We start from the raw sequence: 57671 nt of genomic DNA, 5'->3' as shown, positions 1-57671 counted from the left end.
ACCGGGGCATCACTTCCTGGAAGGCATATAGTGATGCGGAAAGAACGGTGCTGCTGTGTGTGATTATTAATATTGAATGGTCGGAATTAATTCGTGTCGTAAAAGAAGTAGATGGAGATTCATTTGTAACGTCTGTTCCTACCCGAAAAACATTCGGCCGTTTTCATGTGGATTGGTAAGGAGAAAGAATAAACCAGCATAAGAAAAAGCAGAGCGGCTCCTTATTCCAAAGGAACCGCTTTTTTCTAACACTTATCCTTTTTCCAATAAACCGTTTTCTTTCTCAATATGTTCTATCTAATATATACTGATATAACAAGAAAGTCATTTTTATATAATGGACGAAGTTGGTGGTAAAGATGTTGAATAAATCAGAAGAGAATACGCCTTATTATCAGCAAATAAGAGAAATGCTGCTCGAGGAAATCAAAAGCGGAAAGTTAAAACACGGTGATAAAATCCCTTCTGAAAGAGAGCTGTCCGAAACATTAAAAATCAGCAGAATGACCATCCGCCATGCCATTGACCTTTTAGAAAGAGAAGGGGTTGTCGAGCGGCGTCCGCGGGTCGGCACGTTTGTGGCAAACCGCCGGATCAGATGGAACTTTATCACCGTCAACAGCTTTACAAAAGGAATGATTGATAAAGGGTTTAAGCCTTCTACAAAAAAAATACATATGCTTTTCGAAAAAGCAGATGAACATCTAGCAAAAGTTCTTGATGTTGATGTAGGGGAAGAAGTTTTTTCTTTGAAACGGCTGAGAATCGTAGATGAAATTCCCATTGCGATTGAATTGAGCCAGATTCCTTATAAATACTGCGAAGGAATTGAAAAATACATGGAGGATAATGCTTCTTTGTACGAGGTATTAGCCCAGAAATATGGAATCCAATTGAAAAAACAAAAACAACGCATGAAAATTTCCTACTCTAACTCATCTGAAAGCAAACTGCTGCAGCTTAAACCGGAAAGCCCATGTTTATGGATTCAAGGCACAACCCACGATATGTCAGGCCGTATTATCGAATACACAAATGGATTAGCAAGAGGAGATCTTGTTGAATTTTACTCAGAGCCGACCAATCCTTCTTAACCTGCCTGCAGGACGGACAAGAAAGAATAGCTATTTTAATCTTTCGTATACATGTATATGAGTATGCTTATATACATGTATATTTGTATCTATGTAGATTTGAAAGGCGCTATAAATATATGAAAAGAAGCTCCTATTTAGCCAGGGGCTTTTTTTTGTGGACATTTATCATTGTTCATAAAAAAGGAGCTCCGCTGTAATGAAAAGGAATAGTAAATAGAAATCTGGCATATGAATAAAATAAGCTGAAAATAATAGGGGGATATACGATGAATGTTCACAGTGAAAAGCCTGTATACTATAACGGTTACGGCTTAGACAAATTAGCACCAATAAATAAAAAAGCCTACAAAGAGTTTGTAGTTAAACCTAACCATATACGAGATGAAGGAAGCATCTCTTCTTTTCCCTATTTCCCTTATATGAAGAAGTTAACAGTTGATAAAGGATCCCCAAATACGATTTCTTGAAAATAAACAGGGGTGATCCAAAATGATTCTTATTTAAAAGAAATACAAAAAGCTGCAGCAGCCACTGCAGCTTTTTTTCATTTCTGCCACATGGTTTGACATTTCTACAAACTGCGTAGACTTTTTATCATCTTCGGCGAGAACACCCCACTTCAAGCTTGCTAAGTGGGGGATGAATCGTTGCTCTTTCAGTCATTCTTTTTCCTTGAACGCTCTATTGCTAAAATGGTATAATTAGGTAGAGAACAAATGTTCAGGGGGTGAGGAAAGTGATAAAAACCAAAAAAGATGAAAAAAAGAACCTTCATTTTAAAGCCTTTCGGTTTAAAATCCATCCAAGTGACGAGCAAAAACAACTGATTAACCAAACGGTCGGCTGCTGCCGGTTTGTCTACAATTATATATTAAATGAAAACATCAAGAGTTTCGAAAAAACAAAAAAACGGTATACAGAAACAGCCGCCAAAAAGCTCCTCCCTGGGCTAAAAGAAACGTTCAAATGGTTGTCTGGTTCTGACAGTATTGCTCTTCAGGCAAGCATTGAATATCAGTACGAAGGATTCAAAAAATATAAGGAACAGCCGAAAAAAGAATTAAAAAAACGAGCCGCAAAAAAATGTGCAGAAGGCTATACGCCAACGGCGTATGACTTTAAGGGCCATCCGACATTCAAAAGCAAGAAAAACCCGGTCCAAAGTTACACAACCAAAATGACAAATAACAATATTAAAATCGTGGACAATCGCATTCAGCTGCCGAAACTCGGCTGGATTCGTTTTTCAAAGTCCCGTGATATCGAAGGAAACATTAAGCGTGTCACCGTGCGCCGAAGCCACACCGGCCGGTATTCGATTTCGGTTATCTGCGAGATGCCATATTCGCCCTACAAAGCAAGCACAGCTGATGCCATTGGGATCGATCTGGGATTAAAAGAGTTTGCCGTGCTCTCCAACGGCGAATTCATTGCCAACCCGAAACACTATCAAAAATACGAAAAGCGGTTAGCCTTTCTTCAGCGTGCGTTTGCACGTAAAAAAGAAGGTTCGAAATCGTGGGGGAAAAATAAAGCCCAGATTGCTAAACTGCACGAAAAAATCAAACACACAAGAGAAGATTTTCTTCACAAGCTGACGACCAGGCTCGTTCATGAAAACCAAGTGATCGCAGTGGAGAATTTGTCAGTAAAGAATCTCATCCAAAACAAAAAACTAAGCAAGGGGATTCACGATGCGTCATGGTCAAGGTTCAACGAAATGCTCGCCTACAAAGCGAAGTGGTACGGACGGACAATTATAAAAGTCGATCCGTTCTTCCCATCAAGCCAGCTCTGTTCCGGGTGTGGCTACCAGCATAAGGAGGTGAAAAATCTCGCTGTCCGGGTGTGGGAGTGTCCGTCCTGCGGTGTGCGTCACGACCGAGACCTGAATGCGAGCCTGAATATTAAAAAAGAAGCCCTTCGGCTTCTTTCACTTCAGTCTATTTAAGCTTGGTCATAAAACCGTTGGAATACGGGGTTAGCCTGATTACTGGGGGTCGAAGATCCTCTTGCCCAGGAATCCCCCACTTCAACCGTCAGGTAAGTGGGCGGTAGTTCAAAAAATACTACGCCTGCCTTCATAAGGGCCCGTTTGATCAGCTAGTAAACCAGTGGGATCTTCTGTTGCTTAATGGAATGTCAGAACATTGATTTACTAGAAGACCCATCGTGAGACTCTCACTAACAAAAGTAAAAAATTTTAATTTAAGCAGAGCTTTTTTCTGCTGAGCCTGTCGTTTTTCTTCAATATCCAGTAAATCATGCACGAAAAGCTCTTTCAGTGAAAACAGCATTAGGTTATCCTTATCACTCAATAACAAGACATTATAGGACAGTTGTTTCTTAATGCTGCTGCGAAAGTGACAAAATGGGAAAGAGGAACAGGGCTTGGTTTATATACAAGCACCTGTTTCTGCGATCAGGGGTAAACCTCTTCTAAGGTGTCGATTTACGGGATAAATAAAAAGGATATAGCTGGGTTCCTTCTATGTAAGGATTATATATGTAGGGAGCGCTTAATTTTCTTTAAGTTTATTGGATGATGACACCACGATCGCTTAAAAGAAATTTTGATTAGTTGTTAACATGTCGGCATAGCGTGTCCAGCACATATGCTTCAATCAAGTTTTGATCAGCCCTTCCCTTTCATAAAGGCATCATCTTTTCGCGGTGTTACCGGCTATTAAGAACAGTCATAATTTAAAATGTAATATACTAGATTCAGGAGCTGGAAGATCCGCATTTTCTGTCGATATCTGACGAGATGATGTATAAATCTATGAATCCCTATCAAAAAACGTGTCTCATCTTTAAAGAATGAACATTTAATCCATTGCAAAGTCTTTCTCCAATAACGGTTTTCCTCTATTAAATAATAAATCTTTTAAAATATGTTTCACGTGAAACAATTTTGATAGATTTATAGATTTGGAACCTTTACAGTACAACTAGCTAGGTTTCTTAGTTGTCTGAAAAGGTGAGGAGGCTTACGAGAGAAAAAAGCAAACTACCTGCTAGTTACCGCTACATAAGCTTCTAAAGAGGGCGGGCCTACAAAAATAAGTCCTCTTGCCGCCATTTCTGTTTCAAGCAGATAAATAAAATCAGGCGTTAATTTTAAACGTAATGCATCCATGTAAGCTTCTATTAAATACTCATCCGCAATGTCTATTTTACGCAACGTGCCTGCTCCTCCTCTATGATTACGAGGCAGTTCAGCCATCTTAGTCTTTCGACCGTAGATCTGAAACTTTGCGTCCCAGCCTTTCGACTGGTTTGCCTTTTTCTGCTTTTCTTAATAAAAAGGTAAACAAAAATAAATCAACAAAAGTCTATTTATCATTTTACAAAAACAGCTCCAAAATGTCATTTTTTAAAATGAAAATTCACAAAAAAGTAAATGATTCACCTTTTTAACAGATATGTACCAGAAAAAAGAATAAAATGAGCAGAGAAAGAAGGCGAAAGGAGAAAGGGAATGCAAGAGAACATGATGACTCTGTCGGATGGAAGAAAGCTTGGCTTTTGGGAGTATGGTGACAAACAGGGGATTCCGGTTTTTTTGTTTCATGGCACACCGGGTTCAAGAATTTGATTTTTAAAAGAGGATGACATAGCGAATACGCTTGGTATCCGTTTTATAGCGACCGATAGGCCAGGATACGGGTTATCCGATCAAAAAAAGCATTGCAGTGTTCTCGACTAAGCAGACGATATAGCCGAACTGGCTGATTTTTTAAAGACAGAGTCGTTTTCTGTTTTAGGGGTGTCTAGAGGAGGTACTTATGCAGCAGCTGTTTCTTATCGCTTTCCTGAACGAACTCGATTGTGTGTACTTGTTTCATCAGCGACTCCTTTTCATGCGGGAAAACCTCCTAAAGATATGTCAAAAGAAAACCGAATTGCTTTTTTTCTGCCCAAACATGCTCCATGGATATTAAAAAAGATCACCAGTTCTCAGAAAAAAATGATAGATCGTGATCCTGACAAGTATAAAGCAGCCCTCCAAAAAGGAGGACAGCATTTACCGGGATGGGACAACCGCCAGCTAACGCAAGAGGAAGTACTCGACAGTACGATTCTTCATTTAAAAGAAGCCTACCGTCAGGGAGTGGAAGGTGCACAAGGTTGCTGACGGAAAACGGGGTATTCAGCCTTAGCAATATTCAGGTTCCGGTTCATATTTGGCATGGTGAAGAGGATACATTGTCACTTGTCAGTGAAGTGAAAAAGATGGCTGGCCGATTTTGGGCGGTTACATCCCATTATATAAAGGGTGGAGGTCATTTTCTTACAGAAGAAGAACAGATATGGAATGAAATTCTCCAAACCATTTTAAAGAAAGCAGCGTTTAAATAGCATGGGTATGCCTGATTTCGATATGCCTCTCGCATTTTAGTCAGGCTCATAACACGATATTGCTGATCGTCAAGCAGATGACTGGGTTGATCCAGAGAACGGCCTGACAAACGAAAAGCAAACAAACCAATCTTCTTTTTTAATTGGAAAAGCCCTGGCGTATATTTATTACGCAAGGGCCTTTTTAGCATGATCAAAAATAAAGGCAGAACTCCGGTTGAAAAGAGACGCCCCATTCACCATCTTAGAGGAATGCCGAGTGAACCTCTCCAACTAATTGCTGCGCAATTTGATGGAGCATCTCTGCCAGAGACATGAAAAAACATACTCTGACTTCATTGATTTTCCTGCTTCATCGATATCTGCCCTGTTCTTCCGAACAGGGTCTTACATCATCTCCACAGGCGTTGTTTTATACTGTTCGGGCGGGACCTCGACCTACAGTTGTAAAGGAATTATATTGACGGAATGAGTCCTATCTGTACCAGCCCAGCTTTTTCAATGTTTAAGGCAGCATTATGGTCGCGGTCCAGCACAAGACCGCAGTCCGGACAGGAATGCGTTCGGATAGAAAGGGATTTTTTTACCCTTTTTCCGCAGCCCGAGCAGTCCTGGGTGGTGAAATGCGGCTTCACTTTGACCAGCTGGCCGCCATTGCGCTCGCATTTGTACGCCAGAAACTGGCGGAACATTCCCCATCCAGCATCATGAATCGATTTGGACACTTTCCGGTTTTTTACCAGATTACGGATGTTCAAATCCTCTACACAAACGACACTGTAGGTGTTTGCCAGGCGGAACGCTGTTTTATGCAGGAAATCCTTCCGCTGGTTCGCTATCCTGGCATGAAGCTTCTGTAGCCTAGTCACTTGTTTTTGCCAGTGTGAGGAGCCTTTTTTCTTTCTTGAAAGTTTCTTCTGGGCACGCTTGAGCTTTTTCTCCTCCTTACGGAGAAAGCGTGGGTTTGGAATCTCTTCGCCGTTCGACAGAACGGCAAATTTCTTGATGCCGACATCAACGCCGGCTGTTTTAGAGGATTGATGGATAACCTGCGGCGGGTCTGCCTGTCTTTCGACACAGAAAATAGCAAACCAGTGCTCGTTTTGGCGCTTAATGATCACCTGTTTGACTTTGCCATCCAGTTTCCGGTGGAGGCGGATATCCACTAAGCCCAGTTTAGAAATGAGGAGCTTTCCTCCTTTTCCGAAGGAAACGGCCCGCCGGACAGTATGAACTTTTCCTTTTTTATCTTTTTGTTTACTCAGGCCAAACTGTGTAAATGTAATCGAGTGGTAGTCTTTATGTTTTTTTATCTTAGGGTAGCCGGCTTCTTTTTTGAAGAATTGATCAAACGCTTTTCCCAGCCTGTCCAGTGTTTCCTGAAGGGGCTGAGAAGGCACTTTTTTAAGGTATGGATGATGCTTCTTGGATAGTGTTAACAGGGTACTGAGATCAGATTTAGCCAGGTTTTTCTTATTCTTTTGGTAGGCTCTTTGTTTATCGAGAAGAGCGGAATTATACTGCTGGCGGCAGAGGTTGACCCATGAGTGAAGCGTGCTTTTTTGTTCTTCAGTCGGAAAAATTTCGAACCGGTAATTCAACATCATCTCGATTCACCTCCAGTATTTAACAAATACAGTATACCAAAAAGGAAACATACGTTTCAACTACTAAGCAGCAAACACAAAAAAGCGGCCATTCATCTCCTACTAATTGCGGAGCAATTTGAAGGAGTCTTCTGGCCGTTAATGCGATAAAAAATGATTGTAAATTGCACCAGCTTTTTTCGGCTGCTCGAGTATCCAGGCAGCAGAAAGAAGAGAAATCAAAAAAATTTTTCATAATTTCACTCTTTAAACCCAAAATAAAGAAATATTTTTTCTGTATTATTGTTGATTTCAAAAATATTTTTTCGTATAATGAGTCCATCGGTTGAAAATGCTTACATTATCAACCGGAAATGTATTACAGTATAAAGGTGGTATTTCAATGGACGCTTATTTATTAATTGTAACGCTGCTATCAATTGTTCTCGTTATTATCGGCGTTTCTTGGTTTAAATGGCATGCGTTTATAAGTTTAACCGTAGCCAGTTTGTTTTTAGCTGTTCTTTCCGGTTTATCATGGGACAAAATTGTAAGCGCTTATGAGACGGGAGTCGGCGGGGTACTGGGGCATTTAGTTGGTATTTTAGCTCTTGGTACAATCTTGGGGAAAATGCTTTCTGAATCCGGTGCCGGACTGCAGATTGCAAACTATTTTGTAAAGGTTTTCGGTGAGAAAAAACTTCCGTGGGCGATGTTTTTCTCAGGATTTATCATTGGGATTCCTGTCTTTTTTGAAGTCGGCATTTTAATTTTGCTGCCGCTTGTCATTTCAATTCAAAAAGCTACAAAGAAAAATATTTTATTAATTGCACTTCCAGGGATCGCTGGCTTATCTGTTGTGCACGGCCTCGTGCCTCCGCATCCAGGTGCGATTGCAGCAATCGGCATTTATGGCGCTGATTTAGGAAAGGTACTGCTGTACTCTTTAATCATTGCACTGCCAGCTGGTATTATCAGTGGTCCTTTGTTTGCAAAGTTCATTTACAAGCGGGTTATGCCAAAAGGAGAGCCGAGCTTAGTAACGGTAGAACAAAAAGATCCTGCTTCTCTTCCAAGCGTAGGAATTTCATTCTTATCTATTTTACTGCCTGTTATTTTGATGATCATTGGCACCGCAGCGCCGTATGCCGGACTGCCTGGACAAGCCGAACAAATTTTAGCTTTTATCGGCAGTCCGCTTGTTGCCCTTTTAATTTCTTGTTTCGCTGCTTACTATTTCCTTGGTTTCCGCCAGGGGATGGACCGCGACACAATCAAGAGATTTACAGAGGAATGCATTCTGCCAGTTGGCTCTATTCTTTTAATTATTGGAGCGGGCGGTGCGTTTAAACAAGTTCTGATTGACAGCGGAGTAGGCGCAACAATTGGTGATATGTCACAAGGATTATCTCTATCGCCGCTTTTACTGGCGTTTATGATTGCTGGCTTAATCCGGATTGCAACCGGCTCTGCCACGGTAGCTCTTACAACGGCAGCAGGTATCGTATCACCGATCATTGCCGGTATGCCGGATGTAAACCTTGAACTGCTTGTTATTGCAACAGGCGCTGGTTCCTTAATGTTCTCTCATGTAAATGATGCAGGCTTCTGGATGGTAAAAGAATATTTAGGATTAACTGTCGAAGAAACGTTTAAAACATGGACGGTTCTTGAAACTGTTCTTTCTTTTACGGCATTTGCCGGTGTCTTGATCGTCAGCATGTTCGTTTAATAAAAGTGAAGAGTGAAGATCGAAAAAAACCCTGGGAATCCAGGGCTTTTTTTATGATTTTACATACATATAATGAATTTGATTAAATCACGTTTTTGCCAAATTCCAAACAGCCCGCACAAATTGAAACACCTGGCCCGACCGCTAATACACCCACTTCACTGATGCTTTTTTGGCAAAAAGAACAAGTTTCCGTATAAGATGTGTTTGCTGCTGGCGTGTTTTCTACAGCTTGCTGGGGTTGTGAGTCAATCACTTCTTTGCCGAAATCCAGACACTCTATACAGATGGAAACTCCGGGTCCTAATGCTAACGCATCCACTTCATTTCTGCTTTTTTCACAAAAAGAACAAGTTTCCGTATAATCATGCTTCGTTGATGGTGTATTTTCTACTTTAGTCATGGCATCAAACAAACGTTCAATAAATTCAGGCTGTATATACTCTGCATGTCCCTTTACCTTCTGCTCAATCGTCGAGTAGGCAAGCGCCATTCCTTCATAAAAAGATTTTCTTTCCGGCACTTCGCTTTTAGCGGCTTCATCCTCACATAATTGCTGCAGCATTTGCAATCCCTCTACTGTGGCTTTTACTTCCGTGCCCTGGAACATGTTCATTCGAATATGTTGATCCATTTCAGCCGCCCTTTCCCAAAGGAATCGTGCAAACAGAATCGCTTGCACAGCTATTTATTTCTTGGTGAATAGGAAAATTCCTTCTTATTTGAACGAAAAGAGCTGCTATGGGGATCAAGCAAAACATTGGTCAGACAGAAGTACTTTCTTTTTAACGCAGTTGCATGCAAAGCTCCTGCATGAAAACAAATACCACTGTACATAATGTAAGTAGTAAAGAAACCACTTTTATCTGTGAGAGTTGTTTGAAAGAAAAGCCATATTTTTTTCCTATGGCCTTTCTCATGGAAAGGGCTTTCATTTTGACGGTTGAGTAACCGTCTGCTAAGCCGGTTAAATTCTCGTTTCAGAAATGGAGTCGCGGATTTTATCGAGTGCTTTATTCGCATTGTATTTGTTCAGTACCATGATATTTACATAAAGGGCATCAATAATGCTCAGCTGTCCAATCCGGGAAGAAAGGGCTTCAGAACGAAAATCCGTTTCTTCGGAGCTTGTGAATAGCGCAACATCGACATTCTGGCCGATAAACGACTTCGGATAGCCTGTGATACCGATCGTTTTTGCCCCATTTTTTTTCGCTGTTTTTAAAATATTAATCGTATCTTTGTTCGTTCCGGAATGCGAAATCACAACAGCTACGTCCTTTTCTGTCAGTTGGGAAGCGGACATCAGCTGGTAGTGGGAATCGACGAATGAGAACGCTTTAATTCCTGTGCGGATAAATTTATGATAAGCGTCCATGGCAATGACCATAGAGCCGCCGACACCGTAAAATTCTATTTTCGCTGCATGAAGAAGCAGGGACACAGCTTGATGAAGCGCATTTTCATTGAGCAAATGCAGTGTGTTTTCGAGCGTCTGGATATTGGATTGGAAAATCTTTTTTGTGATGGTTTGTTCATCATCATTTTCTGATATTTCTTCATGTATTTGTTGAATCGGTTCCATAATTTCAGAAGCGAGGGCAATTTTCATCGCCTGATATCCTTTAAATCCAATTCGTTTGCAAAACCGAAATACCGTTGCATCCGCAACATGCAGATCTTCTGCTAGTTCGTTAATCGTAATATGAATAATTTTTTCAGGGTTTTGTAAAATGTAATCCGCTACCTTTTTTTCTTTTGCACTTAACCTTGCATAATAGGAGCGAATTCTTGCCATACATTGTTGTGCCACTGAAGCCCCTCCTTATAAACTGTTTTATAACATCAGTATAGCATAAGAAAAGAAGTAAAAAATATTTCTTGAAAGGGTTTTATTTAAGAAAAAATTTTTATATAATTTAAGATAAGGATGAAAATTATTTTCAAAGGAGCTTATCACATATGCATATTGGTTTAGTCGGGCTCGGCAAAATGGGCTTTCAGTTAGGGTTGAACTTAATGGAGCATGGTCATGAAATTACGGCTTTTGATGTAAACCAGGAAGCAAGAGAAAAAATGAGTGGAGAAGGGGCACAAACAGCTTCTTCTATTGAAGAGCTGGTTGCCAGCCTGCCAAGTCCGAAAGTGGTCTGGATCATGGTACCGTCCGGCAAGATTACAGAAGGAGTCGTTCATGAAGCAGCGTCCCTGTTAACCGAAGGCGATATTGTCGTTGAAGGCGGAAACTCTCATTACAAAGATTCTATGCAGCGCGCAGAACAGTTAGCAAAGCGCGGTATTCACTTTTTAGACGTCGGCACAAGCGGTGGCACGTCCGGTGCAAGAAATGGGGCCTGCATGATGGTCGGCGGTGAACAGTCCGCTTTTGAACAGTTAGAATCTGTATTCCGGGACATTTGCGTTGAAAACGGCTATTTGTATACAGGAAAGAGCGGCAGCGGACACTTTTTGAAAATGATCCACAATGGAGTGGAATATGGCATGATGCAGGCGATTGCAGAAGGCTTTGAGCTGCTGGAAAAAAGCGATTTCGGCTATGATCACGAACAAGTGGCCAGAGTGTGGAACCACGGCTCAGTTATTCGTTCATGGCTGATGGAACTGACACAAAATGCATTTTCAAAAGATCCGAAGCTTGAAGGCATTAAAGGCATTATGCATTCATCTGGAGAAGGAAAATGGACAGTTGAAACGGCTCTTGAGCTGCAGGCAGCCGCGCCTATTACGGCTTTGTCTTTAATGATGCGCTACCGCTCGCTTGAAGAAGACACATTCTCAGGAAAAGTGGTCGCATCTTTGCGAAATGAATTCGGCGGACACAGCGTTGAAAAAAGCAATTAATCACGTAAAGTAAATGTGCAAATAAAAATCATATTCATATACAAGAAAAAGCTTTTTCTCTTTTTTGGATGAGAATTGCTTTTTCTTTTTTTTTGTTCATTTAGGACTCATTTTATAAACCTTAAAGTGATTTGTTTTACATATTTTCACTATTAATAATAATTATAGCTTTTTAGAAAAATTGTGATATTTTCTAACAAATGTGTAGATATGGAAAAATATAACCTCTATTATACTCTTATTCCAAGTGATAAAAGGGGGAAACAAAGTGACAAAAGAACAAAAAAGCTTAACAAGGAGAGATTTCCTGAATCAAGTAGGGAAAGTAGGAGGAGCCGTTGCCGTATTTGGAGCAATGGAATCCTTAGGGTTTTTTGCTTCTCCTGTGATGGCAAGCGCCAGCAGCTATCGCCCTCCGTCCAAAAGTGACCTTTCCCAGTCAGGGAAAATGGGCAAAAAAGTCATTATCCTCGGAGCCGGTATTGCCGGAATGACAGCCACTTATGAACTTGGAAAAGCAGGGTATGACTGTCATATTCTCGAAGCGAGAGGCCGAACAGGAGGACGGAACTGGACCGTGCGAAACGGAACACAAGAAACCGAAATCGGCGGGGTTAAACAAACAGCTAAATTTGACAAAGGCCTTTATTTTAACGCCGGCCCTGCCCGAATTCCCCAGCATCATGTAACCGTGGATTATTGTAAAGAGCTCGGGGTTCCACTTGAAGTGTTTTGTAACGTAAATGAATATGCTTATTATTATCAGGAAAATGTGGGTGGTCTCGCAAACCAGAGAATCCGGAAGCAGGCCATTAAAGCAGACACACGCGGATTTGTATCCGAGCTGTTAGCAAAAGCAGTCAATAAGTCTGCACTTGACCAGGAGCTAACGAAAGAAGACAGGGAAAAATTAATGGATTACCTGAAACGTGAAGGTGATTTGTCTTCCGAGTACATCTACAAAGGCTCAAGCCGCCGCGGATATACAGAACTCCCAGGTGCAGGCCTCCAGCCAGGAACTATCGGCACACCCTATACATCTAGTGAACTTCTTCAATCAGGAATGATGAACAACTTCAACTCAGAATACTCCTTCACTCAACAACCTATGATGTTCCAGCCCGTAGGTGGGATGGATCAGATTCCAAAAGCACTTGAACGACAGCTTCCAGGCAAAATTACGTTTGAAGCGGAAGTACAAGAAATTCGGCAGTCCCCAGAGGGCACGCGGGTAGTATACAAGACCAAAGGAAAAACACAAGAAATAAGCGGAGATTACTGCATCTGTACGATCCCGCTGCCTGTTCTAAAAAATATAAAAGCAGATTTCACAGGCGAAATGAAAAATGCGATCAAAAGCATCAACTACGCAACAACAGGCAAAATCGGCCTTCAATTTAAAAATCGTTTCTGGGAGCAGGAAGACCGCATTCTGGGCGGCATTACAACAACCAATATGGATATCTCCCAAATCTGGTATCCATCTTCTGACTTTTTAACACAAAAAGGAATTGTAGTCGGCTACTATAATTTCGGTCAAAATGCAGTCGATGTGGGCAGCCGATCCATCGCCCAGCGTCAATCGCATGCTTTGGCTCAGGGTGGAAAAATACATAAGCAATATGCTGATGAATTTGAAACCTCTTTTTCACTTGCATGGCACAAAATCAAATACAACGAAGGTGGATGGGCAGAATACTCTGCTTCTGATTTGAAAAATTATTATCCAATTTTAAATCAGCCGCAAGGCCGTATTTACCTTGCCGGTGAACACCTCAGCTACATGACGGGATGGATGGCTGGTGCCTTCGAATCGGCAAGAACAGTCGTCAGCCAGATTCATGAGAAAGTGCTGAAAGAAAGCGGTCCGGTACCTTCGATCGCGGGGTAATGAATGCTCCGGCTGTTATTTTACCTTTTATAAATGGAGGAAGAAAAATGAAAAAATCACTAAAAACCACGATTGCCTCGGTTGTAATTGGAGCAAACGTTATTGCTGGATTTTCGATTGCCTCGGCGATGAGTGAAAAAGAAGAGTTAAAATCGAATGAAGTAACGTTTTTTGGCACCCCGTCTTCCTCTATTTCCAGTTCAGTGGCCATTCCTTCTTCTTATGGCCAGCTACTGTTTAGCGGGACTGTTCCGCCTTTGTTGAATAAAGATGGTGCGACGACGTATGAACGATACGGGGATACCAAAACGCAGGCTATCGGTATATTAAAGAATTTAGAAACGCAGCTGAAAGCGAAAGGACTCACACTTGCGGATGTAACATATTTGCGTGTGTATGTAGTATCAGATCCGAATAAGGGCGGAAAACCGGACTATCAAGGGTGGTTTGACGCGTACGGACAGTTTTTTAATACAAAAGAAAATCCAATTAAAACGGCACGTTCTACCGTGGGCGTCGACAGCCTGGTGAATTCAGACTGGCTCATTGAAATTGAAGCGGTTGTGGCTTACAAAAATAAAAACAAATAAAACATGTTTATGAGAGGAGCAGATTTGCATGCTGCAAAATATCGGTGTTCCAGGTTTAGTGTTAATCTTAATCATCGCCCTTGTAATCTTCGGCCCTTCGAAATTGCCGGAGATCGGCCGGGCGTTTGGCCGTACATTGAGCGAGTTTAAAAGTGCCACAAAAAATTTAGTGGAAGAGGAAGAAGAAAAAAAGCCTGAGCTGACAACGTTGGAGAAAAAAGAGAAATCAGCGGTTTCATAAGAGACATGTAGACGAGGAAACTCGTCTACATCTTTTTTTAGCAAAAGATAGGAGGTGGTTGGATGGAAAACAAGAATGCTCATCTAATCGAACATTTAGAAGAACTTCGCCAGCGGATTATTAGGACCTTAATTGCTTTTCTCTTTTTTCTTATTCTTGCTTTTGTTTTTGTCGAGGATATTTATAATTGGCTGATCAAAGACCTGGACGGAAAACTGGCAATCCTAGGGCCGAGTGATATTCTATGGGTCTATATGGTCATCTCGGGTGTATGTGCGATTGCTGCAACGATTCCTGTTGCTGCCTATCAAACCTGGCGCTTTGTCGCTCCTGCTTTAACAAAGGAAGAAAGCCGGGTTGCCCTTCATTTTATACCGGGTTTATTTCTTCTGTTTCTTACCGGCATTGCATTTGGTTATCTTATTTTGTTTCCAATCGTGTTAAACTACCTGACTACGCTGTCATCTGGCCACTTTGAGGCGATGTTTACAGCGGATCGCTATTTCCGTTTTATGCTGCACTTAACACTGCCATTTGGCTTTTTATTCGAAATGCCTCTCGTTGTGATGTTTTTAACAAGACTCGGCATTATTAATCCAATGAGGCTGGCCAAAGCGAGAAAGCTTTGTTATTTTGCACTCATTGTCGTGTCCATTTTAATTACGCCGCCTGATCTGATTTCAGACGTTTTGGTTATCATTCCCCTGCTGCTTTTATATGAAGTAAGCATCACAATTTCAAAGGTGGTGTACAGAAAACGGCTGATCAGCGAAGTTTCTGTTCCCTAAAGGAAGAGCAGCAACGTACAAATAAGAGAAGCGGCCTGTTCAGGAGAACGAGCCGCTTCTTTTTAGGCGTTTACATCACCTTATTTAATCCATTTTTGCTGGAACTCGGCAATAAGGCCGTATTCATTTTCAAGTGCACGTGCCACGCGAATATAAACCGACATAAGATCCTGATAAACCTCTACGTTTTCCGGATTTGGCTGGTGGCTGTGTGTGCTGCCGACCCACTCTGACATAATAGAGAAATCATCAATTTCCCCAAGCGCGTACATACCTAATACGATCGCACCAAGGCAGGAGCTTTCAAAGCTTTCCGGCACAGTCACTTCCTGATCAAAAATATCGGCCATCATTTGACGCCACAGCTCAGAGCGGGCAAATCCACCTGTTGCCTGAATTTGCTTCGGCACGCCAATGACTTCCTGAAGGGCAAGCATAACCGAATACAAGTTCAAGATCACCCCTTCTAAAACAGCTCGGATCATATGCTCGCGCTTGTGGTGCAGGCTGAGACCGAAAAAGGAGCCTCTTGCGTTTGGATTCCAAAGCGGTGCCCGCTCACCAGCCAAATAAGGATGAAACAGAAGACCATCCGAACCTGGTGCTACACGAGAAGCAATTTTAGTCAGCACTTCATACGGATCAATGCCAAGCCGCTTCGCTGTTTCAATTTCGGCTGCGGCAAATTCATCCCGCACCCATCTAAACGTCATGCCGCCATTATTAACCGGCCCGCCGACAACCCAGTGATTCTCGGTCAGCGCATAACAGAAAATGCGTCCTTTCGGGTCCGTGACCGGCTTGTCTGTTACTGTACGGATAGCGCCGCTTGTTCCAATAGTTACAGCTACCACGCCCGGGTCAATAGCATTCACACCGAGGTTCGATAAAACCCCGTCACTTGCCCCTACAATAAATGGTATGTCATCAGAAATGCCGAGTTCTTCTTTGTATACCGGCTTTAAGCCTTTTAAAAAGTGAGTCGTCGGAACCGCTTTTGACAGCCGGTCCGCTGAAATACCTGCTACTTCCAGGGCTTCCTTATCCCACGTTAAGTCATGTAAATTAAACATACCCATCGCAGAGGCAATAGAATAATCAACGACATACTCACCAAACAGCTGGTAAAACACGTATTCTTTAATCCCGATAAATTTATCAGCGGCTGCAAACACATCCGGCTGATCGGTCCGCAGCCAGGCAATTTTGCAAAGAGGGGACATGGGGTGAATCGGTGTGCCTGTTCTTTTGTAAATCTCCAGCCCGTTCATTTCGTTTTTAATTTTCTCGGACCATTTGGTCGGCCGGCTGTCTGCCCAGGTGATGCAGCGTGTTAACGGTTTGCCGTTTTTGTCCATCGCAATCACACTGTGCATAGCAGAACTAAAGCTGACGAGCTTCAGCTGAGCCGGGTCAACATGTCCTTTTGTCAGAACAGTTTGGATCGTTTCAAGCACAGCCCGGAAAATTTCGTCCGGATCCTGCTCCGCAATGGATGGAGAGGGGCTGTAAAGAGGGTACTCTACATGGTGCATCTCCAGCACTTTGCCGGCTTCTCCAAATAAAACGGATTTTGTGCTGGTCGTTCCGATATCAACGCCTAGATAAAAAGATTGTTTTGACATATTCATAGTCTCCTTTATCAAATGATCCGATCTTTGCTGTGTGTATCAAACATGAGTTAATGAAAATTATTTATTTTTTTTGTTTTAAGTAAGAAAATTTTTTTCTTCTTTTTTATTCTACTAGAAAAGAAACGGTTTTGGAACTGTTTTCATAAAAGAGTGTACGTTACTTTTCTCTTTCTTTGTCAGCTGTTAAATGTTCGGGTGCTTATAGCTAGTATACCCTTTTTAAAAAGAATCAGCCGATTATGGAACGGGAGGAAAACTGCCTTCACACAGGCATTCTTCGTTTGATTCCAAACGTTTAAAGTAATATACCCTTTTTCACACAAATGAAAGGCGTATGCAAAGGAAAGCGCTCTATATACGAATGAGAAATAACCCTTGTCTGCTTTCTGCTAACAGGTATACTTAAAAAGAAAAATAGAGGTTCATTTTTTGCAGCTAAACATGTTAGCGCTTTAACAAAAGATAAGCAGCATAAAGGTGGGAGAAACATCATGCTTTTTAAACCGGTGCGATTGAGCCTGCTGACTCAAATTGCCCTTCTTTTAACGATAGTCGTCATCATTAGTACATTTTTAGTCAGTCTCCTTTTTTCTTCCATGATCGATGAAATGGTTGAATCCTATATGGGAAAGCAGGCAATGACTGTCGCAAAACTTGCGGCACAGAATGAAAAAATTATCGATGCCTTCCAAGAAAAAAATCCTACTGTAACGATGCAGCCGATTGCTGAGACAATACGTAAAACAACCGGAGCCAGTTATGTCACGATTGTCAATACGAAAGGAATTCGCTACACAAACCCGAATCCTGATTCGATTGGCAAACATACAGCGACTAGTAATGACGCTTCCCTTTTAAGAGAGCAATCGGTTATTTATAAAGATACGGGCATATCCGGCCCGGCAATCAAAGCAAAAACGCCTATATGGAACGAACAGGGAAAGGTGATTGGTGTTTCGTCCGTTGGGTTTTTATTAAATGATGTAGAAGAACAGACAGATGTTTATCGAACGAAAATTATCCAGCTCGCTATGATTCCGTTAGCCATTGGAGCTGTAGGAGCCATGATTATTGCACGAAGGATTCGAAAAGTTATTTTAGGACTTGAACCGGAGGAAATTTCCTCTTTATTCAAAGAAAAAGAAGCTACACTGGAATCTATTCGGGATGCAACCATTGTGATCAATACACAGAATCAGGTTTCATCGATGAATAGGAAAGCCCGTCTGCTATTTGGCGGCCAAACCATCCAAAAAGGATATGTAATAAAAGAGAAGAAGCTTCAAACCCTTTTAAAAGAAGTACTTACTTTTAAAGAAGAGAGGATCAATCAACCGGTTGTATTTGAAAACCAGCTTTTCATTGCGGATTTGTCTCCATTTTTAAAGAATGGCCAGACAGAAGGCGTAGTACTGACAGCCCGGCCTATGTCAGAAGTTGAAAAGCTGACGGAAGAATTATCTCAGATGAAAGCATTCTCTGAAAATATGCGGTCACAAAATCATGAATTTTTAAATAAGCTGAATACGCTTTATGGACTGCTGCGATTAGGGCAGTATGAGCGAGCGATGCAGTTGATTTCTCAAGAAGTCCAGGAGCGGCAGGATGTCATCTCCTTCTTGGTTTCATCTGTAGCGGACCCTATGATCGCTGCTTGTCTGCTGGGAAAATTGAATCGGGCAAAGGAACAGCAAGTATCTTTAACCATTGATGAAGAAAGCAGTTTATCTCTTTCACTTACTGCCCAGGAAGCTCAGCAGATGGTTTCGATCATTGGAAATATCATAGACAATGCGCTGGAAGCGGCACGCACCGAAAAAGGAAGAGAAGGAAAAGTTTCCGTGTCATTTACGGACTTTGGAAAAGAAATAGTGTTTGATATTGAAGACAATGGAGCGGGTGTTCCGGCTCATATGGAAGAAAGGATATTCCAAGAAGGATATACGACCAAAACAGGAGAGAATCACGGTATTGGTTTGACGATTGTCCAGCATGCTCTGCAGCAGCTGGGGGGAGATCTTTACTTAAGCAAAAGTCAGCTTGGGGGTACCCGGTTTACCATTGTTGTACCTAAAAAGGAGGAATTTGATGGAGACGATTAAAGTGATTATTGTAGAAGATGATTATGAAGCAGCAGGAATTTATAAGCAATTTACAGACCAGCAGCCTGGTTTTGATGTGATTGCAACCGCTGGATCAGGCAGACAAGCATTAGATTTGTTAAAGGTGGTGCAGCCTCATTTGATTTTACTTGACGTTTTTCTGCCAGACACCAACGGTATTGAACTGCTAAAAGAAATCAGGAAACAGCATTGGGGAGTTGACGTCATTTTAATTACAGCGGCTAATGATACCGAAACAGTCAGCCAGGCGATTCGCGGGGGTGCATTTGGCTACTTAATAAAGCCAATTATGATTGATAAATTGATTGTAACCTTAGAGGAATACAAGCAGATGCGATCACAGCTTTATGAGCAGAAAAAAGTGGATCAGGATAAAGTAGACCGCATGTTTCGTACTGCTCAATCCAAAAAACAATCTGGCACTAGTACCGCTCAGCTGCCAAAAGGAATCGATAAACATACGCTAAAACTGGTCAGGGAAAAAATAAAAACGGTTGAAAAAAGCTTGAATGCGGATGAGTTTAGTCAGCTGTTCGGTATTAGCTATTCCACAACCCGTCGTTATTTAGAGTACCTTGTCTCTACTCATGAGATGGAGGTACAAGTGATTTACGGTAGCATCGGGCGGCCGGAGCGAAAATACAAATCTCTTTAAAACCGCAAAGCTGCAGCTGCGGTTTTTTTTGCTGTGAAAAATAAGAAAAAAACGATTATTACAATTAAAAGAGTAAAAACAATTTTTAACTACACGCAATATCAGAAGATTGATACTCTTTTCTAAAGAAAGCGCTATCAACAAATGAGAAGTAAAGGAGATGAATATATGTTAGCTGCATTGGGATTTTCGATGGTCGCGGTATTTATGTATTTAATTATGTCAAAAAAATTATCGGCTTTGGTGGCTATTATGCTTGTACCGATCGTATTTGGTATTCTCGGCGGCTTTTTAACCGAACTGGGACCGATGATGCAGGAAGGCGTTGAAAGCATTGCCTCCACCGCTATCATGATTTTGTTTGCGATTTTGTATTTTGGCATTATGATTGACTCTGGCTTGTTTGACCCATTGATCGCCAAAATTTTAAAGATTGTAAAAGGCGATCCGCTTAAAATTGTACTGGGCACAGCGGTTCTTTCTATGACGGTTGCCCTTGATGGGGATGGAACGACTACCTATATTATTACGGTTTCTGCCCTGCTGCCATTGTATAAGCGGCTTGGCATGAATCGGCTTATTTTAGCCACAGTTGCTATGCTCTCGATGGGGGTAATGAATATGACTCCATGGGGAGGGGCTTCTGCGATGGCCATGGCTTCCCTCGGGCTGGACGCATCTGAATTGTTTATTCCGATGATTCCCGTAATGGGTATCGGCCTTGTCTGGGTTCTTACGGCCGCTTTTTTACTGGGCCGAAAAGAACGAAAACGGCTTGGTGTAATTGAGCTTGATTCTGCTCATCAATCAGCGGAGAACACAGGACTTGCCGCCACAACGCTGAATGTGGATTACAAACGCCCAAAACTGGTTTGGTTCAATTTATTGTTAACGATTGTTTTGATGGCTTCTCTGATCATTGACTTTATGTCCTTGACTATTTTATTTATGATCGCCTTTGGTATTGCTCTTCTTGTGAACTACCCAGATTTAAAAGACCAGCAGGAACGGCTGGCTGCCCATTCTAAAAATGCATTAGCTGTTGTTTCCATCGTGATTGCAGCAGGAATTTTTACCGGGATTATGTCTGGAACAAAAATGATTGATGCCATGGCTGTAACGCTTGTATCTATTATTCCAGATTCATTCGGCCCGTTCTTGCCGGTGATCGTTGCTTTTTTAAGCGCCCCTTTCACATTTTTTATGTCTAATAACGCGTTTTATTTTGGAGTTCTTCCTATTATTGCACAGGCGGCGGAAGCATATGGGATTAGCGCTGTGGAAATTGGACGCGCTTCCTTGCTTGGCCAGCCTGTCCACGTTCTCAGTCCGCTTGTGGCAGCAGCTCACCTGTTGATTGGACTTGTCGGAACAGAGTTTGGCGACTTGCAGCGGTTTGCGGTTAAGTGGGCACTAGGCACTACAACCGTAATGACAGTGGCGGCCGTTCTTTTTGGAATTATCTCGATTTAATGAACGACTGTGAACAGAATAAGCTTCAAACAAAAGGCTGCTTTCGCGAAAGCAGCCTTTTGTCATAAATATCGGCAGGTCTTGATATTCTATGAGTGACTAAAAAGGGAAAGAAAACACAGAAAGTTTATTAGTTGAATGATAAATGCTGCTTGCTTTTATTTTTAATGGAAGATTAAAGGAAACAAAACGATCCATAGAGAAGTAAATAGGAAAAGGCTAGATGGACAGATAAAAGCATCGAATAAATGAAAACGCTTACTATAAGGAGGAGATTTATGAAGCGGCTTGCATATGGCATCCTGCTCCTTGCTTTTCTCGCGGCATCAGCCTGTATGATTTACTATGGGAAACTAACATTTCATATGAAAAAAGCAGAAGCAGAGCATGATAAATCCATGTACCACTTTGTCTTGATTCCGGAAGAGCTGGATAACGAATATTGGCGTTTAGTTGAAAAAGGAGCAAGAGATGCAGCCAGCCTGTACGGTGTTTATTTAGAGTATGCAGGTCCCCGGCAGGCCGATTACAGCGAGCATTTAAAAACACTTGATACGGCCATTGCAGGTAAAGTAGACGGTATTTTAATGCAGGGCGGAAAAAGTGAAATGCTGACAACGTTAATATCAAAAGCACACGACAAAGGAATTCCGGTTATCACTGTGGACACAGATGCTCCAGAGACAGAACGGGCTGCATATGTAGGAACGAACAATTATTATTCAGGTTTTTTAGCAGGGGAGGCACTCTTAGCGGATACAAACGGTCCACAGCGGGTGGGTATCGTAACGGGACGGTTTCAGTCCGAAAATCAGAAACAGCGGGTAGAGGGCTTTAAAGAAGCGATTAAAAAAGAAGAACGGATTCAAATCGTTGGAATTGAAGAGTCTTCTATTACAAAGATCGGCGCCATTGAAGCAACATACCGCCTGTTTCATAACCGTCCTGACATCACGGCCATTTATGGTACCAGCGCTTTAGACGGGATCGGTATTGCCGGTGTAACCCGGTACTTTAATAAAAAAAATATTTATGTGATTGCATTTGATACACTTCCAGAAACCCTGTTTCTTTTAAATGAGCAGGCGATTCAGGCTACCGTAGCCCAGGATCCGTATGAGATGGGTTACAACGCAGTAGCGTCATTAATCAAGCTGAAAGCAGGAGAAAACATTCACCCTCTTCAGTATACGGATACATCTATTATTCGAAGAGAGGATTTACCGATTGTGGAAGGAGAAAGCGGGTCATGATTACGATCAGGAAAAAGCTTCTTCTTTATTTTTTGGTGTTTGTAGTCTTGTTTAATGTCGTTTCATACTCTATCTACGCAAGCAGCCGGCAGCTTGTGAATGAATATCATAAAAGCTTTCAAGGGTTTCTACTTCTGAATGAAATATCCCAGCAGTCTGCTGCACTGTATGAAGGAGTCAATTCATATGCGATTGAGCGGGAAAAGAGTTCCTTGGAAAAAGCAAAAGCGGCCCAAATGGTTTTACTTGAAAATAAAGAGAGGATAGAAGCAACCAATACAGCCGATATCCAGCCCGAGTCCATGACCATGTATCAGGAAATGATGGATACTCTTGTTGAAGAAAGCGATAAAACCATTCAAGCGATTCAGACAGAGGCGGTAGATGAATACCCCGGTCATTTACGTGAAGTTCGGAATGTCTCCGGTTATGTACAAGAAGCCACGCTCGCCTACTTAAACTTAGAATTAAATGAATACCAGCGATTTTATGATCAAATGGAAAAGCGAAATACAGCTTTTAAGCATTTTATTATCAGTTTATTTGTCTCCACGCTGCTTCTTGCTGTTTTCATGGCTCTTTGGTTCTCAAGAGGGATTACAAAGCCCATACATACGTTAACGAAGGCGGCAGCCGAAATGTCTGCCGGGCGGCTCGATGGGCCGGATGTTTCCGTTCCAACCAGAGATGAAATTCATCAGCTCGGGGAGTCTTTTAACCAGATGAGAAGAGACATGCGCCGTTTTATTGAAGAAATCAAAGAAAAAGCAGCGCTCAACCAATGGCTGAAGGAACTGGAATTAAAGCAGCTTCAAAATCAAATTAATCCGCATTTTTTATTTAATACTTTAAACACCGTAAAGCAAATGTCATACCTGGAAGATGCCCCCATGACTACACAGCTGATTGAATCCGTGTCATCCCTCCTCCGGTACAGCCTTGGGGATTTGCAAAAATCTGTTACATTGGCGGATGAAGTGGCAGCGGTAGAGAGTTATTTTGCCATACAAGAAACGAGATTTTCGGACCGTGTTTCTTTTCATTTATCTGTAGAGGAACAATGCCTTCCCATCTCTATGCCAGCATTGATCTTGCAGCCGATTGTAGAAAATGCTTTTATTCATGGGATTGAAAATAGAGAGGAAGGCGGAGAAATCTCTGTCGTTGTGACGAGCAGCCGCACACAGGCTGTTATTGAAGTAAAAGATAACGGGGCGGGCATAGACAGGGAAACTCTTCAAAAGCTAAGAGAAGGCGGGAAGGCAGCGGAACATACCGGGCACTCGACTGGAATCGGTTTGGAAAATGTCATAAAGCGGCTGCATCTCTTCTATAAAGAAAAAGGATCTTTTTCTATTTCATCGACAGAAGGAATGGGAACCACCGTTCAAATTCGTATACCATTTTATGAAGGGAGAGGAATAGGATGAAGGTGATTGTCGTTGACGATGAAATGATTGAACGAAAAGCGATGCGTAAGCTGCTTGAGCAGCATATTCCACAGATTCAGGTAGTAGGTGAGGCCGGGAATGGGCGGGTAGCGATTGAGCTTGCCGAATCGCTCCATCCCGATTTAATGCTGATGGATATTAAAATGCCGGGCATGAATGGTCTTGAAGCGATTCGCCATATTCGGTCAAAGCAGCCTTCCATTCGTTTTATTATGATGACAGCATATGCTTCTTTTGATTATGCAAGAGAAGCGATGATTGAGGGAGTAAAACACTATCTTGTTAAACCAGCTAAAAGAGATGAAACGATTCAAACGATTTTACAAGTACAAGAGGAAGTAAAGGAAGAACAGGCCTCAGAAGCTGCCCTTTGGCAGCTTGTACTCGCTAAAGTAATGCAGCAGGACATGAATGAAGAAGTGTGCAGGCGCCTGCGGATGCTTCACCCCGAGGCAAAAGTCGGTTTTATGCATGTGTATGAATGTCCAGATGCAAATACAAGGGAAGACATTATCGAACAGCTTAACGAGCACTCCCCGTTTCCTTTTTTGGCGGCTCATCCACAGGCCGGCGGGCTGGCTGTTTTATTTTTAAGTAAGGAATGCCAGAAGTCAGATGTGCTTCTTTTAGCCAAGTCTATCGTTCGCTCCTGGCCCGGTAAAATCACTGTAGGAACAAGTGCTCCCTGTCCCTTAAAACAGCTGGGATCCTCTTATTCGGAGGCTCTGCTTGCTTTTCAGCAGCTAAAAGCTGGACGCGGGGCATCATACGGGTTCGCGGATCAGAGTGCTTCTTTTTCGCATAATGCGGTTGAAAAAGCGATTATGAACCGCCATCCTTTAGATACTCTTTTTACCCGCTATTCGCTTAATCAATTAAAAGAAGAATTGGTGCATGTCAAAAAAGAAATGGCCGCTATCGGTGTTTACGTTGATGATGTAAATATTATGGAAGCGGCATTTATTGAAGACTGCCTTGCTTTTGGCAATGAATTGGCCAGCCGAGTCGCTATGCATCGGCAGGGAAGAGAAATGATTGCAAAAGCAAAAACATTTATCCATACACACTTTCATCAGCAAATCAGCCTGGAGGATGTGGCTGATCACGTACAGCTAAGCCCAACGTATTTCACAAAACTGTTTAAAGAAAAAATGAATGAAACCTTTATTGGTTACTTAACCAATTATAGAATTCGAACGGCTAAAAAGCTGCTTCAGCACACCAATTTGGGACTGAAAGAAATTGCGGATCGAACAGGGTATAATGATCCGAATTACTTCAGCCGTGTATTTAAGAAAGCAGCTGGCTGTTCACCAAAAGAATACCGGAAATCTTTTTCTTAAGCAGGGGCTGAAGCCGCTGTTTTTCTTTTGCATAAAAAAGTACAGAAAATCATAAAAGATTTCAGAAAAGTCGCCTTCTTAAGAGAGATATACTTATTTATGTTAACGCTTACAATAAAGGGGGCTAAAGGCATGAAGAAAAGACTGGGACTTATCTTAATGATGATTTTAACGCTCGTTTTATCTGCCTGCGGATCTAACACACAAACGGAAGAAGGAAGCCAGGGCAGCAGCGGGGGAAGCGGGGAAAAAGGAAAACTCGATATTTTCAGCTGGTGGACGGGTGCAGGCGAGGAAGACGGCTTAAAAGCACTTCTTGCCCTGTTCGAAGAGAAATATCCGGATATTCCAATTGAAAACGCTGCTGTAGCCGGAGGGGCTGGAACCAATGCGAAAGCCGTATTGGCGAGCCGGATGCAGGGGAATGATCCGCCCGCTACTTTCCAGGTGCATGGCGGTTCAGAGCTGAATGACAGCTGGGTAGCAGCAGATAAAATGGAGCCGCTTAATGATCTGTATGAGCAGGAAGGATGGAATGATAAATTTCCAAAAGAATTAATTGAACTTGTCAGCAAAGACGGCAATATGTATTCGGTGCCGGTCAATATTCACCGTGCAAATGTTCTTTGGTATAACAAGAAAGTCTTCGAGGAAAATGGCATTGCTGTTCCAACAACGTTTGATGAGCTCTTTGAAGCTGCAGACACTTTAAAAGAAAAAGGCATTACGCCGCTTGCACTTGGAGACAAAGAGCCATGGGCAGCCACACACTTATTTGAAACGGTCCTGCTTGGCGAGTTGGGCGCAGAGGACTATAAAAAGCTTTGGACAGGCGAATTGGCTTTTGACGATCCAAAAGTTAAAAAAGCAGCCGAAACGTTTAAAAAGATGCTCACTTATGTAAATGAAGATCACAGTTCCCGCAACTGGCAGGATGCTGCGCAGCTTGTTGGAAGTGGAGAAGCAGCGATGAACGTTATGGGTGACTGGGCAAAAGGATACTTTACGAATGATTTGAAACTGGCTGTCAATAAAGATTTTGGCTATGCACCAACACCTCGAACAGAGGGAACATTCGGCGTTATTACGGATACTTTTGGTCTCCCGAAAGGGTTAAACAATTCAGAAGATGTAAAGAAATTCCTTAGTGTACTTGGATCGGTTGAAGGCCAGGATGCTTTTAACCCATTAAAAGGTTCTATTCCAGCTCGTATTGACGCAGACGTATCAAAATACGATCAATATGGAAAAGACACAATGGAGGATTTTAAATCTGCCGCGCTTGTGCCAAGCTTAGCGCACGGCTCAGCAGCACCAGAAGGATTTGTAACGAAGGTCAATCAAGCGGTTAATATTTTTGTTACACAGGGAGATGTTGATCAGCTTGTTCGTACGCTTCAATCGGCAGGAACCGAATTAAAATAAAGCAGAAACCCTCCGTACGGGGGGTTTTCTTTACAAGGAGGCATCTACTATGGAAGCAGTAAGAAAAGAAACAGCCAAGGGAGAAAAAGTGTCTAAAAAAAGCTATTCCTCTGACCAATGGATGGCGCTTGCTTTTTTGCTGCCTTCTTTTTTGCTGATCGTCATTTTTGTATATGGATTTATCGGCTGGACAGGATATGTGTCACTGAGCAACTGGAATTCACTTATTCCTGATTTCTCTTTTGCCGGCTTGAAAAATTACATGTATTTATTCAGTGATTTTCGTTTTCAAGCTGATTTACGCAATACTCTCTTCTTTACGATTCTCTTTATCGGCCTGGTGATTTTATTCGGGCTGTCACTGGCTATTCTGCTTGATCAAAAGCTAAAAGGAGAATCCATTTTCAGAAATATTTTCTTTTTCCCTATGGCATTGTCGTTTGTTGTGACCGGCGTCGTGTGGCAGTGGTTATTAAATCCTTCAACGGGAATTAACTTATTTTTAAACACATTTGGGATTACACCTAAGTGGTACACAGATACCAATATTTTAGCGGGCTTTCAATGGGGACAGATTGAATTTGGCCTGCCGGCTGCGCTGATTGCCGTAGGGATTGCGGCTGTCTGGCAAATGACCGGGTTTTCATTGGCTATGTATATTGCAGGGCTTCGGGCGATCCCGGATGAAACAAAAGAAGCGGCCCGTATGGATGGGGCTTCTGAATTTCAAATTTACCGGCAGATTATTTTGCCCCAGCTTCGCCCGATTACAGTGAGTGTCATTATTATCATGGCGCACATTTCCTTAAAAATATTTGATTTGATTTATTCGATGACAGGTCCTGGTGCAAACTTTGTAACGGACGTTCCAGGTGTCTATATGTTTGAAACAACATTCCGGGGTAATTATTATGCGAACGGAGCTGCGATTGCGATTATTATGCTTCTCAGTGTTGCCATATTTATCGTTCCATACTTACTAAACAGCCGAAAGGGGGAAGCGTAATATGGTCATCAGGGCGTTTACAAAACCGGCCAGCTACTTCGTGCTGATTGCGGTCAGCTTATTCTTTTTGATGCCGGTTTATGTCATGATCATTACGAGTTTAAAGCCGCTGGATGAAATTACGCTGGACCAAATGTGGACGCTGCCATCCTCGCTGGATTTCAGCAGCTATGGAGAAGCTTTTTCCAAACTTGCGCCAAACTTGATGAACTCTTTTTATCTCGTTATACCAGCTACTTTGCTGTCTGCTCTATTAGGGGCGATGAGCGGGTATGTACTTTCGAAGTGGCGGTTTAGAGGGTCGGAGATCTTATTTACTCTTATGCTGTTCGGTATGTTTATCCCTTATCAAAGTATTTTGATTCCGCTGATTCAGTTTTTACGAGAAGCGGGGCTGTATAACTCTATACCTGGGCTGATTTTTGTTCATGTTGTGTATGGCATCCCGATTACCACGCTGATGTTTCGAAACTTTTATGTGAATATTCCCGATGAAATGATTGAATCTGCCAAAATTGATGGAGCTAACTTTCTTGGCGTGTTCCGACATATTATGATTCCATTGTCGGTCTCAGGATTTGTAGTAGTGGCCATTTGGCAGTTTACAAACATCTGGAATGAATTTTTATTTGCGGTTACCATTACAACCGCTGATCAGCAGCCGGTCATGGTCGCGCTGCAAAACTTATCGGGAAGCCAGATTGTCCAGTGGAATGTTCAAATGGCGGGAGCGCTGCTTGCTGCACTGCCTACGCTGTTGGTTTATATTCTTCTCGGGAAGTATTTTGTGAGAGGCCTGCTGGCCGGATCAGTAAAAGGATAAAAGGAAAAGCCGCTAGTGAAAGAGCGGCTTTTTTTAATTTCCTCTTTATTATCCTTTGCAAATCATGCTTTGGCGCAGTCTTCATTGCTGATGGGTCTTTTTCGCCGTTTAATTCAGGGAATGTTGTTAAAGCACATTAAACATTTAAGAAAAACATAAAAAGGGCAAGTTCACAAAAAGTGAATCTTGCCGCAAAGTTTGATTTTTAGTTTTGAAGAGATTGTTCAGCCAGCCAATCCATGAGGGTAATCGTGTTTCCGTTTATTACGGTATCTACTTCATTGTTAAATACATAGATCCATGACCAGTGGCCGTTATATTGATACGGTGTACCATCTGCATTCATATACAAACCAGACGTATCATGGACATCCTCAAATAAAGACAGGTGGACATTTTTTGCTCCAGCAGCAACCAAGCGCTCATACGTTGGCACTGTGTTAAGAGAAGGGGGCAATATTGTATCATTTTCTGCCGTCACGAACCAAGTTGGTGTTTGTTTCACGCTTTGAATGTCCTCGTCAGAGATAAGTGAGTTGTTTAACCCTTCACATACCGGGAATGCCGCTGCAAAGTACCCAGGGTAATCCCGCGTCATTAGCATGGTCATATATCCTCCATTAGAAGCGCCGCCAATGTAAATTCGGCTTGGATCAATATCTGGGTTAGTAGCCACCTGTTCTTGAATTAACGCCATCAACGCTTCCTCATATTTGGATGTTCCGTCTGCTCTGCCAGTGATTCCATCCATCCAGTAAGTCGGTGCCTGCGGTGCTAAAACGTACGCTCCGTCAAAATGGTCTTGAATATCTTCTGTGGCAAAGTTAACCGCTTTATTTGCAGACAGCGGAATCGTACCATCTGTACCGCCTTCACCGCCACCATGCAGCCAAATGATCAGCGGATTTTTCTCTTTGTCTTTCTCGGGAGCGTAGTTCGCATAGGATAGTGTTATATGATTATATGTGGCTTGGCCGGTAGAGAAATCCTTTACAAGCTCTTTTGTTTCTCCCGCAAATTGGTTAATAACCAAACCCGAAATGACTCCAGCGTTTGTTTGGATATCTTTTTGCTGCGTAATGGTGTATTTATTTTCTGTCCAGTCATTAAATCCTGTTCCGGCTGCATCGTAGTTTAGGGCAGAACTCAAAGAGCTTGCTGGGCTTACTTCCATTTCCAGAACGGCGTATCTGCCTGTTTTAACGGCAGGATTGCCTTTTTTATCTGAAACGTAAACATTGGTAATCTTCCGGCTGCCTTCCTCCAAAAACGGTGTTTTTAAGCGGTGATCGCTTCTTTTTACATGCACAGAAAATGTATCAGGTGTAATAGAACCTTTTGGAACAGATCTTCCTAAATCTACAATTAGTTTTGTGTTGACTGCTCCCCAATCTTTAATTTCAGTAACAGTCTGGTAAGAAGCCGGCTGTGTTTTTACTTCTTGAGCCGCTGCTCCTGTACTGTAAGAAAGCAGTGCGCCGGCTGCTAATGTAGAGATCATGGCTGTTTTTGCTTGTGTTTTTATTTTTTTCAACATATCCTTTGGCCACCTTTACTCGTATTAATTTTGAAAGCGTTTTTATAAAATTTTGCTGCTAATGATTACTTGCTTTTATAGAAAGTCGTTATCTTTTTGAAAGACGTTCGATAGCTGTTCCGGGTTCCAGTACATCACTGACCTTTTCAACAATGATGTCTTCTGCGACTGTAAAAGTGGCCGTGTCTTTAATATCCTCAGAAGAAGCGCCCACTTGAATAGTGTACGTGCCTTTTTCAAGCACCCAGGCAGAAAGTTCTTCACTGAATGATGCTAAATCCTTTGCACCCAGTTCAAACGTTACTTTTTCTTTTTTTCCTGGCTTCAGTTCGGCCGTTTTAGCGAATGCTTTCAACTCTAGAGAAGGCTTTTCCAATTTTCCGTCAGGCGCAGACACGTATACCTGGACTACTTCTCTTCCTGGTACTTTTCCAGTGTTTTTTACGGCCGTACTAATAGATAGTGTGTTCTTAAATTTCTTTGTGGCTTTTACTTTGTCGTATTCAAATGTAGTGTAAGACAAGCCATAGCCAAATTCATAAGAAGGTTTTACATTAAAGGTAGTATTGTAGCGGTAACCAACATAAATATCCTCTTCATAAGGGAATCCATCCGGTGAGCCAGGATAGCGGTCCGCATACGGAAGATCGGTATAATCAACCGGGAATGTTTGAGCTAGTTTACCAGATGGATTTACTTTGCCAGTCAAAACATCCGCAACAGCGTTTCCAAGCTCCTGCCCCGGCTGCCAGGAAAGAAGGATGCCATCTACTTTTTCTTTCCAGCTTTCCACTTCAACAGGACCTTCTACGTTTAAGACAGCAATCACTTTCTTGCCTTGATCGCGGTACGCTTTGGACACTTTTTCTACCATTTCTTTTTGTGAAGGAGACAAATAAAAATCTTCTTTGGCGCGATCGACAGCATAAGAACCAGGAGCAGTGCCAATTACAACGATTCCAATATCCGTGTTGGCTGCTGCTGTTTGCACATCCTCGGTAATATCCATCTCAGGAAGCTTCGGTCCAACAGAACCGAAAGTGCCCGGTGTTCCTTTGTACGCATCCTGGCTCCGTAAGTCTGCTGCATATTGGTCGTATTTTGTAAGCAGAGATTCATTCAACGTCAGTCCGGCAGTTCGTAGTCCTTCTGCAATGCCAAGCTGATAAGGCGCATAAACGAGAGCACTTCCTCTTCCGCCGGTGTTGATTTCACTAACGGGGACGCCAAATAAAGAAGCGCTTACATTGTTTTTGATAGGCAGAGCCTGATTCTTGTTTTGCAAAAGCACCATTCCCTGGGCAGCTGCCGTTCTTGCTACTTTTGCTCCTGCTGCAAGGTCTGGTGAGTTTGTTGGCTCTGCTCCTTTGAAGGTAGGGGACTGCACAACAATTTGAAGAATTTCTTTAACATTTCGATCTAAAATTTTTTCATCTAAAAGCCCACTTTCAACAGCTGCGATAATAGCTTCCGATTGCGCTGCTCTTCCTGGCATTAATAAGTTTGTACCTGCTTCCATTTGCTTGACGATGTCCCGGTCGGCAAACTCCCAGTCTGTCATCGCAAATCCAGTAAAGCCAAAATCATTTCGTAACACATCTGTTAGTAATTCTTTGTTTTCGGTTGCGTATGTGCCATTAATTTTATTGTAGGAATCCATTATCGACCAAGGCTTCGCTTCTTTTACTGTCATTTCAAATCCTTTTAAGTAAATTTCCCGTAATGCTCTTTGACTGACGATCATATTTCCGTTATTGTTTGTCCGCTGATTGAAAGCCGCAAAATGTTTAATCGTTGTGCCCACACCATTTTCTTCTACACCATTAACGAAAGCTGTGGCTAATTTACCCGTAACAATCGGATCCTCTGAAAAATATTCAAAATTCCTTCCATTTAGTAGATAACTTTGAATATTCATGCCGGGAGCAAGAAGGAGGTCGATCCCATAGGCCTTCATTTCTTCACTAGTCGCGTCTCCGACTTCTTTTACCAAATCAGCATCCCAGGTAGAGGCGAGAACCGTTGGGGAAGGAAACTTCGTTGCGTAGTATGTTTTTGCATCATTTTCTCTCGTTGGACTAATCCGTACACCCATTGGTCCGTCTGCCAATACGATAGCTGGAATACCTAAACGCGGAATGGCCTGTGTTTGGCCGGCAGCACCCGGAACTTTAGTTGATTGGCCGCCGATTATTTCTCCATTTTCAGAAGTTAACCCTCCTTTATTGCCGCCTACCAATAAAAAGGCTTTTTCTTGCAAGGTCATAGCGTTTATAACCGCATCGATTGACTCTGCATTAACCAGTTTTGGAACCGTATTTGCGGCTTTAACAAACCCTTCTTTTTGCTGTATTTGATCAGTAGAGATTGTTTCAGAGGCGGACACATAAAGATTAGTACTAGAAAGAAGAAGCCCGCTTGCAAGTACAGCAACTACTAATTTATTACCTGTGTCTTTCTTTGAACGTTTTTTCACCATTTATCCCCCTCAATCCTTATTGTTTGAAGCGCTTTCATAAAATGAGAAACTTGGCTTTTTCTCAGTGTAGCGCTTTAAAACAGGAAGCCTTTCTAAACTTTCTTATGATTATCTGCAATTTTTTAAGCTGCTAGGAAAAAAGAACTGGATATATTGCCTGCTTTTCCGCTTTGTTATAGTTGTTTTGAACGGGCAGGCTCGCTATATGCTTCATAAACTGTTAACCGCTTAACGAGTTCTATGATCCTCTGTTAAACAGCAGCCATCCCAAGCAAATATGTACAAAGCTTTGAATAAAATTCTGCTTCTGCATTTTAAACAAACTGTTAGTCTCCGACTTGAGCATTTAGGTAATAAATAAGTTAATGAAGTTTTCTACATTGACAAATGTAAAATAATGCATTATATTAGACCGGTCGGTTTAATTTGTGAAGAGGTGAACTATGACCAAAAAGCTTAATACGAAAGGGATGCTGATTGAAACAGCTTCCAGGCTGTTTCGTATGCGTGGATATGACGGAGTTGGCCTTAATGACATTTTGAAAGAAAGCGGGATTCCAAAAGGATCGCTTTATCACTATTTTCCTGAGGGAAAAGAAGGGCTGGCTGTTGAAGCCATTCGTCATACAAAGGGCGTAGTGATTGGTTTTATTGAAGAAGTGTTCGAGCGAACTGAAGATCCAATCAAAGCTGTTCAGGACCATATTTGCGAATTGGTCGAGGTAATGCGGGATGAAAAAGAGCCAGTTGGATTTCCAATCGGAGCAATTGCATCTGAAAAACATTCGACGAGCGAGCCTATTCGAAAAGCCTGTCATTCAGCATTTGAAGAGTGGAAGGAAACGTATTCTAGAAAGTTCATAAAGGCTGGATACAGTGAAAAGCAGGCAGAGGATTTTGGTATCATCATTCTTGCCGTCATAGAAGGAGGCATTCTTCTTTCTCTTACAGCCAAGAGTGATAAGCCTCTTCGTGTGATCGCGGAGCAGATACCGATGCTGCTGACTAAGAAAAGCAGGTAATTTGAAGAAGGCTTAGCCTTTAAAGGGAGGAATGGATAGATGGCAGCAAGTACTGCAGCAAAGCAACAAGAAAATGTGAAAACGACCCCTATTTTAATTTCCTTCTTAATCGCGGGATTTATTGGGTTATTTAGTGAAACAGCGCTTAATATGGCGCTTGGAGATTTGATTCAGCAGTTCAATGTAGGATCTGCAACGATCCAGTGGCTGACTACGGGCTACTTATTAACACTGGGGATATTAGTTCCGGTGACGGGCCTTTTGCTGCAATGGTATAGCACAAGGCAGCTGTTTATGGCAGCTTTGCTTTTTTCGATTATCGGAACGCTCATAGCGGCATTAGCACCCAGCTTTAGCATACTGATGGTGGCACGGGTCATTCAGGCGCTTGGAACAGGCCTGCTTCTGCCGCTCATGTTTAACACGATTTTATTGATTTTCCCTATTCATCGAAGAGGCGCCATTATGGGGCTGATGGGCTTAGTAATCATGTTCGCTCCGGCGATCGGGCCCACAATTTCTGGTTTATTGATTGAAAACTTAACCTGGCACTGGATTTTCTGGCTGTCGTTGCCGTTTTTAGTGTTTGCGCTGTTTTTTGGCATGGTGTACATGCAAAACGTATCTACGATTACAAAGCCGAAAATTGACGCCGTTTCTGTTGTTTTATCCTCTCTTGGTTTTGGAGGCATTGTTTACGGCTTCAGTACAGCCGGCGAAGATGGATGGTCGAGCTCTATCGTAATGACTGCTCTTGCGGTTGGATGTGTGGCGCTTGTTTTATTTTCTCTTAGACAATTTAAAATGGAGCAGCCAATGATTGATTTGCGTGTGTTTAAATACCCGATGTTTACGCTTGGGCTTTTCATTGTTTTTATCGCTTTTATGGTGATTTTGTCTTCCGCTATCCTGCTGCCTTTATACTTGCAGACGGGACTGGGATTAGCAGCTTTTACAGCCGGTCTTGTTCTTTTGCCGGGCGGAGTGCTGAACGGTTTAATGTCTCCGCTGACAGGTCGTATTTTTGATAAATACGGACCAAAGGGATTGGTAATTCCGGGGTTTATTCTTGTCATTGTTACCTTATGGAGCTTATCCCGTGTGACAACGGAAACATCTATGTTAGCGATTATCGTGATGCATTCTCTTCTCATGATCGGTATTTCCTTGATCATGATGCCGGCTCAGACAAACGGCTTAAATCAGCTGCCAAAAAACCTGTATCCGGATGGAACTGCGCTGATGAACACGTTGCAGCAGGTGTCTGGAGCGATCGGTACAGCCGTAGCAATTACGATTATGTCTTCGGCACAGCTTGATTTCATGAAGAATGTAAAAGACCCAACGGACCCGTCTGTGATTGGAGAAGCGTTAACCGCAGGCGTGCAAAACGCTTTTACTTTCGGTTTGATCCTGGCTGTCATTGGTTTGGTTTTTGCTTTCTTTCTTAAGACTGCTAGCTTTAAGCAAGCAGAATCAAACAGATAAATGCTTTATGAATCTTCCTAAAGCGCAAAAAGCGGCCGTTTGACCGCTTTGAGACTGACGACAAAGTCGTCAGTCTTTTTTTATGAGAGCTGTCACTGTCCAAAACGGGCAGGAGGCTTTTCGGGAAATATCGCTTCTTAAAAAGAGGCGATAGGGAAGCCGCGCGCCCTGCGCCTAATCGGCTTTCCTCAAAACAGCCGTACTCCTTGCCTGTGAAGGAGTGAAACGATACTCTGACAAACGATTCTATTTATATGTAAAAAGGAAAGGCCCATTGTTGACTTTTCTATTTGTAACAATTATAGTTACAAATAGAATGAATTACTGCTTTATGCAGTTTCTTTTTTTGGTTTAGATGTAACTTTTTTTGTTACATATATTATGATACGCTCAGGAGGAAAAAAGATGAAAATTGGAGTAATTGGTGCAAGTGGGAAAGCGGGAAGTTTCATTTTAAAAGAAGCGGTCTCAAGAGGACATGAAGTAACCGCCATTGTCCGCAATGCTTCAAACGTACAAGATGAAAAAGCAGCCGTCATCGAAAAAGACATTTTTAATTTAAAAGCAGAGGATGTAAAGGTATTTGATGTAGTTGTGAATGCCTTTAATGCCGCTCCAGGCGAAGAACATCTGCATGTGGAAGCGGGCCAGGTACTGATTGAAGCGCTAAAAGGCGCGCCGAAAACAAAATTAGTTGTCGTAGGGGGTGCTGGCAGCTTATTCGTAGATGAAGCAAAAACAGTTCGAGTATTCGAAACACCTGATTTTCCAGAAGCCTATCTTCCAACAGCTGTGAATATGGGAAAAAACCTGGCTGAACTGGAACGCACAAGCGGTATCACGTGGACATACATCAGCCCAGCTGGATTCTTTGACCCGGCAGGCAAGCGTACAGGCACGTACCAAAAAGGTCAGGACAATCTAATTTTAAATGCAAAAGGTGAAAGCTACATCAGCTATGCAGACTATGCGATTGCTGTATTAGATGAAATCGAAAATCCAGAGCATGTAAATGCACGTTTCTCGGTTGTAGGGGAATCCGAATAATCGCTTTGTGAAATAACGTCATTTAGCTGATCATTCTGCAAAGCAGAACAAATGAGCACCTTTAAGTTGAAAACAGGTATGGAATCCCTGAATTAACTTGAAGGTGCTTTTTCTATGGGGACGAAAGTGAGTTAGGCAGCAGAAAGAAAAAGGGAATGGCTGCAAAACGTCCTCACCCATCTACAGCTGTTGAATGGGGAAATGAACTTATATCATCACGGATTATTTTGGGACATCGCTGGAGAAGTTAAAAGCATAGGGTGAGGCAGCGATAAAGAATTCGTTCCGTTAAATCCCCGTTTTCTATGTACAGAAGAACGCCCTTGGGATACAATAGCAGAAACAAACGGGGAAAAAGGAAAAAAACAGATGATTTTTGGCGAAAAGTATCAAATATTGAAAAAAGTATTGACAGTCTAATGGAAAACATGATATAAACATAACAAGATACTTTATCACATAAAAGCATAAAAGCATAAAAGCGCGAAAGCAAATATGCTTTAACAGAAGAAACAGGAGGAACGACGACTATGGAACAACGCAGCAAGATTATCGACTGTACAATTCGTGACGGCGGTTTAGTTAATAACTGGGATTTCAGCATTGAATTTGTTCAAGACCTCTACAATGGTTTGAGCGAAGCAGGTGTTGAATATATGGAAATTGGATATAAAAATTCCGCGAGACTTTTAAATGCGACTGAACCTAATCCGTGGAGATTTCTTGATGATAACTTTTTAAAAGAAATTCTACCGGAGAAAAAATTCACGAAGCTGTCTGCGCTGGTTGACATTGGCCGTGTCGATCCGAATGACGTTCTTCCGCGCGAAGAAAGCCCTCTGGATATGATCCGGGTAGCCTGCTACATCCGTGAAGTAGATAAAGGTTTAGAGCTTGTACAAATGTTCCATGATTTAGGCTACGAAACATCTTTGAATATTATGGCACTATCAAGTGTGCCTGAACATCAACTGATCGAAGCCTTTGAAATGGTAAAAGAAAGCCCGGTTGATGTAGTATATATTGTAGACTCATTTGGAAGCCTAGACCCTGCTGACATTGAGCATCAGGTGAAAAAATTCAAATCGATGATTCCAAACAAACAGCTTGGCATTCATACTCACAATAACATGCAGCTGGCATTTGCGAACACGCTAACGGCCCTGCGCAATGGTGTGACATTCCTTGATTCTTCTGTATACGGCATGGGACGCGCAGCAGGAAACTGCAACACAGAACTTCTTGTGAGCCATATTCAAAAACCAAGCTACGAAATGAAGCCTGTATTAAAAGTGATTGAAGACCATATGCTGGAAATGCGCCAGAAATGGGAGTGGGGCTACATTATTCCTTACATGATCTCAGGCGTTTTAAACGAACATCCACGTGTGGCAATGGCATACCGTAACAGTGAAGACCGTGATAAATATGTTCAGTTCTACGACAATGTCACGTCCCCGGAAGCGAGCCTAGCGCCGACATCCAAATAATCAGCTATATAATTTAAAGTCTGGAAGAATATTCTTCCAGACTTTTTTGCTGTTTCTTCCCTTTTCATTTGGTGAGCTCCTTTGAGGAATATTTAAAGGAAAGAGCGCATAAAATTAATAACATTTTTTTATAAAGTCTGGAAGAAAATCTTACAAAAAAAGGCTTTGAGCATTTTGGTTCATCTATAGTTAAAATTGTAAAAAATGTTTTGTTTTTCAAAGACCTTCAACTAAAAAGTTTCATAGTGAAACGAATGAAAGGAGAAGATGTGGATTGACAACCAAGCATAAAGCGGGCTACTTGTCGGAAGAAGAACAGCAGCTGCTGCTGGAAAAGTATGACCCGGAAGCAGGGACGCGAAAATTAACCGGCCTGATCGGATACATCGCTTTTTTTGGCCTTTTGGCTTTTTCTCTGTTTCAGCTTTATACAGCTGTTTTCGGTGTCTTCACGGCTCAAATTCAGCGAACTGTGCATTTAGGCTTTGCCCTTTCCTTAATTTTTCTGCTGTTTCCGGCTAATCGAAAAAAGCGGCAAAAAGGAAAGCTGCAGGTAGCCTGGTACGACTTGATTTTCTCTATCTTAAGCATCGGTGTAGGTGCGTATTGGCCGCTCCGTTTTGAGGAACTGGTCATGAGTGTCGGCCGTCTTGAGCCGCTGGATTTCGCGGTTGGCGTGACAGCAATTGTACTTGTACTAGAAGCAACCAGGAGAACCGTTGGCCTGCCCATTATGATCATTGCGCTCCTTTTCATGCTTTATGGACTTTTTGGCTCGTACATGCCAGGCTTTTTGTCTCACCGCGGATTAACCCTGGAACGTATGGTTCAAACGATGTTTTTCACAACAGAAGGAATTTTAGGCACGCCACTAGCTGTTTCATCTACTTTTATCTTTTTATTTCTATTATTTGGCGCTTTCTTAATACGGACAGGCGTTGGACAGTACTTTAATGATCTTTCCATTGCCATTGCCGGTAGAAGCATTGGCGGGCCTGCGAAAGTAGCGATTTTTTCAAGTGCCCTTCAAGGAACCATCAGCGGAAGTTCTGTTGCGAATGTGGTAACGTCCGGTGCTTTTACGATCCCCATGATGAAAAAACTTGGTTACAAAAAAGAATTCGCTGGAGCTGTAGAAGCATCGGCTTCAACAGGCGGACAGCTCATGCCGCCTATTATGGGTGCAGCCGCTTTTTTGATGGTTGAGTTTATCGGAAACGGCATTACATACTGGGATATCGCCAAAGCAGCTGCCGTCCCGGCGATTCTGTACTTTTCGGGCATTTGGATTATGACCCACTTTGAAGCAAAACGGCTCGGGCTGCGCGGGCTGACAAAAGAAGAAATGCCAAGCAGAAAAGAAGTATTTGGGAAAATGTATCTACTTATTCCAATTATTGCAATTGTTATATTGCTTATGTCTAATATAACCGTTACGCATGCTGCTCTTTATTCCATTGTCATCTCTATCATTGTTGGTTTTATCAATAGAGATGCAGGCATGAAAGCTGTTGACATTGTGTATGCATTAGTGGACGGGGCCCGTACAGCTCTTGCTGTAGCGGCTGCGACGGCAGCAGCCGGGATTATTGTAGGCATTGTGACAAAAACCGGGTTGGGGTTGAAACTGGCCAATGGCTTAATTGATCTTGCAGGCGGTTACTTAATCCCTACGCTTATCCTGACGATGATCGCTGCACTTATACTCGGTATGGGTTCACCAACAACGGCGAACTATGTGATCACTTCTACGATTGCAGCACCAGCTATCATTTTACTCGGTGTACCCGATTTGTCTGCTCATTTATTTGTGTTCTACTTTGGTATTATCGCCGATATTACACCGCCCGTGGCACTGGCCGCTTTTGCAGCAGCCGGCGTGTCGGGAGGAGAACCGATTAAAACCGGGATTGAATCGTCCAAGCTGGCCATTGCCGCTTTCATTATTCCCTATATTTTTGTTCTCTCTCCAGAATTATTGATGATTAATACTACATGGGGAGAAACAGCGTGGGTTGTCCTGACTGCGATGATTGGCATGATTGCCATTGGAGCCGGTGTGATCGGCCATTGGATGAGGAGCATGCATTGGCTGGAACGAATCATTGCGTGCATTGTGGGACTGCTGCTTATTTACCCGGAAACCATTTCTGACATTACGGGGTTAGTGATGTTCGGCGTACTGCTGGCCTTACAGTATTTATGGAAGCAGGACAAAGGGGGCGGAAGCGCCTTTCAAGGCAAGTCCGAAGCAGATTATTCAAAAGTAAAATGAACGGTTATTGTCGATTCATTTAAGTTTAATCAAAGACAGGAAAACAAAGTGAAAAGATCTGCTTGTTCCTGCTCTTCTATATATAAGAAAAATTTGTTCAGTCCGTAAAGCTAGATTTAAGGAAAAGAAAGGGAGGATGTATGTATGAAAAAATCTCGTTTCAGTTTATTATTTGGCACAGTGCTAATGACGGCGGCCATTACGGCTGCCTGCGGTGAAAGCAACGATGGCGGTACGGCCGACACAGGTGAAGGAAGTGGAAGCGCAAGCCAGGATTTAAGCTTGCTGACAGGCGGAACGGGAGGCACATATTATCCGCTTGGCGGGCAAATCGCTAATATTATTTCCGATCAAACGGATGCAAAGATCACTCCGCAGACAACTGGCGCTTCTGCAGAGAATATGGAAACACTGAGGGCCGGAGAAGCAGAGCTGGCTTTTTCTCAAACAGATATTGCTGCTTATGCCATTGAAGGAAAAGAAATGTTTGAAGGAGACCCCATTGATAATGTCCAGGCGATCGCTTCCCTGTATCCGGAAACGGTGCAGCTTGTGACAACCGCCAAAAGCGGCATCAAATCGGTTGAAGATTTGGAAGGAAAAACGGTCTCTGTCGGAGCACCTGGATCGGGCGCTTACATTAATGCCATGCAGGTGTTAGAGATTCATGGAATGTCGGACAAAGACATTAAAGCTCAAAACCTTTCTTTTGATGAATCGACGGACGGCATTCAGTCTGGAAACATTGATGCAGCATTTATCACAGCTGGGACACCCACTGGTGCAGTAGAAGCATTATCAGCACAAAATGATGTCGTGATCATCCCGATTGCTGACGATAAAATCCAGGAGCTTGTTGAAAAGTATCCATATTATGCAGAAGACACAGTCCCAAGCGGAACCTATAAAATTAAGGAAGATGTAAAAACGGTTGCCGTTAAAGCCATGCTTGTAGCGTCAAAAGACGTCGATGAAGATCTGGTGTACGAAATGACAAAAGCGCTTTATGAAAACACCGATCAAATCACTCACGCCAAAGGAGAATTTATTACACCGGAAACGGCTCTTGAAGGTTTAGGCGATATGGAGCTGCACCCAGGGGCGGCTAAATATTTTGAAGAAGCAGGCGTTTCCAAGTAAACACCTTTTAGTCGATAGGCTGCACCGCGGCCTGTCGACTTCATTTTTTAAAGGGGTGATTCGGTTGAAAGCCAAAGTAATCAGTGCGACAGCGCTAACGATTCTGTTCGTTTCCACCCTCGTTTTTTTCTATCCGTACAGGCAGGTGATCGCGCTGACTTATGAAAATAAAGACAGCCTGCTCGCCTATGTGCCGTTAAAAAAAGAAGAAACCTTTCTAATTCAGTACACACACTCGATTCATTTGTCGGACGTAGTCGAGTCCTATCAATTATCACATAATCAAATCGTTCAAACAGAGCTCTCCTACAAAGACTTTGCGGTAGGAATGCCTGCAAATGCAGAAGGCGAGGAAGTATTTGAAGAAAAAAACGGCACGTATTACATAAAAAATATGAACCGCGGTTTTCCTTTCATTGATGTAAGAATCGGCCAGATACGGGCAAATCATCGGCTTATATATGAAAATCGTGTTTATACGTTGTCCAAGTCCGTCAAGCCGGGAACATGGATCCGAATATCGAAGCGCAAGTTAACCTTATGGGAGCAATGGAAGGCAGCTAAAATCAAATGACCTGTTATCTTGGACAATCGGAAAGAAAAAGAGCTAAGATAAAACCGTAGAAGCAAATCAAGCAAACAGGGGATGATGAAGTGGATTTACAATTGAAAGGAAAGCATATTTTGATCACAGGAGGCTCAAAAGGAATCGGACGGGCGATTGCAGAAGCGCTTATAGAAGAAGGAGCAAACGTGTCCATTGTAGCCCGTGGAATAGAAGCACTTGAACAAACAAAAGAAGAACTGGGTGGAAGCGTATCCATCTTTCAAGCAGATTTACTGAAGGCCAACGAGCGGGAAGCGCTGATCCACTCGTTTATTGAACAGCACGGAACGATCAATGTGCTCATCAACAATGCCGGCGGCAGCAATGGCGGAAAAGCAGCCGAAACCGATATGGATTTATTTTATGAAGCGATGGAGCTGAACTACTTCTCAGCCGTACATTTAAGCAAATTAGCGGTTGAAGAAATGAAAAAAAAGCAGTCAGGAGCGATCATTAATATCACATCTGTATTTGGCAGAGAAAGCGGAGGCAAGGTGACTTATAATAACGCGAAAGCGGCATTGATTAGTTTCACAAAATCGCTGGCTGACGAAGTGATCCGGGATGGTATCCGTGTAAACAGTGTGGCACCGGGCAGTATTTTGCACGAAACCGGCAACTGGAAAAGACGCCTGGAAGAAAACCCGGAGAAAATCAACGCGTTTGTTCAAAATGAGATTCCAGCGGGCCGTTTTGGAACGGCTGAAGAAGTCGCAAACGTTGTCGCGTTTCTTGCTTCAGAAAAAGCATCCTGGCTGGTCGGGACAAGCATCAATGTCGATGGCGGGCAATCGCGGATGAACTTTTAAAAAGTATTTCAGGCAGCTTAGAAGCTGCCTTTTTTCATACCAAATCCACTGGCTGTTCCGTTACATGCGGGAGCTCATTTTGACGCTCATACGCAATAAGGGTACATTCCAGCTCTCTTTCAAGCTGCTGGATTTTTTTGGTTTGCTCGGACGACAGCTCGGCAATTTCAAATCCTTTATACATTCCCCTCACCCCCTAAAAAGCAGTGTGCCCCCAATCCCTTATTTAAACCAGTTTAGATTTAACATGGCTTCCAATTTGAAGGTTCCTTTGGACATTTTGTCTATATTTTCAGATAATACAGTAAAAACAGCTCAAAAGATTCATTTCCTTTTTCGATGACTATGGTAAATATATAAGAAAAAGATGAAATGGAGAGCAAATATGTCAAAGAAAAAAATAGTTATACCCGTGTCATTTACATATTTTACACTTGCACTCACTGCATACACGTTCATTCCATCGCAGTTTGCGAATGGAGAAGAAAGCAGCCTGGGAGAAACGGGACATGAGTGGTCTTACGAAGGAGAAACCGGTCCAAACCATTGGGCAGAGCTGGACCCATTAAACTCTGCATGTGCAAATGGCACGGAACAGTCTCCAATCAACATTCAAAAAGCACAAGCGAAAGAGGCAGCAGAGCTTGAGAATTTAGAAATTAGCTATACATCAAGTCCATTCTCACTCGTAAACAATGGGCACACCGTACAGGGGAATATTCAAACAGATAAGAATTCTATTGTATTAAATGGAAAGGAATACACACTGGCACAATTTCATTTCCATACACCAAGTGAACACTTGATTAACGGAAATGCCTATGATATGGAACTGCACCTCGTTCATAAAGATAAAGACGGCCAGCTTGCAGTGTTGGGCATACTGATCAAAGAAGGTAAGGAAAATACCGTACTAAAACAGGCATGGAACGCGATACCAAAAGAAAAAACAACCGAAGAAATAAACGTATCGGAGCCGATTGACCTGGCGCATATTTTGCCCAAAAATCAGCACACTTATCAATATGCAGGTTCTTTAACAACACCTCCATGTTCTGAAGGGGTGCAATGGGTAGTCTTCAAGCAGCCCATTGAAATGTCTAAAGAACAAATCAATACTTTCCGCCACATTTTCCCTGACGATCACCGCCCTGTACAGGCAATAGGGGAGCGGGAAGTGATAAAAAACTAAAAATGAAAAAACCTCTGAAAAAGATAAAATGTCGTTTATCTTTTTCAGAGGGACATACATATGGAAAACAGCTTAAGATGTTATTTTGAAACTAGTTTTTCTCTTTCCAAAGCAGCATTCGCTTCTTCAATAAAAGCATACATTTCTTCTTCAGTGACTGTGTTCGGATTAAAAGCAAGAATGGCCCGCAGCGGCAGGAACTTAAGCATAGCCGCCAGCATGTCATCCTGATTATCTTCTGATAGAGCAAATGGTCCGCCGGCTGTGGCTCTTTCTACAAATACTTTTGCAAGAGGTTCGGTTGCTGGGTGACCCAGTAAATCACCAACAGTCGTATTGCGGTGTACACGTTTTACAAAAGGAACGGTTGAGGTAACATGTACCGATTCTTCTAGAACGATGTCGGCAGAGGACTTGCCAATTAAAATCGCAAAGTCACCCGTTTCAACATGCCAGTCTTCTAAATCGACATTGTAGTAAGCAAATGCGCGTTTGCCGAGTAAGAATGTGACTGTTGTTTCTTCACCAGGCTGCAAGTATACTTTTTCAAAGCCTTTCAGTTCTTTTTCCGGGCGGATGACGGTGCTTTCTGTATCTTTTACATACAACTGCACCACTTCCTGGCCTGCAACGCTGCCTGTATTTTTGACGGTAACGGACACATTTACCATTTCTTCATCGGTGAACTGTTTTTTATCAACAGTCAAATTAGCATACTCGAATGTTGTATAGCTTAATCCAAAGCCAAACGGGAAAAGAGGCTCGATTTGCTTTGTATCATAATAACGATAGCCGACAAACAATCCTTCCTTGTATTCCACTTTGTCACCTTCACCTGGAAAATTTAAGTGGGATGGATTATGGCTGAGCTTTTGCGGAAATGTTTCAGCTAGTTTGCCGCTTGGGCTCACATGGCCAAATAAAAGATCTGCAATCGCACCGCCAAGTGCCTGGCCGCCAAGATATCCTTCCAGGACGGCTGCTGCCTGATCAAGCCATGGCATTTCAACAGGAGCACCGTTACTTAGTACAACAACCACGTTTTTTTGAACAGAGGCAACCGCTTGGATAAGGGCAATATGATTAGCCGGCAGGCTCAGATGTTCACGGTCATATCCTTCAGATTCGTACCGATCCGGCAGTCCGACAAACAGGACAGCTGTCTCTGCATTCTGTGCTGCTTGTTTTGCTTCTTCTAAAAGTGCTTCATCCACATCATCACTCATTAAATCATAGCCGCGGGCATAAACAGCATCCGCTTCTTTTTGAATTTCCTCGTAAATGCTTTCTAGTTTCGTTGGCTTTATATGAGAGCTGCCGCCGCCCTGGTAGCGGGCCGTTTGAGCAAATTCTCCAATAACAGCGAGCTTGGCTTTTTTTGCAAGCGGCAGGAGAGTCCCTTCGTTTTTCAGCAGCACCATACTTTCGCACGCCGCTTCACGGGCAAGCTGATGGTGAGCTTCTTTATCGTAAGAAGCATTGTCTTTCTTGTTCTCAACAGCTTTAAAAATGATGTTAAGGATACGTTCAACAGCCCGGTTTAAGGCCTCTTCTGAGAGAGCGCCATTTTGAATCGCTTCGATAATTTTCTTTTCGCCGGCACCATGGCTGGATGGCATTTCGAGTTCCAGTCCCGCTTTCAGTCCATCCGCTCGTTCGTTCACAGCACCCCAGTCAGATACCACAAAGCCTTCAAATCCCCATTCATCTTTTAAAATATCTGTGAGAAGCCGTTTGTTTTCGGATGCATATTCGCCGTTTACTTTATTGTAAGAACACATCACAGTCCATGGCTGTGCCTGCTTAACGGCTTCTTCAAAGCTGGCCAGGTAAATTTCACGCAATGTCCGCTCGTCAACGATCGCATCGACTGACATGCGGCGGTTTTCCTGGTTATTGACGGCAAAGTGTTTTAAAGAAGTGCCGACTCCCTGGCTTTGTACACCTTTAATATGATTTGCCGCCATTTCCGAAGACAGATAGGGGTCCTCGGAAAAGTATTCAAAGTTTCGTCCGCAAAGAGGTGAACGCTTAATGTTAGCGCCAGGACCGAGCAACACGCTTACGTCTTCTGCCTGGCATTCTTCACCAAGCGCAACCCCGACTTTTTCGATAAGAGAACGATTCCAAGAGCTGGCAAGACCAGCTGCAGAAGGAAAGCATGTAGCAGGAACACTGTCAAAAAGACCTAAGTGATCAGCGCTTGTATCTTGTTTGCGAAGTCCATGGGGTCCATCCGTTACCATAATAGATGGAATGCCAAGCCGCTCAACACCTTTTAAATGCCAGAAATCAAGGCCTGAACACATACCTACTTTTTCTTCAAGTGTCATTTGCTCAATTAATGCGTTTACATTTTGTTTCATGCCATAACGCCTCCATTTCATTTTCTGTTTTTATGATAGAAAAATAAAAGGTATAATGTTGGTAGATTTTTTTGATTTTTAGTTCTTTTTTACGAAAGAGTGAGAAAAATAGAAAAACTTATTTCAATCTGCCGGCTTGTGTGGGAAGCTTTTGGCCTGCCTGTTTTTATTGTTAATCACCGTAATGAAATCGTCTTTGAGCAAGCTACGCTGCCGGCACACCCATATGCTGTGTCACCTATCAGCTTTTTGTCAGAAGCACCTGAAACCCTTGATTTTCCTTGTGTGCATACAACGACGTACTTAGAGAATTTCTTTTACTTTAAAGCAAGTGACACGCTGATTCTGGCAGGCGGTCCCTGCTTGCATGAAGAAATGAATGATTTGCGCCTTGGGGGCCTGACTAATGATCTCACCGCTAATCAGACAAAGCTTGCCGACTACTACCGTCAGCTGCCCGTGTTAACAAAAAGAGAATTAAAGTCGGCAGCCCGCATTGCGTATTTTATGATTCATGGACGGGAAGAAGAGGTGGTTGAAAAGAAAATAGGAGTTACAGTAGAAAATGCAACTGCCCATGTGTCACGGCGCAAGCAATCATTGTCATTTCATCATGATCCATTACATGAGAAAAAACTGATGAATGCAATTAAAAAAGGTGTCAGGAAAGACGTGATTAAGCTTGTCCAGGAAGGACCGGAAGATGGGGGAGAGTACGGAGTTTTATCCAGATCCAGTTATGTGCGCAGCCAGAAAAACCTGGCGATTGCTTCGATCACCATGGCAACAAGGGCTGCGATGGATGGAGGGCTTGATTCAGAGCTGGCCTATACCCTCAGTGATCTATACATTCAGCGTTTAGAGGATTTGTATGATGTAAGGCAGGTACAGCAACTGATAGAAGATGCCCTTGGCACTTTTGCAGATCGTGTAAAGGAAGCGAAAACAAATGCCGTTTCTTCTGTTATCTCCCGGTGCCAGCATTATATTCTTCAGCACGTTTACGATGAAATCCGCTTGAAGGATCTGGCTGACTATGTAAAAATGTCTCCTTCTTACTTATCGTCCTGCTTTAAAAAAGAAACAGGAACGTCGATCAGCGAATGGATTCAAAAAGCACGCATCGAAGAAGCGGAAAGCCTCCTCCTTCTGTCAAGCTATACGATTGCAGATATTTGTTCATGGCTTCATTTTCCGGACCAGAGCTACTTTACAAAAGTATTTAAGAAGCACAACGGTTTGACGCCCAAAAAATACCGGGAAAGTGGAGCAGCCCCCTGATCATAAAAAAGCAGGAGCCTGTTGGCTCCTGCTTTTTATCATCATGTTTATTAAAACGATTTTGCCAGCTCTTTTGCCTGCTGGATTCCTGCTTCTTTAATTTCCTGCGCCCGGTCTGGGAACTGGTTATGGCCTTCGATAAACAGCCCGTCGAAAGAAGGGACGCCGAAAAATTGCATAATAATGCTTATATAACGGTGGCCCATTTCCATGTCAGCCGCTGGCCCTTCTGAATAAATACCACCGCGTGCCTGAATATGCAATGCTTTTTTATCAGTCATTAAACCAACTGGCCCTTGTTCTGTGTATCTAAATGTTTTGCCGGCCACACAAACGGAATCAAGATAGGCCTTCATCACTGGAGGGAACGAGAAGTTCCACATTGGTGTAACGAACACATATTTATCAGCTTTCACAAACTGATCGGACAGCTCATTCAGCCGGCCTACTTTTGATTGCTCATCACTGGATAACTGATCAAATGCGTTTCCTCCCTGGAGTTTCCCCCAGCCGCTGAAAACATCATTGTCGATGTGAGGAATGTTTTCTTTGTATAGATCAAGATGAGTCACTTCATCATCTTGGTTTGCTTCCCGGTAAGCGTTAATAAAAGCCTGCCCCGCTGCCATACTAAATGAGTTGGATTCATCATGCGGATGTGCTGTGATATAAAGAACTTGTGCCATTAGTGATCTCGTCCCTTTCTCTTTTGAGTAGTGGTATGGAATTTATGCTGTACTAATTCCTTCGTTTTATTCTCCCTAAACCTTTATTTTAGAAGCGGAGCATTTTTTTACATTTTTACATTATTTTCAAGTGTATTTATTTTGTTGAAATCAGCAATTATAAACCGACCACATGTAAAAAATCTTTAATACCATAGCCTGGTTTAGTCGGTCTGATTTTCTTTGTAAGAAACGGAATCTTCAGTTATCCTGCCCGTTCTCACAATGTCTATTCTGTCTGCTTAATTCATTTTACGTATGTATGTGTTTTTATTTTCAAAATCGTCGTGCTGCCAGGAAATGCAGGGAAATCAGCGGAAGAAGTTATTTTTCCAAGGAGATACTGCATGAAAGTAAAATGGCGTTCGCTCAGTTTCAACCGGTGTTATAAATAAAAAATGATTTAGGTTAATAAAAATGAAAACGCCCTAGGTGAAAGGATGATTTATTTTATAGTATTGTGCTGATCCTCCCAAATGTTCTTTTAGGGCAGCTCGCTTTCATTGATAAGAGGGTTTTCCACCTTTAATTTGTGCTAGTCGAATATGCTGCTAATGAATTAGTGAATCGTTATGTAGAAATCCTCCTGACTCACTGTGCATCCCGCAGAAGTCTCCATCCGTCCGGATTTCCAATTTTTTTCACTAAGTTAGGCTAAATAAAAAATAAATTAATCAAATAATGATCTTCCTTGTGTGCCAACTTTTACTACTATCCTATCTTCTCATAAACAAGAATATAGTCATAATAAGTCGGACTATAAGGTTTTTATCTTTCGGAGAAGCACATCTTTACGCAAAATTTACTTTGATCTTTACTGACAGGTTAAAGAATAAGATAGATAATTCTAAAGCATTAATTTGTGAGCTAGAAATACAAGAGACTGTGAATTTTATTTTGCACATTTTTAAAGCGTTAATTAACCTTTTTCTTACTCGTTCCTTTAACGGCACTTAAATCTACTGGCGTATTTACGACACATATATAATACCGTTTCTACAAAGTTATTATTAAAACAAAGGAACAGTTGTATAACGCTTTAATAGAGGGGAGATACTAAAATGAAACACACGTTTAACCATTCACAATCTGTAGAGTTGCATTAAACGTAGTTTTCTCTTATTCGGTTTATATCCACTCTAGGTGAAAATCCAAACATTCGGGAATATTCTCGACTGAATTGCGATTGACTTTCGTAGCCAACCTTAAATGCGACATTAGCTATATCTGTTGAATCGGCTAATAATAATCGCCTAGCTTCCTGTAATCTCAGTTGTTTTTGAAACTGAATGGGACTCATAGCCGTTACCTCTTTAAAATGTCGATGTAGAGATGAAGCACTCATATTCGCTATTTGGGTAAGCTCTTCAATTCGAAAAGGCTCTTTATAATTATTGACGATATGGTCTATAACCTCTCTTATTCTAGAACCATTGCTTCCTTCTAATGCCATTTGTTCAAGCGCTTCGCCATGCGGACTTTGTAAAATCCAATAAATAATTTCTTTTTTAAATAATGAAGCAAGAACAGGGATATGTTTCGGATTCTCTAACAAACTGGCTAATCTGAGTACCGCATCTAACAACGATGGCTCTACTTCGCTCACAAACATGGCTCGTTTCGCGTTCTTTCTCCGATCAGACTGAATATCTGTTTCATTTAAAACTTCTAAAATTTGGCTCGAAGTAAATTCAAGTTTGAGAGCTAAATAAGGAGATTCTGTTGAGGCCTTGATCACTTGTCCTGTAACTGGCAAATCAACAGATGCCACAATATAATGACCGGCACCATACAAAAAGCGTTCCTCTCCCAATAATACCTCCTTCTCTCCTTGGAGGATAATGCAAAAAGATGGCTCGTTAACTCTTGAAATAGGTTCAGTAATAATAGATTCACGGATGAGAAATAAACTTGGAATCGGGGTAGGGTGAACACCATCCTGATTTGAAAAGTGCTCAATGAGCCTGGCAATTTCACGTTGATGTTTGAAGGCATTCTCTGCCATAACTTATTCTCCTTTTTCTGCATTTTCGGTTCATTATACCTGATATTCATTGTTCGAGTAAGAGGGTCTGAAAGGATTAGGCAAAAACTTGGCAGTAATGTGATAAGGGTTTCTTTATTGTTTATGACATAATTAATTGTAAAGAGGCCACGATAAACGTGGCTGATCAATGAAAGAGAGGAAGAATCAAATGGAGTATGTGAAACTTGGTAATACAGGCTTAGACGTATCTCGATTTTGTCTTGGATGTATGGGTTTTGGGGACGCTGACAAATGGCTTCACCAATGGGTACTTAACGAAGAAGACTCTCGCCCCGTTATAAAAAAAGCACTTGAGTTAGGGATTAATTTTTTTGATACAGCAAATGTATACTCCCTTGGTACAAGCGAGGAATATCTTGGACGAGCTCTAAAGGATTATGCGAATCGTGATGAAATTGTAATAGCAACTAAAGTACACGGAGAAATGCATAAAGGTCCAAATGGTTCTGGTCTTTCCCGAAAAGCAATTATGAGTGAAATCGATAACAGTCTTAAGAGGTTGGAAACTGATTATGTGGACCTCTATATTATCCATCGTTGGGATTACAATACCCCTATTGAAGAAACGATGGAAGCATTGCATGACGTGGTGAAAGCTGGAAAAGCAAGATACATTGGTGCTTCTGCCATGTACGCTTGGCAGTTCCAAAAGGCATTACATGTGGCAGAAAAAAATGGTTGGACGAAGTTCGTGTCCATGCAAAACCATTTAAACCTAATTTACCGTGAAGAGGAACGAGAAATGTTACCTCTTTGTAAGGAAGAGAAAATTGGTGTCACTCCATATAGCCCTCTTGCCTCAGGAAGATTAACGCGTGACTGGTCAGTAACAACGCATCGCTCCAAGACAGATCAAATTCAAAAATCTAAATACGATGCGACTTCGGACGCTGATCGATTGGTTGTGGAGCGAGTAGCGTCCATCGCCGAAAAACACGGTGTCCCCCGCACACACATCGCACTTGCCTGGTTACTACAGAAAGAGCCAGTAACAGCTCCTATTATCGGGGCTACGAAAATATCGCATCTTGAAGATGCTGTAGGTGCTTTATCAGTCAAGCTAACACCTGAAGAAATTGCATTCCTTGAAGAGCCATACGTACCACACTCAATAGTTGGTCATAATTGATTTTGGGGTGCATTTTAGAATGTAACTCAAATTGTTATTCAACAGTATGTCTATAAAATTTAGAAAGTCTTTGTTTTCGGAAAGAGTTATAATATTTCAACAATAGGCAGCTTTCAAGAAACTTGAAAGCTGCTTTTTTAATATTTATTCCGCTCCAAAATATTTCTCAAAATCGAATGTCTTACTAATCAACTTTGTTGATTCGTTGTTTGTCTCGCTGATATACTTCTTCAAGGATCTCGGCGGCAATATCCTGCATACTCTTGCCTGTTTGTTCTCCTTTTTTCCGAAGCCACTTCTTAATATCCACGGACAGGGAAACCGGCAACAATTCCTCCTCCGATTCAATGCTGAGTGCCTCATACTCCGGAACATACCGCACACGCCCTTGTTTGGCAGATCGTTTAATAAAGTCAGCTAATTCCACTGAAACACCACTCAAACGTGCGTCTTTCATATGAATGATCCATCGATCTTTTAACCGTTCCATGTTCCATGTATAGATTGGCCACCGGCACCTGCTGATAAAGCAGATCCATCACTTGATAGGTGAGGGAATAAACTGCCGGCAGATTAAGCACTACATATCCAGGCTTTGTGCTGCGCTTGCCCATTTCAATGGAATAGTCAGGTGTTAACCGATGTGTATAGATCCCTTCCATGTAGCTGAACGTATCGTCGGTTCCCGGCACAATAAAGTACCAGTCCCCTAAACCTTTACACATAAGCCGATCTTCTACAAAAGTACACTTTTACGCGAAATGCATTTTAATGGCCAAACACTTTGCTGACAAACTAATAAAGTTCTAAAGAATGAAGCAGCTAATTCTGATGTAGCTGCTTCATTTTTTCTAATAAATAGAAGTTTTAAACAAACACTAATTTAGACTGCAGATTTAAGTTTATGTAGACTTGTCGGTACCTCTTACGCTTTCCGCTTTTCCAATCTTCTCATTACAGTCAGGGTTGTCGCAATCCGCAAGTATAATGTCGCCTTTCGCTAGTTACAAAAAGGGATTGGGTAATTAAAATAATATTTATTCAGCCGACAAGGAAGGTCGCACAACCAAGATGTAGTTTTTATGTAATTACAAAAGGAGGCAAAAATGATGACGTCTCATTCCTTTGACCGTATAAAAATCCCGGCTGCTTGGTGGGCAGCATTTCGTCAATTAGATATTGAAGCTTATGATGTGGTCCGCAGGGCACAACTGCCGCTTTCCATTCTTACCGAACCGGTTGAAGTGACCACCGCCCAGTATTTCGCGATTTGGCAGTCCGTTTCCGAACTCATTGGTGACCCTGCTGCTGGCGTCGTTAAGCTTTTAACGGAATCTGCCCCCGCGCAGTGGCCGCCGAGCGTCTTAGCGCCTTACCACGCTCGTGATTATCGTGACGCTCTAAAACGAATGGCGCGGTATAAACAACTATGCTCCCCCGAACGCCTTCATATCATTGAGGAAGGAGAAGTTTGTACAATCCAACTAGAATGGCTGTATTCTGAACAGCCCGAGCCGCCGCTCCTGGTTTATATCACGCTGGCAACTCTGCTGGATCTTGGGCGGAACGGTACGGGTCAGCCTTTGACGGCTAGGTTCGTCGAACTTACACAGCCGATGCCGGCTGGTAACGTAAAGGCTCTCGAAGAATATTTAGGCTGTGAGGTCCAGTTTGGCGCGCAAAATAACCGTTTAACGCTCCATCTAAGTGATTTGGACCGCCACTTTATATCGTACAATGCAGAGCTGCTAGACATACTCATCCCTGCACTTGAGAAATCACTAGAGGAGCAGCAGCGAAGCAAATCAATGACCGAGACGGTTAAGTGGATTGTCAAAAGGAGTCTATCCGCTGGACGTCCCGACATTCAGGCCATTGCCAAAGAATTGGGGATGAGCGAGCGTACCTTGCAGCGCCGGCTTACCGATGAAGGCACAAACTTTAAGCAGCTATTGACTGAAGCCCGGCGGGAGCAGGCGCGGGAGTTCCTGGCAGACTCCTCGCTCAATACAAAAGAAGTGGCATTTCTTCTTGGATATGAAGATCAGAACTCATTCTACCGAGCCTTCCGCCTTTGGGAAGGTGATACTCCTTCTAATTGGCGTGCCGAACAACTCGGCATGCCTCCAATTCAATGAAGGATGTTCAAAGAAGGACCTTGGAGACAGTCCGGCACATCAAGGACCTTTAAAAAAGTAGTGTAAACAAACTGAAGTAGCTTACTTACTCTTCTGATTTGGCGGTTCGCGCAAGCATTATGGCGCTTCCTGCTAGTTACAGGGCGATCTAAACTAAGTAATATAATAACTATCCAGTGAACAAGGGAAAGAAACATTCGTATCACATCATTAAAAAGACAAATACTTAAGCTAAAGAAGCTAAGGAGGAAGAAACATGACAGAAGTAAATAAAGGCATGGGGACAGAAATCTCCAACGAAGGCTTGGAGAAGAGAATTAAACAATTAGAAAACGTAAGAGCGCTTAGGGAACTTGTTGATCATTTCTCAATATTGGCGGATAAGAAAGAAGTCTGGAAGCAAACAGAACTTTTTACTATAGATGCTACTGTGGATTCATATGTAAACGGAGAGTTAACTTCAAGTTTGAAGGGGACAGAAGAAATAGGAAATGCTTTTGAGGCTTTCTTAGCAAATTTCGAAACGGTTTACCATATGAATGGGCAACACGTTGTGTCAATAAACGGGAATAAAGCGGAAGGAACTCTCTATTGCCGGGTAGACCTTATTAGCTCCGAAAATGGTAAAAAAATAAATAACACTTCGGCAGTTTTCTATAAGGATGAATACGTTTATGAAAACGGACAGTGGTTGATTGCGAAAAGAACATCCACTTTTGTGTGGAATGATAGACAAGAATTAAAACAATAATTTTATCGTGACGGGAAATTTGCAATTTGAGGCATGAGCCTTAAAAAAAGATGGGTTAACCATTCTAATGTGGTCGCCCATCTTTTGTTTTCTAGGTTTTGTTAGTAAGACATTTTAAAGAAGAGGAGATTGAGATGGAAGGAAATAAACAATACAACACAAAGGCAATTATGGCGTCATTGCTTATTTGCGGTTTCGTCGGTATCCTCAGCGAAAATGCACTCAATATTGCGCTCAGCAATTTAATGGAAGTGTTCCACATTTCGGCTGCGACCGCACAGTGGTTAACGACAGGTTTCTTGCTTGTTCTAGGCATTTTGAGCCCGATAAGCGGTTTGTTATTGCAGAGGTTTACGACTAGACAGTTATTTATCGCCTCACTCTCGAGCTTAATCATCGGTACATTGATTGCGGCGATTGGGTTGAATTTCGAAATGTTGATGGTGGCAAGAGTTCTACAGGCAATCGGTATAGGGTTGCTGATGCCTCTTATTTTCAATACTGTTCTATTCGTGTATCCGCAGGAAAAGCGTGGGGCGGCAATGGGAACAGTCGGACTAGTCTACATGTTCGCTCCAGCACTTGGCCCGACCGTGGCAGGTGTAATCATCCAATATTTATCATGGCACTTTATCTTCTGGCTCTCACTTCCGTTTTTGGTTATTGGGTTGTTAATAGGCTTGAAATATGTAGAAAATGTCACTGAAGTTACAAAGCTTCGTATCGATCCGCTATCCGTCCTATTATCAACGATTGGATTCGGAGGAGTCGTTTTTGGCTTCAGCATGGCGGGTGAAGGCTCTGTAGGCTGGACAGGTCCAGTGGTGATGACATCGTTGGGTTAGTTGCAATCGTACTATTCATACTACGTCAGATTTTTATGAAACAACCATTGTTGAATCTACGTGTCTTCAAGCATCCAATGTACACTGTTGGGGTAATTTTGGTTGTAATGTGCATGATGATTTTTATGTCGACCATGATTATTCTGCCCATATATCTGCAAAACCAAAACGGTTTGGGACTTTCTACATTAGTAGCTGGGCTTATGTTGTTACCGGGTAGTGCGTTGAATGGGATCCTATCGCCACGTATGGGAAGCTGGTACGACAAATATGGTCCGAAGAGGCTTGTAATTCCGGGAATCGTTATCATGGCAGTCATGTTATGGCTTTTCTCCAGCATATCTACAGGTTCTCCATTGACTTTGATTGTAGTGTTACATATCGGACTCATGATTGGCTCCGACATGGTACTTATGCCCGCTCAAACCAATGGCTTGAACCAATTACCACCAGAATTATACCCTCACGGCACAGCTGTTATGAACACGGTGCAGCAGGTGGCGGGTGCGATCGGTACGGCAGTCTCAATTAGTATGCTGATGAGCGGTATGAATCATTACTTGCACGACTCCACCGCACCGACTCAACCGACCGAACTGGCAAAAGCGATGACGTTCGGGGCACATAACGTGTTCTTGTTCACGATGGTAATAGCACTGATTGGTTTGGTCACAGCTTTCTTTATACGCCGTGGCGAAGTTAATCAAGTAGAGGTGCCTTCTAAGAATTGATGAAATTTGTTCATACGGGATAGATCTATATGAAAAAGGGAGGTACAAGTACAAACATGAGTGACGATAAACAACAAATCCTAGCAGTTTATCAACAGATTAATGATGCAATGGTTAGTAAAGATACTAAAACATTAGATAACATTTTCAATGATAATCATAAATTTGTACACATGAACGGCTACCAACAAAGTAAGCAGGAATGGCTTGAACAAATAGAAAATGAAGTTATGAGATACTTCAAAACGATGCCTCAAAAAACAACAGTCACGATTGATGGTAATACAGCTATTCTCAATTGTAATACAAAGATTGATGCTAGAATTTATGGCATCCGAAATACTTGGGGTATGAAGGTTAAAATGTATTTTGAAAAACGTGGTGAAGAATGGTATCCAGTAAATGCTTCAGAATCAACAAGTAATTAACTAATTGAAAGGGTGTTTTAGTGATGACTAATGTTTTAATTCTTGGAGCAAACGGGTCACTTGCTCGTGTAGCTATAGATATGTTCCTTAAAGAAACGGATGTACAGCTAACGCTTTATTTGCGGAATTCAAGAAGACTTAGAAACATCGATTCAAATAGGATTCGAGTAATCGAAGGGGACGTTATGGACCTTGAAAAACTAAAAAAAGCCATGGTTGGACAGGACATTGTTTATGCCAATTTAGCTGGCTCTCTTGAGTCGATGGCAAAAAACATTGTGGAAGCAATGAATGCAACTGGGGTAAAGCGTTTGATTTGGATCAGTTCAATGGGAATTTATGATGAAGTCCCAGGTCAGAGGTATAGCAGTATTTTAGACTCGTATCGGAACTCGGCTGAAATCATTGAAGCCTCGGATCTTGATTATACGATTTTAAGACCCGGTTGGTTTACTAATAAAGATGAAATTGAATATGAAATTACTCAGAAAGGCGAACCGTTTAAAGGTCATGATATATCCCGAAAAAGTCTTGCAGACTTGATTGTTAAATTAGCTGTAACACCTGGAATGGAATTTCACCACAGCTTAGGGGTAAGTAACCCCAATTCATAAATTTAAATCTGACTGCAGATTTAAATATGAAAAGAAATGAAAAATTGGAGGAAATCACAATGAATCAGACGTATGTAACATTAAACAACAAAAGTAATATCCCACAGTTTGGTATCGGTGTGTACATGGTGGAGGGAGATGCAAATACAAAAAAGGTTTGCCTGGAAGCTTTAGCATTGGGCTATCGCCACATTGACACAGCACATGCCTATCAAAATGAAAGAGGTGTGGGTGCAGCAGTGAAGGAAAGCGGTATTCCAAGAGAAGAAATTTGGATTACCTCAAAGCTTTGGCCTAGTGAATATGGAGAGGAAAAAACCTCACAAGCTATTGATAAAATGCTTGCAAGATTAGATACAGATTATATTGATCTACTTTTATTACATCAGCAGTTTGGTGATTACATGGGTGCATGGAAGGACATGGAGAAAGCAGTGGCTGAAGGCAAGGTAAAGGCTATCGGTCTTAGTAATTTTGAGTCTGACCGTTTGGAAGAAGTATGTAAAGCAGCTGCGATTAAGCCGGCTGTACTTCAGGTAGAGTGTCATCCGTATTATCAACAGAATTCATTAAAGAAACGTTTAGAGCCTTATGGAACTGTTATTGAGAGCTGGTATCCGATTGGACATGGCGATACAGGACTTATAAATGAATCTGTATTTACAGAACTGGCAAAGAAATATGGTAAAACGAATGTGCAGATTATTTTACGCTGGCATATTCAGGAAGGTAATATTGTGTTTCCAAAGTCAACCAACCCACAGCATCTCCGGGAAAATATTGATATTTTTGACTTTGAACTGACAGCTGAGGAAATGGATAAAATCCGTGCATTGGATAAGAATGTAAGATTTTTCAATATGTCATTAGAAGAACAAGAAAAGGTATTAGGTGGATTTATACCTGCTGACTAATAGAAAGAATATACAGTTTCTATCAAGTAGAAACTGCATATTTTTTATGTGTAAAACTAACAATAGATAGGGAAATAGTTTTTAATCTTGTATTTAAGCTTGTTGGTTATTGCAATTAAAAAGTACATCTATTGAACTGCCGCCCACTTACCTGACGGTTGAAGTGGGGGATTCCTGGGCAAGAGGATCTTCGACCCCCAGTAATCAGGCTAACCCCGTATTCCAACGGTTTTATGACCAATCTTAAATAGACTGAAGTGAAAGAAGCCGAAGGGCTTCTT

General features: G+C 42.2%; 50 protein-coding genes, 1 pseudogene and 1 riboswitch (1 of these 52 running past the window's edge). Of the genes and pseudogenes, 38 read left to right on the top strand and 13 right to left on the bottom strand.

Translation table 11 applies throughout. The features are described 5' to 3' along the window. The 4 genes from M3221_RS15135 to tnpB form a co-directional block, all read left to right on the top strand. Positions 1–179 carry the 3' portion of a YitT family protein gene (locus tag M3221_RS15135; protein ID WP_311316147.1) on the top strand. The gene continues 667 nt to the left of window position 1, outside the view, so 179 of the gene's 846 nt are visible here — the last part of the coding sequence; its start codon lies off the left edge, out of view; it ends in the stop codon at positions 177–179. A 180-nt stretch (positions 180–359) separates the two neighbouring features. After that, the gene (locus M3221_RS15130) at positions 360–1094 is read left to right on the top strand and encodes a GntR family transcriptional regulator (RefSeq protein WP_251272576.1); all 735 of its coding nucleotides are present in this window, start codon (positions 360–362) and stop codon (positions 1092–1094) included. A gap of 269 nt (positions 1095–1363) precedes the next feature. Further along, complete coding sequence (locus M3221_RS15125; protein ID WP_251272575.1) at positions 1364–1564, top strand: hypothetical protein; 201 nt, start codon at positions 1364–1366, stop codon at positions 1562–1564. A 269-nt stretch (positions 1565–1833) separates the two neighbouring features. Continuing rightward, positions 1834–3048 (top strand): IS200/IS605 family element RNA-guided endonuclease TnpB, encoded by a 1215-nt coding sequence (tnpB, locus tag M3221_RS15120; protein ID WP_251272574.1) that lies wholly within the window; start codon positions 1834–1836, stop codon positions 3046–3048. Positions 3049–4107: 1059 nt separating this feature from the next. On the opposite strand, the gene sda is transcribed toward tnpB, so the two are convergent. Continuing rightward, positions 4108–4281 carry a sporulation histidine kinase inhibitor Sda gene (sda, locus tag M3221_RS15115; RefSeq protein WP_251272573.1) on the bottom strand — a complete coding sequence of 58 codons (174 nt, stop codon included), beginning with the start codon at positions 4279–4281 and terminating at the stop codon, positions 4108–4110. A gap of 25 nt (positions 4282–4306) precedes the next feature. Further along, positions 4307–4391: riboswitch (cyclic di-GMP riboswitch) on the bottom strand. Between the two features lie 592 nt (positions 4392–4983). On the opposite strand from sda, the gene M3221_RS15110 reads away from it, so the two are divergent. Then, entirely contained in the window at positions 4984–5235 is a 252-nt protein-coding gene (locus M3221_RS15110) for a hypothetical protein (protein WP_251272572.1), read from the top strand. Beyond that, on the top strand, positions 5229–5459 hold the full coding sequence (locus M3221_RS15105) for an alpha/beta fold hydrolase (protein WP_251272571.1): 231 nt from the start codon (positions 5229–5231) through the stop codon (positions 5457–5459). Before M3221_RS15110 ends, M3221_RS15105 begins: the two co-directional genes overlap by 7 nt. A 455-nt stretch (positions 5460–5914) precedes the next feature. Here the strand turns inward: M3221_RS15105 and M3221_RS15100 are convergent, their stop codons facing one another. Further along, a complete protein-coding gene (locus M3221_RS15100; protein ID WP_251272570.1) occupies positions 5915–7066 on the bottom strand; it encodes an RNA-guided endonuclease InsQ/TnpB family protein in 1152 nt (383 codons plus the stop codon). A 382-nt stretch (positions 7067–7448) separates the two neighbouring features. On the opposite strand from M3221_RS15100, the gene M3221_RS15095 reads away from it, so the two are divergent. Then, a complete protein-coding gene (locus tag M3221_RS15095) occupies positions 7449–8777 on the top strand; it encodes a GntT/GntP/DsdX family permease (protein WP_251272569.1) in 1329 nt (442 codons plus the stop codon). Between the two features lie 82 nt (positions 8778–8859). Here M3221_RS15095 and M3221_RS15090 read toward each other — a convergent pair whose 3' ends face one another. Together M3221_RS15090 and M3221_RS15085 are read right to left on the bottom strand one after the other, a co-directional pair. Beyond that, positions 8860–9411 carry a ClpX C4-type zinc finger protein gene (locus M3221_RS15090; protein ID WP_251272568.1) on the bottom strand — a complete coding sequence of 184 codons (552 nt, stop codon included), beginning with the start codon at positions 9409–9411 and terminating at the stop codon, positions 8860–8862. A gap of 333 nt (positions 9412–9744) precedes the next feature. Beyond that, positions 9745–10590 carry a MurR/RpiR family transcriptional regulator gene (locus M3221_RS15085; protein WP_251272567.1) on the bottom strand — a complete coding sequence of 282 codons (846 nt, stop codon included), beginning with the start codon at positions 10588–10590 and terminating at the stop codon, positions 9745–9747. A 149-nt stretch (positions 10591–10739) separates the two neighbouring features. On the opposite strand from M3221_RS15085, the gene gnd reads away from it, so the two are divergent. The 5 genes from gnd (at position 10740) to tatC (ending at position 15149) form a co-directional block, all read left to right on the top strand. Continuing rightward, on the top strand, positions 10740–11639 hold the full coding sequence (gene gnd, locus M3221_RS15080) for a phosphogluconate dehydrogenase (NAD(+)-dependent, decarboxylating) (RefSeq protein WP_251272566.1): 900 nt from the start codon (positions 10740–10742) through the stop codon (positions 11637–11639). A gap of 268 nt (positions 11640–11907) precedes the next feature. Continuing rightward, the gene (locus M3221_RS15075; protein ID WP_251272565.1) at positions 11908–13530 is read left to right on the top strand and encodes a flavin monoamine oxidase family protein; all 1623 of its coding nucleotides are present in this window, start codon (positions 11908–11910) and stop codon (positions 13528–13530) included. Positions 13531–13577: 47 nt separating this feature from the next. After that, positions 13578–14120 carry a RidA family protein gene (locus M3221_RS15070; RefSeq protein WP_251272564.1) on the top strand — a complete coding sequence of 181 codons (543 nt, stop codon included), beginning with the start codon at positions 13578–13580 and terminating at the stop codon, positions 14118–14120. 28 nt (positions 14121–14148) lie between these two features. Continuing rightward, positions 14149–14361, top strand: coding sequence for a twin-arginine translocase TatA/TatE family subunit (locus M3221_RS15065; protein WP_251272563.1), 213 nt, complete (start codon positions 14149–14151; stop codon positions 14359–14361). Between the two features lie 62 nt (positions 14362–14423). Then, positions 14424–15149, top strand: coding sequence for a twin-arginine translocase subunit TatC (gene tatC, locus M3221_RS15060; protein ID WP_251272562.1), 726 nt, complete (start codon positions 14424–14426; stop codon positions 15147–15149). A gap of 80 nt (positions 15150–15229) precedes the next feature. On the opposite strand, the gene gntK is transcribed toward tatC, so the two are convergent. After that, positions 15230–16774: a gluconokinase gene (gntK, locus tag M3221_RS15055; protein ID WP_251272561.1), complete on the bottom strand. Its 1545-nt coding sequence runs from the start codon at positions 16772–16774 to the stop codon at positions 15230–15232. A 500-nt stretch (positions 16775–17274) separates the two neighbouring features. Here gntK and M3221_RS15050 point away from each other — a divergent pair, with 500 nt between their 5' ends. The 9 genes from M3221_RS15050 to M3221_RS15010 all read left to right on the top strand — a co-directional run bounded on the left by M3221_RS15050 (position 17275) and on the right by M3221_RS15010 (position 28335). After that, positions 17275–18885, top strand: a complete 1611-nt coding sequence (locus tag M3221_RS15050; RefSeq protein WP_251272560.1) for an ATP-binding protein — start codon at positions 17275–17277, stop codon at positions 18883–18885. Beyond that, a complete protein-coding gene (locus M3221_RS15045; RefSeq protein ID WP_251272559.1) occupies positions 18872–19561 on the top strand; it encodes a response regulator in 690 nt (229 codons plus the stop codon). Before M3221_RS15050 ends, M3221_RS15045 begins: the two co-directional genes overlap by 14 nt. 168 nt (positions 19562–19729) lie before the next feature. Then, entirely contained in the window at positions 19730–21034 is a 1305-nt protein-coding gene (locus M3221_RS15040; protein ID WP_251272558.1) for a CitMHS family transporter, read from the top strand. Between the two features lie 278 nt (positions 21035–21312). Continuing rightward, entirely contained in the window at positions 21313–22287 is a 975-nt protein-coding gene (locus M3221_RS15035; protein ID WP_251272557.1) for a sugar-binding protein, read from the top strand. Then, positions 22284–23717: a sensor histidine kinase gene (locus M3221_RS15030; RefSeq protein ID WP_251272556.1), complete on the top strand. Its 1434-nt coding sequence runs from the start codon at positions 22284–22286 to the stop codon at positions 23715–23717. Before M3221_RS15035 ends, M3221_RS15030 begins: the two co-directional genes overlap by 4 nt. After that, positions 23714–25081: a response regulator transcription factor gene (locus M3221_RS15025; protein ID WP_251272555.1), complete on the top strand. Its 1368-nt coding sequence runs from the start codon at positions 23714–23716 to the stop codon at positions 25079–25081. The genes M3221_RS15030 and M3221_RS15025 overlap by 4 nt, the downstream gene beginning before the upstream one ends. A 132-nt stretch (positions 25082–25213) precedes the next feature. Continuing rightward, on the top strand, positions 25214–26506 hold the full coding sequence (locus M3221_RS15020; RefSeq protein ID WP_251272554.1) for an ABC transporter substrate-binding protein: 1293 nt from the start codon (positions 25214–25216) through the stop codon (positions 26504–26506). Between the two features lie 49 nt (positions 26507–26555). Next, entirely contained in the window at positions 26556–27512 is a 957-nt protein-coding gene (locus M3221_RS15015; RefSeq protein WP_251272553.1) for a carbohydrate ABC transporter permease, read from the top strand. A 1-nt stretch (position 27513) separates the two neighbouring features. Further along, entirely contained in the window at positions 27514–28335 is an 822-nt protein-coding gene (locus tag M3221_RS15010) for a carbohydrate ABC transporter permease (RefSeq protein ID WP_251272552.1), read from the top strand. 205 nt (positions 28336–28540) lie between these two features. On the opposite strand, the gene M3221_RS15005 is transcribed toward M3221_RS15010, so the two are convergent. Both M3221_RS15005 and M3221_RS15000 read right to left on the bottom strand, forming a co-directional pair. Continuing rightward, positions 28541–29872: a prolyl oligopeptidase family serine peptidase gene (locus M3221_RS15005; RefSeq protein WP_251272551.1), complete on the bottom strand. Its 1332-nt coding sequence runs from the start codon at positions 29870–29872 to the stop codon at positions 28541–28543. An 88-nt stretch (positions 29873–29960) separates the two neighbouring features. Further along, positions 29961–32348, bottom strand: a complete 2388-nt coding sequence (locus M3221_RS15000) for a beta-glucosidase (RefSeq protein WP_251272550.1) — start codon at positions 32346–32348, stop codon at positions 29961–29963. 446 nt (positions 32349–32794) lie between these two features. On the opposite strand from M3221_RS15000, the gene M3221_RS14995 reads away from it, so the two are divergent. The 8 genes from M3221_RS14995 (at position 32795) to M3221_RS14960 (ending at position 42229) form a co-directional block, all read left to right on the top strand. After that, positions 32795–33373: a TetR/AcrR family transcriptional regulator gene (locus M3221_RS14995; protein ID WP_251272549.1), complete on the top strand. Its 579-nt coding sequence runs from the start codon at positions 32795–32797 to the stop codon at positions 33371–33373. Positions 33374–33412: 39 nt separating this feature from the next. Then, the gene (locus M3221_RS14990; RefSeq protein WP_251272548.1) at positions 33413–34861 is read left to right on the top strand and encodes a DHA2 family efflux MFS transporter permease subunit; all 1449 of its coding nucleotides are present in this window, start codon (positions 33413–33415) and stop codon (positions 34859–34861) included. A 405-nt stretch (positions 34862–35266) separates the two neighbouring features. Next, positions 35267–35908: an NAD(P)-dependent oxidoreductase gene (locus tag M3221_RS14985; protein ID WP_251272547.1), complete on the top strand. Its 642-nt coding sequence runs from the start codon at positions 35267–35269 to the stop codon at positions 35906–35908. A gap of 530 nt (positions 35909–36438) precedes the next feature. Beyond that, positions 36439–37398, top strand: coding sequence for an aldolase catalytic domain-containing protein (locus M3221_RS14980; RefSeq protein WP_251272546.1), 960 nt, complete (start codon positions 36439–36441; stop codon positions 37396–37398). 274 nt (positions 37399–37672) lie between these two features. Beyond that, on the top strand, positions 37673–39673 hold the full coding sequence (locus tag M3221_RS14975; RefSeq protein ID WP_251272545.1) for a TRAP transporter permease: 2001 nt from the start codon (positions 37673–37675) through the stop codon (positions 39671–39673). Between the two features lie 144 nt (positions 39674–39817). Further along, entirely contained in the window at positions 39818–40813 is a 996-nt protein-coding gene (locus tag M3221_RS14970) for a TAXI family TRAP transporter solute-binding subunit (RefSeq protein WP_251272544.1), read from the top strand. Between the two features lie 64 nt (positions 40814–40877). Beyond that, positions 40878–41387, top strand: a complete 510-nt coding sequence (locus M3221_RS14965; RefSeq protein WP_251272543.1) for a DUF1850 domain-containing protein — start codon at positions 40878–40880, stop codon at positions 41385–41387. Positions 41388–41467: 80 nt separating this feature from the next. Continuing rightward, positions 41468–42229, top strand: coding sequence for an SDR family NAD(P)-dependent oxidoreductase (locus M3221_RS14960; protein ID WP_251272542.1), 762 nt, complete (start codon positions 41468–41470; stop codon positions 42227–42229). A 34-nt stretch (positions 42230–42263) separates the two neighbouring features. Here the strand turns inward: M3221_RS14960 and M3221_RS14955 are convergent, their stop codons facing one another. Continuing rightward, entirely contained in the window at positions 42264–42413 is a 150-nt protein-coding gene (locus M3221_RS14955) for a hypothetical protein (protein ID WP_251272541.1), read from the bottom strand. A 201-nt stretch (positions 42414–42614) separates the two neighbouring features. Between M3221_RS14955 and M3221_RS14950 the strand changes: the two genes are divergently transcribed. Beyond that, the gene (locus tag M3221_RS14950; RefSeq protein ID WP_251272540.1) at positions 42615–43421 is read left to right on the top strand and encodes a carbonic anhydrase; all 807 of its coding nucleotides are present in this window, start codon (positions 42615–42617) and stop codon (positions 43419–43421) included. 80 nt (positions 43422–43501) lie between these two features. On the opposite strand, the gene M3221_RS14945 is transcribed toward M3221_RS14950, so the two are convergent. Beyond that, complete coding sequence (locus tag M3221_RS14945; RefSeq protein WP_251272539.1) at positions 43502–45787, bottom strand: glycoside hydrolase family 3 C-terminal domain-containing protein; 2286 nt, start codon at positions 45785–45787, stop codon at positions 43502–43504. Between the two features lie 99 nt (positions 45788–45886). Between M3221_RS14945 and M3221_RS26590 the strand changes: the two genes are divergently transcribed. Continuing rightward, the gene (locus M3221_RS26590) at positions 45887–47068 is read left to right on the top strand and encodes a helix-turn-helix domain-containing protein (RefSeq protein WP_251272538.1); all 1182 of its coding nucleotides are present in this window, start codon (positions 45887–45889) and stop codon (positions 47066–47068) included. Positions 47069–47118: 50 nt separating this feature from the next. Here the strand turns inward: M3221_RS26590 and M3221_RS14935 are convergent, their stop codons facing one another. Both M3221_RS14935 and M3221_RS14930 read right to left on the bottom strand, forming a co-directional pair. Then, complete coding sequence (locus M3221_RS14935; protein WP_251272537.1) at positions 47119–47754, bottom strand: FMN-dependent NADH-azoreductase; 636 nt, start codon at positions 47752–47754, stop codon at positions 47119–47121. Positions 47755–48895: 1141 nt separating this feature from the next. Beyond that, positions 48896–49798, bottom strand: a complete 903-nt coding sequence (locus tag M3221_RS14930) for an AraC family transcriptional regulator (protein WP_251272536.1) — start codon at positions 49796–49798, stop codon at positions 48896–48898. A 190-nt stretch (positions 49799–49988) separates the two neighbouring features. On the opposite strand from M3221_RS14930, the gene M3221_RS14925 reads away from it, so the two are divergent. After that, a complete protein-coding gene (locus M3221_RS14925) occupies positions 49989–50969 on the top strand; it encodes an aldo/keto reductase (protein ID WP_251272535.1) in 981 nt (326 codons plus the stop codon). A gap of 184 nt (positions 50970–51153) precedes the next feature. On the opposite strand, the gene M3221_RS14920 is transcribed toward M3221_RS14925, so the two are convergent. Next, positions 51154–51396, bottom strand: a complete 243-nt coding sequence (locus tag M3221_RS14920; protein WP_251272534.1) for a hypothetical protein — start codon at positions 51394–51396, stop codon at positions 51154–51156. Beyond that, positions 51383–51694 carry a hypothetical protein gene (locus tag M3221_RS14915; protein WP_251272533.1) on the bottom strand — a complete coding sequence of 104 codons (312 nt, stop codon included), beginning with the start codon at positions 51692–51694 and terminating at the stop codon, positions 51383–51385. Before M3221_RS14915 ends, M3221_RS14920 begins: the two co-directional genes overlap by 14 nt. A 381-nt stretch (positions 51695–52075) precedes the next feature. Here M3221_RS14915 and M3221_RS14910 point away from each other — a divergent pair, with 381 nt between their 5' ends. The 6 genes and pseudogenes from M3221_RS14910 to M3221_RS14885 all read left to right on the top strand — a co-directional run bounded on the left by M3221_RS14910 (position 52076) and on the right by M3221_RS14885 (position 57390). Then, positions 52076–53107 carry an AraC family transcriptional regulator gene (locus M3221_RS14910; protein ID WP_251272532.1) on the top strand — a complete coding sequence of 344 codons (1032 nt, stop codon included), beginning with the start codon at positions 52076–52078 and terminating at the stop codon, positions 53105–53107. Positions 53108–53363: 256 nt separating this feature from the next. Continuing rightward, positions 53364–53858, top strand: a complete 495-nt coding sequence (locus M3221_RS14905; protein ID WP_251272531.1) for a nuclear transport factor 2 family protein — start codon at positions 53364–53366, stop codon at positions 53856–53858. Positions 53859–53992: 134 nt separating this feature from the next. Beyond that, positions 53993–55434 (top strand): annotated as a pseudogene (locus M3221_RS14900) (MDR family MFS transporter). A 56-nt stretch (positions 55435–55490) separates the two neighbouring features. Continuing rightward, positions 55491–55862, top strand: coding sequence for a nuclear transport factor 2 family protein (locus tag M3221_RS14895; RefSeq protein ID WP_251272530.1), 372 nt, complete (start codon positions 55491–55493; stop codon positions 55860–55862). 23 nt (positions 55863–55885) lie between these two features. Then, positions 55886–56476, top strand: a complete 591-nt coding sequence (locus M3221_RS14890; RefSeq protein WP_251272529.1) for an NAD(P)H-binding protein — start codon at positions 55886–55888, stop codon at positions 56474–56476. Between the two features lie 59 nt (positions 56477–56535). Further along, positions 56536–57390 carry an aldo/keto reductase gene (locus tag M3221_RS14885; RefSeq protein WP_251272528.1) on the top strand — a complete coding sequence of 285 codons (855 nt, stop codon included), beginning with the start codon at positions 56536–56538 and terminating at the stop codon, positions 57388–57390. Positions 57391–57671: the final 281 nt, after the last annotated feature.

Source organism: Domibacillus indicus, from assembly GCF_023715895.1.
In the GTDB taxonomy this organism is placed as follows: Bacteria; Bacillota; Bacilli; order Bacillales; family Domibacillaceae; genus Domibacillus; species Domibacillus indicus_A.
The sequence above is the reverse complement of the archived record's forward strand: the minus strand, read 5'-3'. Positions and strand labels throughout refer to the sequence as shown.

Excerpts from the sequence above, each read along its gene's own strand:
- M3221_RS14915 (WP_251272533.1), bottom strand. The coding sequence starts at position 51,694 with ATGTGTAAAGGTTTAGGGGACTGGTACTTTATTGTGCCGGGAACCGAC.
- M3221_RS15070 (WP_251272564.1), top strand. The coding sequence starts at position 13,578 with ATGAAAAAATCACTAAAAACCACGATTGCCTCGGTTGTAATTGGAGCA.
- M3221_RS14945 (WP_251272539.1), bottom strand. The coding sequence starts at position 45,787 with ATGAAACAAAATGTAAACGCATTAATTGAGCAAATGACACTTGAAGAA.
- M3221_RS15035 (WP_251272557.1), top strand. The coding sequence starts at position 21,313 with ATGAAGCGGCTTGCATATGGCATCCTGCTCCTTGCTTTTCTCGCGGCA.
- M3221_RS15010 (WP_251272552.1), top strand. The coding sequence starts at position 27,514 with ATGGTCATCAGGGCGTTTACAAAACCGGCCAGCTACTTCGTGCTGATT.
- M3221_RS14905 (WP_251272531.1), top strand. The coding sequence starts at position 53,364 with ATGACAGAAGTAAATAAAGGCATGGGGACAGAAATCTCCAACGAAGGC.
- M3221_RS15005 (WP_251272551.1), bottom strand. The coding sequence starts at position 29,872 with ATGTTGAAAAAAATAAAAACACAAGCAAAAACAGCCATGATCTCTACA.
- M3221_RS15110 (WP_251272572.1), top strand. The coding sequence starts at position 4,984 with ATGTCAAAAGAAAACCGAATTGCTTTTTTTCTGCCCAAACATGCTCCA.
- gntK (WP_251272561.1), bottom strand. The coding sequence starts at position 16,774 with ATGTCAAAACAATCTTTTTATCTAGGCGTTGATATCGGAACGACCAGC.
- M3221_RS14985 (WP_251272547.1), top strand. The coding sequence starts at position 35,267 with ATGAAAATTGGAGTAATTGGTGCAAGTGGGAAAGCGGGAAGTTTCATT.
- M3221_RS14955 (WP_251272541.1), bottom strand. The coding sequence starts at position 42,413 with ATGTATAAAGGATTTGAAATTGCCGAGCTGTCGTCCGAGCAAACCAAA.
- M3221_RS14980 (WP_251272546.1), top strand. The coding sequence starts at position 36,439 with ATGGAACAACGCAGCAAGATTATCGACTGTACAATTCGTGACGGCGGT.
- M3221_RS14910 (WP_251272532.1), top strand. The coding sequence starts at position 52,076 with ATGATGACGTCTCATTCCTTTGACCGTATAAAAATCCCGGCTGCTTGG.
- M3221_RS15125 (WP_251272575.1), top strand. The coding sequence starts at position 1,364 with ATGAATGTTCACAGTGAAAAGCCTGTATACTATAACGGTTACGGCTTA.
- M3221_RS14890 (WP_251272529.1), top strand. The coding sequence starts at position 55,886 with ATGACTAATGTTTTAATTCTTGGAGCAAACGGGTCACTTGCTCGTGTA.
- M3221_RS15130 (WP_251272576.1), top strand. The coding sequence starts at position 360 with ATGTTGAATAAATCAGAAGAGAATACGCCTTATTATCAGCAAATAAGA.
- M3221_RS14885 (WP_251272528.1), top strand. The coding sequence starts at position 56,536 with ATGAATCAGACGTATGTAACATTAAACAACAAAAGTAATATCCCACAG.
- M3221_RS15100 (WP_251272570.1), bottom strand. The coding sequence starts at position 7,066 with ATGATGTTGAATTACCGGTTCGAAATTTTTCCGACTGAAGAACAAAAA.
- M3221_RS15090 (WP_251272568.1), bottom strand. The coding sequence starts at position 9,411 with ATGGATCAACATATTCGAATGAACATGTTCCAGGGCACGGAAGTAAAA.
- M3221_RS15065 (WP_251272563.1), top strand. The coding sequence starts at position 14,149 with ATGCTGCAAAATATCGGTGTTCCAGGTTTAGTGTTAATCTTAATCATC.
- M3221_RS14990 (WP_251272548.1), top strand. The coding sequence starts at position 33,413 with ATGGCAGCAAGTACTGCAGCAAAGCAACAAGAAAATGTGAAAACGACC.
- M3221_RS15050 (WP_251272560.1), top strand. The coding sequence starts at position 17,275 with ATGCTTTTTAAACCGGTGCGATTGAGCCTGCTGACTCAAATTGCCCTT.
- M3221_RS15025 (WP_251272555.1), top strand. The coding sequence starts at position 23,714 with ATGAAGGTGATTGTCGTTGACGATGAAATGATTGAACGAAAAGCGATG.
- M3221_RS15045 (WP_251272559.1), top strand. The coding sequence starts at position 18,872 with ATGGAGACGATTAAAGTGATTATTGTAGAAGATGATTATGAAGCAGCA.
- M3221_RS15015 (WP_251272553.1), top strand. The coding sequence starts at position 26,556 with ATGGAAGCAGTAAGAAAAGAAACAGCCAAGGGAGAAAAAGTGTCTAAA.
- M3221_RS15095 (WP_251272569.1), top strand. The coding sequence starts at position 7,449 with ATGGACGCTTATTTATTAATTGTAACGCTGCTATCAATTGTTCTCGTT.
- M3221_RS14995 (WP_251272549.1), top strand. The coding sequence starts at position 32,795 with ATGACCAAAAAGCTTAATACGAAAGGGATGCTGATTGAAACAGCTTCC.
- gnd (WP_251272566.1), top strand. The coding sequence starts at position 10,740 with ATGCATATTGGTTTAGTCGGGCTCGGCAAAATGGGCTTTCAGTTAGGG.
- M3221_RS14950 (WP_251272540.1), top strand. The coding sequence starts at position 42,615 with ATGTCAAAGAAAAAAATAGTTATACCCGTGTCATTTACATATTTTACA.
- M3221_RS14970 (WP_251272544.1), top strand. The coding sequence starts at position 39,818 with ATGAAAAAATCTCGTTTCAGTTTATTATTTGGCACAGTGCTAATGACG.
- M3221_RS14930 (WP_251272536.1), bottom strand. The coding sequence starts at position 49,798 with ATGGCAGAGAATGCCTTCAAACATCAACGTGAAATTGCCAGGCTCATT.
- M3221_RS14935 (WP_251272537.1), bottom strand. The coding sequence starts at position 47,754 with ATGGCACAAGTTCTTTATATCACAGCACATCCGCATGATGAATCCAAC.
- tatC (WP_251272562.1), top strand. The coding sequence starts at position 14,424 with ATGGAAAACAAGAATGCTCATCTAATCGAACATTTAGAAGAACTTCGC.
- M3221_RS15020 (WP_251272554.1), top strand. The coding sequence starts at position 25,214 with ATGAAGAAAAGACTGGGACTTATCTTAATGATGATTTTAACGCTCGTT.
- M3221_RS14925 (WP_251272535.1), top strand. The coding sequence starts at position 49,989 with ATGGAGTATGTGAAACTTGGTAATACAGGCTTAGACGTATCTCGATTT.
- M3221_RS15040 (WP_251272558.1), top strand. The coding sequence starts at position 19,730 with ATGTTAGCTGCATTGGGATTTTCGATGGTCGCGGTATTTATGTATTTA.
- M3221_RS15030 (WP_251272556.1), top strand. The coding sequence starts at position 22,284 with ATGATTACGATCAGGAAAAAGCTTCTTCTTTATTTTTTGGTGTTTGTA.
- M3221_RS14895 (WP_251272530.1), top strand. The coding sequence starts at position 55,491 with ATGAGTGACGATAAACAACAAATCCTAGCAGTTTATCAACAGATTAAT.